This window comes from Psychrobacillus sp. OK028 (genome assembly GCF_900103605.1).
In the GTDB taxonomy this organism is placed as follows: domain Bacteria; phylum Bacillota; class Bacilli; order Bacillales_A; family Planococcaceae; genus Psychrobacillus.
Genome location: NZ_FNHY01000012.1, coordinates 1 through 57,671, shown reverse-complemented (window position 1 = coordinate 57,671; position 57,671 = coordinate 1). Strand labels below are relative to the sequence as shown.

Annotated in this window: 61 protein-coding genes and 1 rRNA gene (1 of these 62 running past the window's edge); 17 read left to right on the top strand and 45 right to left on the bottom strand. The window is 36.2% G+C overall.

Annotated elements, in window-relative coordinates; all coding sequences use genetic code 11:
- The 6 genes from BLR36_RS17325 to BLR36_RS17300 form a co-directional block, all read right to left on the bottom strand.
- On the bottom strand, nucleotides 1–125 hold the beginning of the coding sequence (locus BLR36_RS17325) for a GatB/YqeY domain-containing protein (protein WP_093062991.1). The gene continues 301 nt to the left of window position 1, outside the view; only the first 125 of its 426 coding nucleotides appear in the window; it begins with the start codon at nucleotides 123–125; its stop codon lies beyond the left edge, outside the window.
- Between the two features lie 17 nt (nucleotides 126–142).
- Nucleotides 143–964, bottom strand: a complete 822-nt coding sequence (locus BLR36_RS17320) for a squalene/phytoene synthase family protein (RefSeq protein WP_093062990.1) — start codon at nucleotides 962–964, stop codon at nucleotides 143–145.
- Between the two features lie 131 nt (nucleotides 965–1,095).
- Nucleotides 1,096–2,277 (bottom strand): MFS transporter, encoded by a 1,182-nt coding sequence (locus tag BLR36_RS17315; RefSeq protein ID WP_093062989.1) that lies wholly within the window; start codon nucleotides 2,275–2,277, stop codon nucleotides 1,096–1,098.
- 64 nt (nucleotides 2,278–2,341) lie between these two features.
- Nucleotides 2,342–3,181 (bottom strand): MerR family transcriptional regulator, encoded by an 840-nt coding sequence (locus BLR36_RS17310; RefSeq protein ID WP_093062988.1) that lies wholly within the window; start codon nucleotides 3,179–3,181, stop codon nucleotides 2,342–2,344.
- A gap of 220 nt (nucleotides 3,182–3,401) precedes the next feature.
- Nucleotides 3,402–5,060 (bottom strand): hypothetical protein, encoded by a 1,659-nt coding sequence (locus BLR36_RS17305; RefSeq protein ID WP_093062987.1) that lies wholly within the window; start codon nucleotides 5,058–5,060, stop codon nucleotides 3,402–3,404.
- 99 nt (nucleotides 5,061–5,159) lie between these two features.
- Complete coding sequence (locus tag BLR36_RS17300; RefSeq protein ID WP_093062986.1) at nucleotides 5,160–6,206, bottom strand: bifunctional glycosyltransferase family 2/GtrA family protein; 1,047 nt, start codon at nucleotides 6,204–6,206, stop codon at nucleotides 5,160–5,162.
- Between the two features lie 665 nt (nucleotides 6,207–6,871).
- Here BLR36_RS17300 and BLR36_RS17295 point away from each other — a divergent pair.
- Together BLR36_RS17295 and BLR36_RS17290 are read left to right on the top strand one after the other, a co-directional pair.
- Entirely contained in the window at nucleotides 6,872–8,380 is a 1,509-nt protein-coding gene (locus BLR36_RS17295; protein ID WP_093062985.1) for an FTR1 family iron permease, read from the top strand.
- Nucleotides 8,370–8,789 (top strand): hypothetical protein, encoded by a 420-nt coding sequence (locus BLR36_RS17290; protein ID WP_093062984.1) that lies wholly within the window; start codon nucleotides 8,370–8,372, stop codon nucleotides 8,787–8,789. The genes BLR36_RS17295 and BLR36_RS17290 overlap by 11 nt, the downstream gene beginning before the upstream one ends.
- A gap of 443 nt (nucleotides 8,790–9,232) precedes the next feature.
- Here BLR36_RS17290 and BLR36_RS17285 read toward each other — a convergent pair whose 3' ends face one another.
- From BLR36_RS17285 to BLR36_RS17230, 12 genes are all read right to left on the bottom strand, one after another.
- Nucleotides 9,233–10,084 (bottom strand): DUF2785 domain-containing protein, encoded by an 852-nt coding sequence (locus tag BLR36_RS17285; protein WP_254771446.1) that lies wholly within the window; start codon nucleotides 10,082–10,084, stop codon nucleotides 9,233–9,235.
- Nucleotides 10,085–10,204: 120 nt separating this feature from the next.
- Nucleotides 10,205–10,519: a hypothetical protein gene (locus BLR36_RS17280; RefSeq protein WP_093062983.1), complete on the bottom strand. Its 315-nt coding sequence runs from the start codon at nucleotides 10,517–10,519 to the stop codon at nucleotides 10,205–10,207.
- 148 nt (nucleotides 10,520–10,667) lie between these two features.
- Nucleotides 10,668–10,865 (bottom strand): hypothetical protein, encoded by a 198-nt coding sequence (locus BLR36_RS17275; RefSeq protein WP_093062982.1) that lies wholly within the window; start codon nucleotides 10,863–10,865, stop codon nucleotides 10,668–10,670.
- A gap of 94 nt (nucleotides 10,866–10,959) precedes the next feature.
- Nucleotides 10,960–11,418, bottom strand: coding sequence for an NUDIX hydrolase (locus BLR36_RS17270; RefSeq protein WP_093062981.1), 459 nt, complete (start codon nucleotides 11,416–11,418; stop codon nucleotides 10,960–10,962).
- Nucleotides 11,419–11,648: 230 nt separating this feature from the next.
- Nucleotides 11,649–12,068, bottom strand: coding sequence for a DUF6843 domain-containing protein (locus tag BLR36_RS17265; RefSeq protein WP_139185117.1), 420 nt, complete (start codon nucleotides 12,066–12,068; stop codon nucleotides 11,649–11,651).
- A gap of 161 nt (nucleotides 12,069–12,229) precedes the next feature.
- A complete protein-coding gene (locus tag BLR36_RS17260; RefSeq protein ID WP_093062979.1) occupies nucleotides 12,230–12,700 on the bottom strand; it encodes a DinB family protein in 471 nt (156 codons plus the stop codon).
- Nucleotides 12,701–12,848: 148 nt separating this feature from the next.
- Nucleotides 12,849–13,241: a hypothetical protein gene (locus tag BLR36_RS17255; protein WP_093062978.1), complete on the bottom strand. Its 393-nt coding sequence runs from the start codon at nucleotides 13,239–13,241 to the stop codon at nucleotides 12,849–12,851.
- 760 nt (nucleotides 13,242–14,001) lie between these two features.
- Complete coding sequence (locus BLR36_RS17250; protein ID WP_093062977.1) at nucleotides 14,002–14,850, bottom strand: zf-HC2 domain-containing protein; 849 nt, start codon at nucleotides 14,848–14,850, stop codon at nucleotides 14,002–14,004.
- Nucleotides 14,840–15,322, bottom strand: a complete 483-nt coding sequence (locus BLR36_RS17245; RefSeq protein WP_093062976.1) for an RNA polymerase sigma factor — start codon at nucleotides 15,320–15,322, stop codon at nucleotides 14,840–14,842. Before BLR36_RS17245 ends, BLR36_RS17250 begins: the two co-directional genes overlap by 11 nt.
- Nucleotides 15,323–15,642: 320 nt before the next feature.
- On the bottom strand, nucleotides 15,643–16,038 hold the full coding sequence (locus tag BLR36_RS17240) for a group-specific protein (protein WP_093062975.1): 396 nt from the start codon (nucleotides 16,036–16,038) through the stop codon (nucleotides 15,643–15,645).
- 197 nt (nucleotides 16,039–16,235) lie between these two features.
- Entirely contained in the window at nucleotides 16,236–16,925 is a 690-nt protein-coding gene (locus BLR36_RS17235) for a hypothetical protein (RefSeq protein WP_093062974.1), read from the bottom strand.
- A 14-nt stretch (nucleotides 16,926–16,939) separates the two neighbouring features.
- Nucleotides 16,940–18,052 carry a mandelate racemase/muconate lactonizing enzyme family protein gene (locus tag BLR36_RS17230; protein WP_093062973.1) on the bottom strand — a complete coding sequence of 371 codons (1,113 nt, stop codon included), beginning with the start codon at nucleotides 18,050–18,052 and terminating at the stop codon, nucleotides 16,940–16,942.
- Nucleotides 18,053–18,140: 88 nt separating this feature from the next.
- Here BLR36_RS17230 and BLR36_RS17225 point away from each other — a divergent pair, with 88 nt between their 5' ends.
- Entirely contained in the window at nucleotides 18,141–19,385 is a 1,245-nt protein-coding gene (locus BLR36_RS17225) for a hypothetical protein (protein ID WP_093062972.1), read from the top strand.
- 67 nt (nucleotides 19,386–19,452) lie between these two features.
- Here BLR36_RS17225 and nhaC read toward each other — a convergent pair whose 3' ends face one another.
- The 3 genes from nhaC to BLR36_RS17210 all read right to left on the bottom strand — a co-directional run bounded on the left by nhaC (nucleotide 19,453) and on the right by BLR36_RS17210 (nucleotide 22,307).
- Nucleotides 19,453–20,856: a Na+/H+ antiporter NhaC gene (gene nhaC / locus BLR36_RS17220; protein ID WP_093063010.1), complete on the bottom strand. Its 1,404-nt coding sequence runs from the start codon at nucleotides 20,854–20,856 to the stop codon at nucleotides 19,453–19,455.
- 129 nt (nucleotides 20,857–20,985) lie between these two features.
- On the bottom strand, nucleotides 20,986–22,083 hold the full coding sequence (locus BLR36_RS17215) for an amidohydrolase (RefSeq protein ID WP_093062971.1): 1,098 nt from the start codon (nucleotides 22,081–22,083) through the stop codon (nucleotides 20,986–20,988).
- Between the two features lie 29 nt (nucleotides 22,084–22,112).
- On the bottom strand, nucleotides 22,113–22,307 hold the full coding sequence (locus BLR36_RS17210) for a YwbE family protein (RefSeq protein ID WP_093062970.1): 195 nt from the start codon (nucleotides 22,305–22,307) through the stop codon (nucleotides 22,113–22,115).
- A gap of 142 nt (nucleotides 22,308–22,449) precedes the next feature.
- Between BLR36_RS17210 and BLR36_RS17205 the strand changes: the two genes are divergently transcribed.
- From BLR36_RS17205 to BLR36_RS17195, 3 genes are all read left to right on the top strand, one after another.
- Nucleotides 22,450–22,998: a DUF488 domain-containing protein gene (locus BLR36_RS17205; RefSeq protein WP_093062969.1), complete on the top strand. Its 549-nt coding sequence runs from the start codon at nucleotides 22,450–22,452 to the stop codon at nucleotides 22,996–22,998.
- Nucleotides 22,999–23,082: 84 nt separating this feature from the next.
- Nucleotides 23,083–23,283: a hypothetical protein gene (locus BLR36_RS17200; RefSeq protein ID WP_093062968.1), complete on the top strand. Its 201-nt coding sequence runs from the start codon at nucleotides 23,083–23,085 to the stop codon at nucleotides 23,281–23,283.
- Between the two features lie 123 nt (nucleotides 23,284–23,406).
- Nucleotides 23,407–23,847: a peptidylprolyl isomerase gene (locus BLR36_RS17195; RefSeq protein WP_093062967.1), complete on the top strand. Its 441-nt coding sequence runs from the start codon at nucleotides 23,407–23,409 to the stop codon at nucleotides 23,845–23,847.
- A 122-nt stretch (nucleotides 23,848–23,969) separates the two neighbouring features.
- On the opposite strand, the gene BLR36_RS17190 is transcribed toward BLR36_RS17195, so the two are convergent.
- From BLR36_RS17190 to BLR36_RS17170, 5 genes are all read right to left on the bottom strand, one after another.
- Nucleotides 23,970–25,076, bottom strand: a complete 1,107-nt coding sequence (locus BLR36_RS17190; protein WP_093062966.1) for a DUF1648 domain-containing protein — start codon at nucleotides 25,074–25,076, stop codon at nucleotides 23,970–23,972.
- Complete coding sequence (locus BLR36_RS17185) at nucleotides 25,073–25,462, bottom strand: GntR family transcriptional regulator (RefSeq protein WP_093062965.1); 390 nt, start codon at nucleotides 25,460–25,462, stop codon at nucleotides 25,073–25,075. Before BLR36_RS17185 ends, BLR36_RS17190 begins: the two co-directional genes overlap by 4 nt.
- 114 nt (nucleotides 25,463–25,576) lie before the next feature.
- Nucleotides 25,577–26,884 carry a D-serine ammonia-lyase gene (locus BLR36_RS17180; RefSeq protein WP_093062964.1) on the bottom strand — a complete coding sequence of 436 codons (1,308 nt, stop codon included), beginning with the start codon at nucleotides 26,882–26,884 and terminating at the stop codon, nucleotides 25,577–25,579.
- Between the two features lie 11 nt (nucleotides 26,885–26,895).
- Nucleotides 26,896–27,342: a GNAT family N-acetyltransferase gene (locus BLR36_RS17175; RefSeq protein WP_093062963.1), complete on the bottom strand. Its 447-nt coding sequence runs from the start codon at nucleotides 27,340–27,342 to the stop codon at nucleotides 26,896–26,898.
- Between the two features lie 266 nt (nucleotides 27,343–27,608).
- Nucleotides 27,609–28,556 carry an oxygen-dependent tRNA uridine(34) hydroxylase TrhO gene (locus tag BLR36_RS17170; RefSeq protein ID WP_093062962.1) on the bottom strand — a complete coding sequence of 316 codons (948 nt, stop codon included), beginning with the start codon at nucleotides 28,554–28,556 and terminating at the stop codon, nucleotides 27,609–27,611.
- 167 nt (nucleotides 28,557–28,723) lie between these two features.
- Between BLR36_RS17170 and BLR36_RS17165 the strand changes: the two genes are divergently transcribed.
- On the top strand, nucleotides 28,724–29,587 hold the full coding sequence (locus BLR36_RS17165) for a glycerophosphodiester phosphodiesterase family protein (RefSeq protein WP_093062961.1): 864 nt from the start codon (nucleotides 28,724–28,726) through the stop codon (nucleotides 29,585–29,587).
- Here the strand turns inward: BLR36_RS17165 and BLR36_RS17160 are convergent.
- From BLR36_RS17160 to BLR36_RS17145, 4 genes are all read right to left on the bottom strand, one after another.
- Complete coding sequence (locus BLR36_RS17160; RefSeq protein WP_093062960.1) at nucleotides 29,584–30,036, bottom strand: YaiI/YqxD family protein; 453 nt, start codon at nucleotides 30,034–30,036, stop codon at nucleotides 29,584–29,586. The two genes, BLR36_RS17165 and BLR36_RS17160, sit on opposite strands and share 4 nt — an antisense overlap.
- Before the next feature lie 127 nt (nucleotides 30,037–30,163).
- The gene (locus BLR36_RS17155; RefSeq protein ID WP_093062959.1) at nucleotides 30,164–31,249 is read right to left on the bottom strand and encodes an ABC transporter substrate-binding protein; all 1,086 of its coding nucleotides are present in this window, start codon (nucleotides 31,247–31,249) and stop codon (nucleotides 30,164–30,166) included.
- A gap of 11 nt (nucleotides 31,250–31,260) precedes the next feature.
- Nucleotides 31,261–32,040 (bottom strand): ABC transporter ATP-binding protein, encoded by a 780-nt coding sequence (locus BLR36_RS17150; RefSeq protein WP_093062958.1) that lies wholly within the window; start codon nucleotides 32,038–32,040, stop codon nucleotides 31,261–31,263.
- Between the two features lie 4 nt (nucleotides 32,041–32,044).
- Nucleotides 32,045–32,866, bottom strand: a complete 822-nt coding sequence (locus BLR36_RS17145) for an ABC transporter permease (protein ID WP_093062957.1) — start codon at nucleotides 32,864–32,866, stop codon at nucleotides 32,045–32,047.
- Between the two features lie 148 nt (nucleotides 32,867–33,014).
- On the opposite strand from BLR36_RS17145, the gene BLR36_RS17140 reads away from it, so the two are divergent.
- Nucleotides 33,015–34,316, top strand: coding sequence for a M48 family metallopeptidase (locus tag BLR36_RS17140; RefSeq protein ID WP_093062956.1), 1,302 nt, complete (start codon nucleotides 33,015–33,017; stop codon nucleotides 34,314–34,316).
- Between the two features lie 453 nt (nucleotides 34,317–34,769).
- On the opposite strand, the gene BLR36_RS17135 is transcribed toward BLR36_RS17140, so the two are convergent.
- From BLR36_RS17135 to BLR36_RS17125, 3 genes are read right to left on the bottom strand one after another with little or no spacing between them, the layout of a single operon-like run.
- Nucleotides 34,770–35,282, bottom strand: coding sequence for a nucleoside deaminase (locus tag BLR36_RS17135; RefSeq protein WP_139185118.1), 513 nt, complete (start codon nucleotides 35,280–35,282; stop codon nucleotides 34,770–34,772).
- Nucleotides 35,283–35,289: 7 nt separating this feature from the next.
- On the bottom strand, nucleotides 35,290–38,370 hold the full coding sequence (locus BLR36_RS17130) for an AAA family ATPase (RefSeq protein ID WP_093062954.1): 3,081 nt from the start codon (nucleotides 38,368–38,370) through the stop codon (nucleotides 35,290–35,292).
- On the bottom strand, nucleotides 38,367–39,530 hold the full coding sequence (locus BLR36_RS17125; RefSeq protein WP_093062953.1) for an exonuclease SbcCD subunit D: 1,164 nt from the start codon (nucleotides 39,528–39,530) through the stop codon (nucleotides 38,367–38,369). Before BLR36_RS17125 ends, BLR36_RS17130 begins: the two co-directional genes overlap by 4 nt.
- Before the next feature lie 135 nt (nucleotides 39,531–39,665).
- Between BLR36_RS17125 and putP the strand changes: the two genes are divergently transcribed.
- The 7 genes from putP to BLR36_RS17090 all read left to right on the top strand — a co-directional run bounded on the left by putP (nucleotide 39,666) and on the right by BLR36_RS17090 (nucleotide 45,830).
- Nucleotides 39,666–41,153 carry a sodium/proline symporter PutP gene (gene putP / locus BLR36_RS17120; protein ID WP_093062952.1) on the top strand — a complete coding sequence of 496 codons (1,488 nt, stop codon included), beginning with the start codon at nucleotides 39,666–39,668 and terminating at the stop codon, nucleotides 41,151–41,153.
- A gap of 174 nt (nucleotides 41,154–41,327) precedes the next feature.
- Nucleotides 41,328–42,380 (top strand): Delta(5) desaturase DesA, encoded by a 1,053-nt coding sequence (locus BLR36_RS17115; RefSeq protein WP_093062951.1) that lies wholly within the window; start codon nucleotides 41,328–41,330, stop codon nucleotides 42,378–42,380.
- A gap of 91 nt (nucleotides 42,381–42,471) precedes the next feature.
- On the top strand, nucleotides 42,472–43,602 hold the full coding sequence (locus tag BLR36_RS17110; RefSeq protein ID WP_093062950.1) for an ATP-binding protein: 1,131 nt from the start codon (nucleotides 42,472–42,474) through the stop codon (nucleotides 43,600–43,602).
- A 2-nt stretch (nucleotides 43,603–43,604) separates the two neighbouring features.
- Nucleotides 43,605–44,204 carry a response regulator transcription factor gene (locus BLR36_RS17105; RefSeq protein WP_093062949.1) on the top strand — a complete coding sequence of 200 codons (600 nt, stop codon included), beginning with the start codon at nucleotides 43,605–43,607 and terminating at the stop codon, nucleotides 44,202–44,204.
- A gap of 105 nt (nucleotides 44,205–44,309) precedes the next feature.
- A complete protein-coding gene (locus tag BLR36_RS17100) occupies nucleotides 44,310–44,840 on the top strand; it encodes an RNA polymerase sigma factor (RefSeq protein WP_093062948.1) in 531 nt (176 codons plus the stop codon).
- Entirely contained in the window at nucleotides 44,840–45,580 is a 741-nt protein-coding gene (locus BLR36_RS17095) for a hypothetical protein (protein ID WP_093062947.1), read from the top strand. The genes BLR36_RS17100 and BLR36_RS17095 overlap by 1 nt, the downstream gene beginning before the upstream one ends.
- Before the next feature lie 61 nt (nucleotides 45,581–45,641).
- A complete protein-coding gene (locus tag BLR36_RS17090) occupies nucleotides 45,642–45,830 on the top strand; it encodes a CsbD family protein (RefSeq protein WP_175454112.1) in 189 nt (62 codons plus the stop codon).
- Between the two features lie 100 nt (nucleotides 45,831–45,930).
- Here BLR36_RS17090 and BLR36_RS17085 read toward each other — a convergent pair whose 3' ends face one another.
- From BLR36_RS17085 to BLR36_RS17055, 7 genes are all read right to left on the bottom strand, one after another.
- Nucleotides 45,931–46,728, bottom strand: coding sequence for a metallophosphoesterase (locus BLR36_RS17085; protein WP_093062945.1), 798 nt, complete (start codon nucleotides 46,726–46,728; stop codon nucleotides 45,931–45,933).
- Nucleotides 46,729–47,364 (bottom strand): NAD(P)-dependent oxidoreductase, encoded by a 636-nt coding sequence (locus BLR36_RS17080; RefSeq protein WP_093062944.1) that lies wholly within the window; start codon nucleotides 47,362–47,364, stop codon nucleotides 46,729–46,731.
- 418 nt (nucleotides 47,365–47,782) lie between these two features.
- On the bottom strand, nucleotides 47,783–48,055 hold the full coding sequence (locus tag BLR36_RS17075) for a hypothetical protein (RefSeq protein WP_217631744.1): 273 nt from the start codon (nucleotides 48,053–48,055) through the stop codon (nucleotides 47,783–47,785).
- 89 nt (nucleotides 48,056–48,144) lie between these two features.
- Nucleotides 48,145–48,849 (bottom strand): CBS domain-containing protein, encoded by a 705-nt coding sequence (locus BLR36_RS17070; protein ID WP_093062943.1) that lies wholly within the window; start codon nucleotides 48,847–48,849, stop codon nucleotides 48,145–48,147.
- A 16-nt stretch (nucleotides 48,850–48,865) separates the two neighbouring features.
- On the bottom strand, nucleotides 48,866–49,648 hold the full coding sequence (locus BLR36_RS17065) for an ABC transporter permease (RefSeq protein WP_093062942.1): 783 nt from the start codon (nucleotides 49,646–49,648) through the stop codon (nucleotides 48,866–48,868).
- Nucleotides 49,641–50,546: an ABC transporter ATP-binding protein gene (locus BLR36_RS17060; RefSeq protein WP_093062941.1), complete on the bottom strand. Its 906-nt coding sequence runs from the start codon at nucleotides 50,544–50,546 to the stop codon at nucleotides 49,641–49,643. Before BLR36_RS17060 ends, BLR36_RS17065 begins: the two co-directional genes overlap by 8 nt.
- Nucleotides 50,543–50,740, bottom strand: a complete 198-nt coding sequence (locus tag BLR36_RS17055; RefSeq protein ID WP_093062940.1) for a PLDc N-terminal domain-containing protein — start codon at nucleotides 50,738–50,740, stop codon at nucleotides 50,543–50,545. Before BLR36_RS17055 ends, BLR36_RS17060 begins: the two co-directional genes overlap by 4 nt.
- A gap of 160 nt (nucleotides 50,741–50,900) precedes the next feature.
- On the opposite strand from BLR36_RS17055, the gene BLR36_RS17050 reads away from it, so the two are divergent.
- Both BLR36_RS17050 and BLR36_RS17045 read left to right on the top strand, forming a co-directional pair.
- On the top strand, nucleotides 50,901–51,473 hold the full coding sequence (locus BLR36_RS17050) for a GNAT family N-acetyltransferase (protein ID WP_093062939.1): 573 nt from the start codon (nucleotides 50,901–50,903) through the stop codon (nucleotides 51,471–51,473).
- A 13-nt stretch (nucleotides 51,474–51,486) separates the two neighbouring features.
- On the top strand, nucleotides 51,487–52,389 hold the full coding sequence (locus BLR36_RS17045) for an EamA family transporter (RefSeq protein ID WP_093062938.1): 903 nt from the start codon (nucleotides 51,487–51,489) through the stop codon (nucleotides 52,387–52,389).
- A 14-nt stretch (nucleotides 52,390–52,403) separates the two neighbouring features.
- Here BLR36_RS17045 and BLR36_RS17040 read toward each other — a convergent pair whose 3' ends face one another.
- The 5 genes from BLR36_RS17040 to rrf form a co-directional block, all read right to left on the bottom strand.
- Nucleotides 52,404–52,790: a hypothetical protein gene (locus tag BLR36_RS17040; protein WP_093062937.1), complete on the bottom strand. Its 387-nt coding sequence runs from the start codon at nucleotides 52,788–52,790 to the stop codon at nucleotides 52,404–52,406.
- A gap of 2 nt (nucleotides 52,791–52,792) precedes the next feature.
- Nucleotides 52,793–54,763 (bottom strand): MMPL family transporter, encoded by a 1,971-nt coding sequence (locus tag BLR36_RS17035; RefSeq protein WP_093062936.1) that lies wholly within the window; start codon nucleotides 54,761–54,763, stop codon nucleotides 52,793–52,795.
- 73 nt (nucleotides 54,764–54,836) lie between these two features.
- Complete coding sequence (locus BLR36_RS17030) at nucleotides 54,837–56,219, bottom strand: sensor histidine kinase (RefSeq protein ID WP_254771445.1); 1,383 nt, start codon at nucleotides 56,217–56,219, stop codon at nucleotides 54,837–54,839.
- Nucleotides 56,216–56,890 carry a response regulator transcription factor gene (locus tag BLR36_RS17025; RefSeq protein ID WP_093062935.1) on the bottom strand — a complete coding sequence of 225 codons (675 nt, stop codon included), beginning with the start codon at nucleotides 56,888–56,890 and terminating at the stop codon, nucleotides 56,216–56,218. The genes BLR36_RS17030 and BLR36_RS17025 overlap by 4 nt, the downstream gene beginning before the upstream one ends.
- Before the next feature lie 441 nt (nucleotides 56,891–57,331).
- A 5S ribosomal RNA gene (gene rrf / locus BLR36_RS17020) occupies nucleotides 57,332–57,447 on the bottom strand.
- Between the last annotated feature and the right edge of the window lie 224 nt (nucleotides 57,448–57,671).

Sequence of the window (57,671 nt, the reverse complement as noted above, 5' to 3'; positions counted from 1 at the left end):
GCAGATCCTTTTTCTTTTTCGGCGTTATCTAGGGCAGATTTTAAGATAGTCAGTACTCCCTTTGCTAGCACATCTTTTTCTTTCATAGCACGTTTTATCTGATCAAATACGATAGTTTTTAACATATACTTCTTCCTCTCTATTAAACCTCTGCTTGGACTTCCTCAACAGTTAGCTCTACCTCAGAGCGGGTCATTTTTTCTTTTCCACTCTTCAATGCATTAAGTGTTTTATGAGCAAGTGCCAGAGGTAATTTACAGAATAATAATACACTTTTGCGGTTTATACTCTTAATATACTCATCAGCTTGGGCTAGATTTTCCTCTGCATAGTCAAACATCTCTGCTCGAGTCCATCCTTCTGGGAAGAATTGCACCCCACGCTCGCTATCCTCATCTTTGTTGCGCAATATATTAACCGCTTGCAGGCCACGTCCATATGCAATAGCTAAATTGCGGTCTGTCGTTATATCTGCACTCCATTTCCATAAGTCCGATAGCATTACACCAACTAAACCAGCTACGTAGTATGTATATTCATCTAAGTCTTCTCTTGTTTTTACTTGCCAGTTCTTACCTACCCATTTTGCCATTCCCTCTGCCATTTCACTCGTATACGTTTTTACCGTTTCCAATAAATCAGTCGGACAAATTTCCAACCAATCCCCTAGTCTCATGGATACAGGGGGCAATATTTCACGATATGGCTCTACCAACTGCTCATATGCCTCTTTGTCGAAATCTGCTAATAATAACTTACTTGTCGATAATAATATATGTTGTTTTTCTTCTGGATTTAGCGATTCATGATCTTCAATCTCATCTATTGCACGCATGCATAAATAAGCAGAGGCAACCGCTTTTTTTAGTTTTGGCTCTAAAAAAGTAATAGGGATATAAAAAGTTCTACTTGTTTTCTTTAGCATGTCCATTGCTTCTTTTTGTAACTTTGCTACATCATGCATGTCTAATCCTCCGTTTCAATCAATTACCCTTCGACAATTATCTACCTACTATTGTATAGGATTTTATCAAAAAGACAAAATAACTACCTTTATGAGTAGGAGAATTGTAAGTGTTACAGCCTTTAATTATTCTACTGTTCTTTAAAAACTGGTTTTTGTTCCTTCCAAAATAATGATATTACAAAACTAATTGCAAGTATAATCATTGCCAATACATAAGGATAATCAATATGCACATCAAATAATATCCCTGCAATACTAGGTCCGATAATATTTCCTATACTCGTAAATGTGGAGTTTAATCCTCCAACAAAGCCTTGCTCATTTCCAGCTATTTTAGATAAATACGTTGTAAGCGCGGGTCTCATTAAGTCGAACAATAAGAAAATCACAAAGGTAACTAGTAAAATTGACCAGTAAGCCGAGACCTTAATCATCGCAAAGATAAAAACCGTTGATACACCTATACAAATTTGAATCAACCTAATTTCCCCAATTTTACCTACAACGCGATCAAAGGTTAAGACTTGGAAGACGATTCCCAGAACACCACTTACCGTAATGATTACCGCAATATCCTTTGGTGTAAATCCATATTTATGATCTACAAAAATAGAATACACTGTTTCAAAAGCAGCTAATCCAAAGCTAGATACTAAAATGATAATCATCGGAATTAAATAGATTGGCTCCAATACTTTACGAAAACTTGGTTTAACTTGCTTTCCTTCGCTTTCTACACTCTCTCTTGCAGGTTCCTTCAAAATAACAAGCGAAAATACCCCACCTAAAAATCCTAGGGCTGCAGCAACAAAGAATGGAAGTCGAGTTCCATGTTCTGCTAAAAAGCCACCGATTCCAGGTCCAATTATAAAGCCTGCACTAATCGCGGCAGCAACATACCCCATTGCTTTTGGCCGTTCTCTTAAAGAAGTGACGTCTGCTACAAAAGCCGTGACAGCTGGCATAATGAAAGCGGCACTGATACCTCCTAAAATTCTTGAAATATATAATATCTTCACGTCTTGGCCAAGACCGAAGAGCATTTCTGACACTCCAAATATGAACATACCAATTACAATCATTTTTTTACGTCCAATAGAATCTACCCATTTACCTGCAATTGGAGAAATTAATAACTGTGCAAATGCAAATGCGGCAACTAAATAACCCATTGTAGAGCCTTCTAAGCTCATCTCCCGCATTAATGTAGGCATAACTGGAATAATCAGTCCTATGCCTAAAAATACAATAAATAAATTTACTAATACTAAATAAATCACTTTATTTAGACCACTTCTTTGAGAAACCATCTTTAAACTCCTTTTAATTCTATTTCAGCATAAAATAAAAATAAACCCTATAGTTACTATAGGGTCAAGTAGTTTGAATAGGTATTTTGAGTTCTACTAAAAACTCATCTTCCTTGGAAGCTGAATAATTTATTGGCATCCATACGTCATATACAATCGGATCCACGACTAATTGGTGCTCCTCGATATAGTCGATTAACTTCTGATAGCATTCAATATATTCAGTGTCCTCTAGAACAAAAGAAATACTAAGGTACTCTCCAGCAGGTAACAAACTAATTTCCACATCTTCATATTTCACTTCAAAATCTTTATTTGTCACAATATATGTAAATAAGTAATCATAGTTTATATCATTTAAAAATTCATACCTTTGGAAAGGAAAGGATCCACCATATAATGTATCGAATACACTACCCTCCTCTTCTAACACTTTACTGATACGTCCAAATTCCCTATTTGGGATATCATCAACTTTCATATTATGCGCTTTTATCTTTACTATTTTTTGTTCTGATAAATTCTTTCTGCTGACAGTCATCATATTTGGTTCTAGCACGAAAGATTGTATTTGCTCTTTTTTTCGTTGTAAAACTTGCTTTGTTTTGTTGAGTCTTTGAAATTGTTCTTCAATTCTTTTTTCTTGATCTTCCAAATATATGACTAATTCTTCTGGCTTTAATTTTAATACTGATTTAACCTCTTCTAGTGATAACCCAAGATATTTCAAGGATTTAATAATATCTAAATAGTACAGTTGTGTATTTTGGTAGAATCTATATCGATTGCTCGAATTGACCCCAAAAGGTTTAAACAAGTTTATCTGATCATAGTATCGTAAAGTTTGAACGGAGATATTGCTAAGCTTTGCTACTTCTCCTATCGTCAAATAATGGATCTTCAAATCATCCCTCCATTTGTTTTAAACTCTAATAAAAGCTACCCTATTTAATCTAGGATAGCTTTTATTTATCCCGCATTAACGGGTAGGAAAACTCCCACATCAGGCTTGATCGAAACAACAAACCACAATTGGAAACAACTGCCCTTAAAAGCCAGAATGGTCAATTTCCAATCAGTGGGTAAGAAGAAAATCCCCACTGATTTAAGTTTCACTTTTTCCACTATTGAATTCCTTCAATTGTTACCTCTTTTACTGGCAAGAAAAGTTCTTCTGTATTTAGGAATGTCACTTGCACTTTATCCCCTTCTTGCATATACACTGCCAGTGGTGCAACTTCGGAAGATACAATATAGCTTTGCTTGTTATCTAACAAGAACGAAACTTGTGTAAAGTCGCCTACACGTTCCTTAAAGACACGCACAACCGTACCAGTTACCGATTTCTCTTCGGCATTGGAGCTACCATCTACGGAGCTACCTCCACGTTGAATAGCTGTTTTATATAGTTTTAAAGCTTCGTTTGGCGTATTTCCATAGACAGAGATCTCTGGATTTGCAGCTGACACTATAAAGTAATTTTGCAGGAATCCATTAGAGTCTAATACGGGTGTTAACCAACTAGCTTCTCCGTAAAAGTTGTATAACACCGGCATTTCACCAGACCACTTTTTCTCGATAAATTTCTTTTCAATAATTTGTAGTGCCCCCTGGGAATCCATATAAGATTCCTCAAGATTCCCTGTATAGTAAGTCGCCTCACCTGTTCGACCATCTGTCAAAGAGTAACCAAGCATTGAGTCTACTCCCTCTTTTGGGCTCGTAAAGTCTGTAAAGTAATACATTTGCCCGTCTTCTGCAAAAATAGGACTTACATTTGCCTCGGTTCCTTCATCGGATGGAAGCTTCACATCTTTTTTACCAAATAGACTATTAATAAATCCATGTATATATTTACCAAAATAGCTATTTTGTAAACTTACTGTTTCCGGAGATACGGCCCCATCTATAAACGCCGGTACATCACCAATTTTATAGGAGTCTGTCTGACCTGTAGCTGGATCTACCACTACGATTCCTTTTACATCAAATCCATTTCGCGCAGAAATGAAGCTACCGTAAGAACGGATGTAATAAGGTTTTCCATCCTCGTCTATTTCTAATTGAGGATCCCCATAGAAAATTTTTGTCGAATGCTTCATACGCATATGTCTTTCTAAGTTTTTATGGAAATAAGAAGACGGTGTATAGCTCATTTCTGCTTCTATAAATTTTGGGTTATCCGACGAGTCGGTTGCACTCATTGTAAAATAACCTGGTGTGACATCTCCATTCCACCATTTGAAAAGTCCAGAAAATTCTACTGGAGCAATATATACATATTCCTCTTTTACTTTTTGAATTTGTAAATTACCTAATTCGTAATAGCTCGTATTAGGTACTTGCCCAAAAGCTTTTTTCATTTTATTGCGTGCAAATTTTGGTGGTACACTAGCAGGTGTCTTCGTTTCATCAAATGCTTCAATCTCAACCTCTTGCTGCATTTCTGCCACTTTATATTTTTGATCTGCATTCCAAAAAGGTGCTGTTAGCATAAATATAGCTAAACCTAAGCTTCCTAAGAACAGAATACCTTTTACTTTTTGTTCCTGTCCTTTAGCGAGTATCATCCCTGCTAAAGTAGTGATAACTAGCAATGGCCATAACGCGGTCCAATTACGATCTAGGTTAGTTACATAATATATAATTGCGAGTACGATAAAAGTTAAAATCGTCAGACCAATGATAGAAGTTACCATGTCTTTTCTTTTAGCTGTCAATGGGACTACTAATAATGCTGTAAGTAGCGCCGCAACTACCGAAATAATAAATACGCTGGTCATTTCTCAAACCCTCTTTCTCTTTTTAAGCATAGTTATTTTACGGATGAGAAGGAAAATGGTTTCATAAAAGAAACGCGCAAGCGCCTAAGTTGAACTTCGTTACTCCTTTCGAAATACCCAAGCACGCTGTATGATAAAACCAAAAATGAAAAGAATTGCGTCTACTATAACCTTCAATACAATTTCTCCTCTTCCAAGCCATTCTGCATAGAGGAAATGGACGGAACCAGCAGATATTAACATGATAGAAGCAGCGAGTAAATAATAGCGGATAAACGAATTTCGGGAGCCCTGTTTGAAAACTTTATTGCGATTTATATAATAATTGAATAGGGCCGATAAAAAACGAGCTGCGATAGTAGCGATAACGATAAATAGTTCGGGTGCATCTTCTCTCCAAAGCTTTATAAATAAGGCGTATAATCCGATATCTATAGCAAAAGAGGCTGCTCCAGACAGTGCATAGAATAGAAAGACCTTATAAATATGAAATGAGTCCCTTAGTGGACGAAAATGAGAGGATTTATTTTCTCCGAGATAAACGGTTTGAATAGCTACCTCTTCTATCGGAATATTTTTTGGCTTTAGCGCTGCCAGCATATTCATCTCATATTCAAAACGCTCCCCTGTAACACCTAGTAATTGAGGAAGGTGCTTTGTAGGAATTCCACGAAGCCCCGTTTGAGTATCTGTAAGAACAGTACCTGTTGATAATCGGAAAAGTAAACGAGTACAGCGATTTCCAAAAAAACTGCGGAAAGGCACCCCTTTTTCCGAGAAGTCTCGATTGCCTAGTACTATAGCATTCGTTTTTCGGGACATCTGTTTAGCAACTTTCACCATATCCGATACAAGATGCTGCCCGTCTGCATCTACAGTAATGACAGCTTTATGAGGCAAAGAATTATTAAGTATGTAATGAAAAGCTGTTTTCAAAGCTCTGCCTTTCCCTTGATTGACGGCGTGACGAAGAAGGGTTACTTGCGGAATTAAAGAAAAAGCATGAAAGATGGGTTCAAATTCCTTTCCACTACCATCGTCAATTAATATGATAGATTGAAAATTTGCCTTAATGATGTCATCTATTAGCTTTCTGCATGTTTCACCGGGCTTGTAGGCAGGTATGATTATGGCAAATTGTTTCACTCTGGACCTTCTTTCTATCTCTCGAAAAGAGATTAGATTTTGCTATCCTATACCCGGTTCTCTTCTCAAATACTCGTTAAATATTAAACACCTAGTGATACTTCTCACTAGGTGTTTGTTATAACAGGACAATTTTTCTTATTTACCTGAAAGCTCTTTTTCCATGATGCAACTACGATAAACATAGAAAAGGTCTTTACCCATTCTTAAAGTAAAGCATCCATTAGTTGATGGTCCATTGGTACTACGCTGTTATCCGACTCCCTACAACCGCAATTGGCTTCCTTGCTTATTATCGCTTGTACACCATACTCGATATAAAGAAAAGACCGGTAGGACTTCGTGAGTTGTCGTATCATATCAATGTGTGACTGCCAAGGTCTCTGACTCCAGATAAGTTTTTTTATTCTTCTTGCCGCTCTTTCTCGTCAGGAATCCTACCCGCTATTTGATACGACCTAGGCTCGACCGCACAAGCCTCATTAGTTCTTTAAAGAAAGTAGTCTTTGTTTTCCCTCTATTAATGGACCTTTTCCCATATTTCTGTAATTGACATGACATCTCAAAAAACTTACAATTAGAAAGAATCTAATTGATAATAATTTTCATTATCAATTAATCTAATACCAATTTATTCAACTATTAATATAAAAGGAGCCGAAAGAATGCGATCCATGAATTTTACTTTACTAATCACCCTCATCGGGATATTAATTTTTCCAACGACAAGCTTCGCTTCTAGTCCGGAAGAAGACTTGAGTCAAGCAAACGTTCAAATTGATGAAGTGGTTAAATTAGTTCAAATGGGTGACATAAAAGCTGCTTCAGAACAATTTAAAGATTACACTTCAAATTGGATTTCCTTTGAATCAGGTATTAAAGAAAAATCTGAACAGGCTTACCATGATATTGAAGATAAAATGGGACAAGTTCAGTTTGCTTTAGCTCAAGACCCAGTTAACTCGAAAAGTCTTCAAAAATCACTTCAACAATTGAAACAAACGAATACAAAATTTTTTGAAGGTCACTTCTCACCAACTTCAGTTGCTGATAAAGATGCTTCAAAAAATAATGCAGATGTTGCAAAACTAATTTTGCTATTAAATCAATCTTTAGACAAAATTGATAACCAAGATATTGACGGGGCTAAATCTGGTATAGAAGAATTCAGAAAATCATGGTTGGACGTTGAAGGAGTAGTGCTTATTCAGTCTGCAACTGTCTATAAAAATGCAGAAAGTGATATGGTTACTTCATATTCTATGCTTTCAGCTAATCCGCCCGATCTAAAAGGGGCAAAAAAAACCATTGAAGAAATGAGAGATTATTTATCTCCACTTGTTTCAAAAACTAGCTATACGATGTTGGATGCTACAACCATTATGTTACGCGAAGGGTTAGAAGCGCTATTGGTTGTTGTAGCACTTATGGGCTTTTTAAAGAAATCTGGTCATTCGGACAAGAAAAAATGGATTTGGGTAGGTGTAGGTTCTGGTATTGGCATCAGTCTTGTTCTTGGCGTTTTGGTCAACTTCTTATTCTCAGCTGGTACATTTGGTCACAACAACTTCCTGATTGCAGGATGGACAGGCGTCTTTGCTGCTGTCATGCTCCTCTACATGAGCTATTGGCTTCATAGTAAATCGAGTATTTTAGAATGGAATCGCTATATTCAAAAGAAAAGCACGAAGGCGCTCAATACTGGAAGTTTACTTTCGATTGCGATTTTAGCTTTTCTGGCTGTATTCCGTGAAGGGACTGAGACTGTCTTATTTTATATTGGCATGGCATCTTCTATTGACTTAAGTTCCTTATTAGGTGGTATAGCGATTGGTCTCATCATTTTATTGGTTACCTCTTACTTAGTTTTAAAAGTAGGCTTAAAAATTCCGATGCGTCCATTTTTCATGGTGTCGAGTATTCTAATGTTCTACTTGTGCTTTAAGTTTACGGGAATGGGGATTCATGGTTTACAATTAGCCGGGTTTATTCCAGCTACACAAGCTCCCATCCCAACCAATGATTTTTTTGCGATTTATTCAACTTGGGAGAGCTTTATTCCCCAAATGATTTTGTTAGTCGTGGCAGTTTTTGTAGCCATTTTGGTTAAAATAAAACAAAAGACCATACAATCAAGAATGAAAAAACAGGAGGAACTTAATCATGCAATCTAAAAAATACGTATTCCCTATTATCATCGCAGCATCAATGGCTTTATCGGCTTGTGGAACAAAAGATGAAAAAACAAAAACTGATGATAACACCCAGACAGAAGAGACGACTTCACAAACATCGATAGCAGATGGAGCAAAAGAAATGAAAGCTGAAATTGCCGATTTGAAAGTCAGATTAGAAGAAAATGATCCTAAAAAAGCCAAAGCAAATGGCGAAAATTTAGAAGAAATTTGGGAGAGTTTTGAAGATGAAGTAAAAGAAAAAGACGCGGACCTTTATGAACAAGTTGAAATACCCCTTCACTTGATTGAAGCAGGCGTAGAAGTTGATCCTCTTGATAAAGACACATTAAATAAAGCCGCTGACGATTTGGATAGTGTCCTTTCTGATGTAGAAAAAATAAAATAATGCAACAAGCTCCCAATTTACATAAAAGTATATTGGGAGCTTGTTTATGCAGAAGAACAATTAAGGAGTAATCGCAATTTTTACTACAGGTTCCTTACTACTTTCAAAAATATCATAGCCTTTTTCAATGTCGTTTAAGCTAATACGATGTGTAGTAAGTGGTGTTAATTCTAATTAAGCGGTTCATATTTTTAAGGTCACCTAAACCGAAACGGATTGATAAGGTTTTGAAGAAAATCTCTGGGAATGGTACAACCATCTCTTTGCTAAAAATACCAACTAGAGATACACACGACCACCTACCTGTAGGCAACATAACGCATTTCAAAAAGACTTTACCCCTTCTTGAAGTAAAGCACCCATTAGTTGAATAAACTATACTCTTTTGGTAGCAGTCATGATAAGTTTAACACTCGTGTTAGTTATTTAGTTCTTAGCTTCTATTACAAAGAAATTTCGAATAGACACTTTTCAATACTCTTTTTAAGAGGTACTAATTCACAATTCTTATTAACTTTGATGTAAAAACTTTTTAAGAATGTCTTACAGTTAGAATATAAAAACCAATACTCTTCTTCCTCTAACTGTTCTTTTTGAATTTTTAATTCAAATGGTACATTTTGTATTAACGTTTCTATTTCTACTTGTTCCAATCCGTTATTTACCATTTCTAGTATGGGAATTAGAATCCTTTCATCTTCATTATGTATATAAACACTAGTTGAAACAAATGCCTTACTCCATAGTACTTTTAATATTTTCAAGTAAAATTTCTTATCTATTTTTGAACTTTTTACAAGTTCATCAATAGCGTCAGTTACATGAGCAACACTGTGAGCCCAGCCTTTTACAGCTACATATCCCCGTAAATCCTTCTCCAAACTAATGTAATCGAGTAATTTTTCTTTTATTTTAAAAACCGTTTCTTGGGAGAGAAAGTTGTCTTCATTATCCCTATATAGAATAAGTGCTATTAAAAGAGTAGTAAACGACCTTGTAAAAACAGTATCAGTTTCATTTTCCCCAATTCCTTTAAATAACAAATCACTTAAACACAATTCTAGTAGTTCATTTAATAACTCATGACTAATTTTATCTTTTTCTTTAATTAATTGATAAAAAGAGCTATAAATTAGGTGGTCTCTCAGTTCACAATCAGTTGAACCGATGTGCTCAACCATAGATTTGACTATACAAACTATACTTTCTTCTTCCCAAGTTCTTCCTCCGCTCTTAATTTCCATTAAGATTTTTTTCAGTTCAATTGTCCTCAATGGAACTTCTAAGCCATCCATATCATCCACCCCTTTTCTAATAACACAGAACTCTTCTTAAACTAAACTGTTGCGTTAGTTCAACAAGAAAAAAGCTTTACTAATTCTTGAAGTAAAGCACACGTTTGTTGAAGAAGAAGCTTAACTTTCGACAGTTTTTATATCGAACTTCATATTGTATAAATCCCAACTATCATCAGAAGTATTAGAGAAGACAGTTATTTCAAGTTTCTGCCCAATGTTATATTTCTCTACATCATCAACGGGTATTTCATATACATTTCCATCTTTTCTACCTTCTTCGACTCCGCCATATTCTTTAATAACTAACATTTCTTCTATAAGAATTTCCTCTACTGTACCTGTGAAAGTAAAACTTTCTTGATAATCATCAGAACAGCCAGCAAAAAATAAACAAATTAATAATATAAAACTGATTGTAATTTTATTTTTCACAATAACACCCCCTTGAAGGATTAGATCCATATTACGTACTTAGTTTCAAATTGTTGTTAAACTAACCTGCTCGTTAGTTCGATAAGAAAAAGCTACCTTTACAGGCAGTCACTTGTTTACTAAAGCACCCGTTAGTTGAAGAGCGAATTTAATCCCTGTTATCTAAATCATTATCTAGAAAAGTTTTTTTGTCTTCTTCAGTTCCATTCTTTTTTTCAAGAAATTGCCCAATTATTGAACTATTAATACCATTTCTGACTGCTGCTTCTATGACTCCATAAAGGGCTAATAATCCACCAATAGATACTACAATAAATATTACAATAAGCATATTAAGATTATCCATAAAATCACCCCTATAATTCTAATGTTTAATTGAACTATTCTGCCGCTTTAGTTCAATGAAAAACGCTTTAACCTTTCTTGAGGTAAAGCACCCGTTAGTTGAACATAAACTTTTGTATGTATTCTTGTATTACCGGTAAATCGGGTGGGCTAATGTTCGACGGAAGTTCGTTGAATTCAAAGAAATGTAATTCTTGAACTTCACTATCCTCTTTTTTTAATACACCTTCATAATCATTACATATGTAAGCTGTTACTACGTTATAAACCTCATCACCATGCGGATATTTATAGTAGAACTTTTCGCCTGAATAGACATTGAATAACGCTAATTTATTTGCTACCAAACCTGTTTCTTCCAGTAATTCTCTTTTAGCTGCTTGCTCTAAAGATTCACCCATTTCTAAAGAACCACCAGCTAATCCCCAACAATTATTATCCTTACGTAGTTGCAATAGTAGCCTATTATCTTTATTTATTACAATGACGCAGGCACCGACCATTATAAGTGGACGACTACCTACTAACTTTCTTAAATCCATAATATAGCCCATATAAACCCCCAAAATTAAATTATCACCTTAATGTACATATTATTTATAACACTATCCCTTATTCAACTAAACTGCTGCATTAGTTTAAGTGTGACATTTCACAATGGATTTCTGAGATCTACTTGATGTTTCGGAAAAATTAGACCATCAAAATGAAGTTCTTGTTGAACTAAAGCACCGGTTAGTTGAAGAAAGTTACGGGATTTAATACGGGTTACACCCTTTCACACTTAATAACAATTATCAGACACATCATCAAACGATATAGTGAATCGTGCTGACTTAGGGTCATTATTCGATGTTGAACTCATGCCGTTTTGATACATTGAATTGGGTATTTTCTTTATTCTTGCACCTGAATTATTCACGTAATACGCCTTTGTTTTATGCCAACCAATTTTATTAAAATCTTTCTCAGAGGTAGAAGTTATCACCTTCCCATCTTTAGGAATATCTATTATTATTTCATTATCCTTCATGTCCAAGGTTTCATGTCCTTTTTGACTATAATAGATTGTCATACAACCTTTAAATCCTTCAGGAACGTGATAAATAACTGTCTCTTTTGAGGTATCTATGTTAGCAATTAGTACTATAAGAACTACCCCTATCAAAACAATTGCAGTCCATCTTTTCTTCCACTTCAACAAATACTCCCCCCTTTTAATAAACGTGAGTTTTTTTATGAAAATAAGAAAAAAGGCTTTACTCCTTCTTGAAGTAAAGCACCCGTTAGTAGAAGAAGAAAGGTGACGCTTATTCAACAATATTCCTTTAAATACCACATTTCACGAGCCTTCGCTTCCTATTATTAACGATGTGACGGCCAAGAACCTTGCATCTTCCTAATTTGAATAATTTGACCGGTATGGTATGCATCGTGAAGTATTATATTATATAGCTTTTCTTCTAAATTACTTTGTTCAAAATCTCCATTTGTTGTTTTACTTATTGCTTCTCTTAAATTGTGTTGAACCATTTCTACACGTTTAACAATTTCTGACCATTTCTTATTGTCATTTAATTGTTCCGTCAAGGAGAAGGTTTCATCACCATCAAGATTTTGTGTCCATTCATGGCCTTGTAAATTTGCTGTTAGTCTCTCTTTATAGTAAATGAGATGATTAACATTTTCCCAAATTGTATTTGCTGCCTCTCCATCCGGTCTCCACATAGCCTCTTCAGCGGTAAGTCCATCAATTGCAGACTTTAACGGAGCATACCAACTCTCCTTGTCGAACGTAGTGTCAAGCATTCTTAAGAAAAAATTGGTTCGATTCATTACATCTTCCTCCTTTAAACTATTTGACCAACACTTAACTTTTCTCCAAGAAGTTAAAATAATCCTTCTAAAAGTAATTTGCTTCGATAGTTCAATAAGAAAAAATGCTTTACTCCTTCTTGAAGTAAAGCACACGTTAGTTAATTTATTACAAAATAATTTCTTCACCGATACTTATAGCACGAAAAGGATTTCTTTCCTTTGATTTTAACGATTCAATATAGTCTGAAGTTAAGTCCTCTTTGTTAATAATTATTCTTGTAGAACCAGATACTCCACCGTTTAAAAAAATGGGTTCAAAAGATTCTGGATTCTTAAGTCGTTCATAAAAAAAGCTGTCTAAAACAATAGTTGCATAACTAAAATTGCCTGTATTGTTAGTGAATTGATAGTTAACTTCAATAATAAGTTCGTCCTTGTTTTCCTCTATCTCATAGGTGAAACTTTTTACTTCTGCACTTTTATTCGGAAATAAAATCCACACTAAGCACAATAAAAAAATCACAGATATAATGAAAATTATTACTTTGTTTCTTTTCAAAAATTCACCCCCATTTTATTAACCTGCCCCTTTAGTTCAATAAGAAAAAGGAGTTGCCTAAGAAACCCGAATAGCTAATTTGCCACCTAAATACGCAAATTACTAAAAAAATTGTGTGTTTTTTATACCATAGTCACCTGTAATAACCCCCAGTATCAACCATGAAACAATTAAACCTAAAAGAAATAAAGAGATTGATTTCAATATATTTCCCTCCGTTAGAGTGTACAACTTTACTTATTCTTATTGAACTATCCTGTTGTTTTAGTTCGATAAGAAAAAAGGCTTTACTCCTACCTGAAGTAAAGCACCCGTTATTTTAAATAACAATGCGGCTAAGTATTTTCGAGTTACTATTGGATTGGATAAACAGAAACAGCATCAAAAGGCTTTTTATGAAGTGCATAAACCGAAAACCGTAAGTTTTCTTGCAGATCCACCTCCTAAAATCTTCATTTCCTGAATCGAGGAATCAAAAGTTTTCCCACTCAAAACTGAATCCAGTTTCCGTTTTAATATCAAAGCCAGATGTAGAATAGGCTAATTCGCTTTGAACTATATTTTCGTTTGAAGCGGATAAGCGAATAGAGGGCTTTTCATCACAAACGTTAAAACATATCAATTACAATCTACGTTACTAATTGATTATTTTAAAGATGTAGAGATGGCATTGCTGGATACAAATCAACTAAAGGAATAGCTTGCTATATCTTGTAAGCATTTAAAACCAGCAGTCTTGAAAATTTCGTTGGTCTCTAAGTTAGTCCAAAATGTTTTCCACTGGTTTTGTAATACGTTTCTGAATTAGCCATACTCCAAAAATGAACATAGTAATAATGAAAAATACAATCGGCAACTGAAAGACTGTCCAAATAGACTGTGGATAATATTTAATTTGATGCGCATTTTCAATTGTTTCAAGATATGACTCCTGATATTCAAATTGTACAATCCATTGATCGTCGGCCATTGCAACAGTTCCTAAATCATAATCATTCGGAATGATAGACTCAGTAATCTTCCCATTTTCACCAATAACAAGTTCTGCTTGTGAATAATCAATTGGATAGAAATTTTTAGGACCTTCTTGTAAATACGTGACATTATCTATATTTCCAATAGGAAATACAGCTAAATATTCTAGTTGCCCACTATATTCTTGAAAAACGGCTTGCAGTGCCATTTCATCTATATTAGCTTGTGCCGATAATACTAAGAATGTCTTTTCCATAATATCCTGTTTTTGCTGTTCAATTACTCTTGCCTCTTCTCGTTCATCGTTAAGTTCGGACAACACGTTCAAAGAGTATATAAAAAATCCAACCGTCACGAGGAGTGCAACCCAAAAGGAAATACTTAAAAATTTCCTGAAATTTTTCTGTGCATTGAAAAAATGTGCAATTTTTTGAAAAGGTTTTTTTTGATCTATGCGAGCATTAATTTCTGGTTGCTCTTGAACATCAAATTCTACACGCATTTGATTCAGAAGTTCAGCACATTGTTCGCAAGTTGCGATGTGCTGCTCTATAAATCTTGCACTTTCCTCACTGCATAGTTGATCTATATATGATGGTAATAAATCATGCACTATATAACATTCATTCTTCACTCATATACCCTCGCTCTCTTAATTTTAACTTAGCCCGGTAAAAGGTTACCCTTGCCCAATTTTCATTTTTTAGATGTATTTCTCCAATTTCTTTAAAGGTTAAGCCGCCCAGTATACGAAGTAACACGATTTCTTTATACGGTTCTTCTAACAAATGAATCATCCGATAAAGTGCAATTTTATTTTCCCTTTCGATGAGGTTGTTTTCTACTGAAGGTAATTGGTTTAGTAGATTAGGTAACTGCGGTTGTTTGATTTGTTTATCAACGTACTTATAATATGTATACTTTGCAATTTGGCAGAGCCAAACTGACATTTTACATTCGCCATTATAAGCATCGATTGAACGAACGGCCTGATAAAAAGTCTCTTGTGTTAGTTCCTCTGCTATTTCTACATTACGACAAAGGACCATTAAATATTTAAAGACTTGATCGGCATATTGTTCATAGACTTCTGTAAGCTCCCCCAATGTTCTACCTCCTTTCAACCTATATATCTAAAAAAACATCGTTTCGTTACAAACTTTTAAATTTTTTAATCATTCGATACATTTTAACATTTTTCTATGTGACTATTTGAAAGAGTAAAAGCTTTCTTAATGAGCTAATAGAAAAAAACCCAGACTGTTGGTTTCAACTTGTCGGGTTCAACTTGTCGGGTTCAATCTTTTATGCATTTCGGTTGTTTATACATTTTCAAATTTCCCAACAAATATTTACATCTTAAACTTCTTCGTTAGTAAATAAGAAAAAGGACTTTACCCCTTCTTGAAGTAAAGCACCCGTTAGCTTAAAAAATTTTTGATTTTAAATCTATAATATTTACTAACTCATCTATTGTTCCAAAGCACTTTTCGATTTCAGGTAAATGATAAAATGTACTGGTTGTTTCTATGTTATCTACTTCTTTGTTCGGAGAGTATAGATAAATTTTTTTATCATTTCCCATAGCAATACCTAATTCAATATGGCTTCCCTTTCCTGCTGGTAATAAAACAACCACAAAATCAGCTTCTATTACAGCATTTTTCTCCTTTTGACCTATTACCTTGAGTTCTTCCAATGTTGTTACGTTCTCATTTACAGTCCAGTCATATGTATGTATAAATCCTTTTTCTATTAACATTTTACTAACATGTCTAACCTGGTCTATATTTTTTAAGCTAGATGCAATATAAAATTTCATAATTTATCTCCTTTTTATTATTCTTTATCATTTCTATTAATAAATGAACACTTTCACAATTTAATATTTATTTTAACATAAATATCCAGCTCAAAATTGAAACCTATTCTTCATATTCAATTATGAGTAATCAACCTTATCCTTTAACATAACCAAATCAAAAGACACTCCTTGAACTAATTCAGGGAGTGTCTCTATTAGATGTATGTTCCTTTTTCTTCATAAGTTACATACCAGGTGTTCTCTTTTTGTAAAATGGCTGTACCGATCCATCCATCCGCAATTAGTTGCTGCTGTTGTTCAATGGCATCCATGGGTATTTCTATAAACTTAACTCCGTTATTACGAGCCACATGAATTTTTTTATAAAATACGTATCGAAGCATGCCTCCGTATTTCTTTTTTAATGCGCCTATTACCATACCTTGGCTTAGTTTGTCCTTTAAGCTGGCAATATTGAATGGTGCGACTGTTGCGCATACATGTGTATAGGGTGAAGCATCAAGGAGTTCCATAATGATTGCACCAAGCTTTTTTTGCAAACCGAATCCTCGAAATTGTGGATGAACATTCGTGATTTCTTGGTAAACCACCTTCTCAAGCTGCTCATGAGACAGACCAATATCATACCCTAAATGCTGTTCATCAACTGGTGGTACTGCCAAAGCTCGGAAAGCAATTAGTTCGTTGTCAACAAATGCTCCAATCATTAAGTTACGAACGATTGAGTCTTCATATTCTCCTACTGTTAATGGAGATAAGAAATTATCGTTTTCCATTGCTCTTAACACGATATGCTGCAAGCGTAAAATGCTATCCATATGTTCTAGAGTCAATTCACGAACAATATATTTTTTCTCTCCAAGCTTACCTTGCCATTCTTTCATGCAAACACTTCCTCTTATTTTGTCACTTTTGTAGAGAACTCAGTTAATTCCTGTAGTATTTTTTCGTCTACATCTATACCTAGTCCAGGACGTTCATTTAATTGTATAAACGGAACGTCATAATGTAAATTCCCAACATCTTTGGAGAACTTCAATGGACCCGTTAACTCTACGCTAGTAAATACTTTTTTAGAAAATGCTACTTGAAATCCTGCAGACGATCCAATAGAGGATTCCACCATGGAACCGATTTGACACTCGATGCCTGCCATCTCTGCCATATGAGCTAGTTTCATCGCTGGATAAATTCCACCACATTTCATCAGTTTAATATTCACTTTATGTGCAGCTTGTTTCTCAATTAACTCGCGCATATCCCTAAAGTTTCGTAAACCTTCATCCATCATAAGAGGGGTACTTGTTTTTGCTTTTACTTCTACCATTCCATTGAAGTCATCAGCTATTACTGGTTGCTCTAGCCAATCTAGCCCTTCTTTTTCTAACTGACGCATAGCCATAATAGTTGTAGCGCTATTTTTCCAGCCTTGATTTACGTCTACACGAATAGCAATTTCTTCTCCGACTTTTGCACGTACCGCTTGAATACGTTTCACATCAACCTGTACGTCTGTACCTACCTTCATCTTAAAGGAGGAATATCCTTCTTGTATCCTTCTTTTTGCTTCTTCTGCCATATCTGTGGGTTTTCCAATACTTAATACATGTGTCACAGGGAATTTTTCGTGATAACGACCACCTAGTAGTTGGTATACGGGAACACCAAGTTTTTTCCCTGCCAAATCGTAGCAGGCAATATCGATTGCGGCTTTTGCTGCTGGTGCCTGATAAACCGCTTTGTTCATTATTTCATGTAATCGCTCAAACTCCATAGGATTTTCTCCTATAACAGCTGGTGCTAACGTATATTTCAATAATGCATATGTACTTTCCCAAGTCTCACCTGTCACATGCTCATCAGCAACAGCCTCCCCGTAACCCACTAAACCATCATCCGTAGTAATCTTTACAATAATAGATGGCATATCATCGTAAGTATGGTAACTTATGATAAAGGGATCGATTAAAGGTAGTCGGATTGCATAAATATCAATTTCTTTTATTTTCATAAAATTTCCTCTTTTCTTTACAAGTAGAATATTTTCATTTATAGTTGTCGTTAATTAGTCGTTAAAATTTAAAAAAGGAGTTATATACATGTTAACACGTATCGCGGTACTTGGATCAAAAAATTTTATCGAGAATTTAAAAAGTTTTGAGCATGAACTTTCATCCATTCAATTGAATTATTATACATACGACAACCCTTCTGAAGCAAAATATATAATACAAGATATCAAGCCATGTGATGCGGTATTTTTTTCAGGATCATTTCCCTTTGTTTACGCTACAGGATCAATCGAAAAACTACCTATTCCGGTCTTTTATTTGAAACAAGATGAAAACGCTATCACAACAACCTTATTATCAGTTTGCTCAGCTAAAGCAACTTCCATCCAGAAACTTTCTATCGATTTAATACATCCAGAAAGTGTCCAAAGTGTATTGGAGGATATCGGTCAAAGTGATCAGTCTCCGTATTTAATGAAAATAGATACATCCTATGATTTGAAAGAGATTATCTCATTTCATACAAATTTACAAGAAAGCGGTAAATCCATTCTCGCAATTACGAGTATTCATGCAGTCTATAAAGCCTTAAAAGACAATAATTTGGCTGTAATTCGAATGATTGACCCTAAACGATCTATTATTAAAGGAATAGAGGATACAAAATCACTCGCACTTCTTTTTAAAAGTCAGTCTGCAAAAATTGCAGTAGGTTATATCCAGTCAACAATAGAAGATTCTTTATCCGAGCATAACATTAAGCAAATCGCAGCTACTATTCAAGCTACTATTGTAAAAGAAGCGGATAATTTGTATACCCTGTTTTCCACACAAGGTGATGTTCAAGAAGCTTTAACTAAAAACAGTATTGCTAGTTGGATGAATTTGTCTTCCTCTCCACTTAAAATTGCATTTGGCTATGGTAAAACCGTTATAGATGCTACCCAAAACGCAAAAGATGCCTTATCTTATACAACTGATAATACGGCTTATCTATTAACGGATTCCAAGGTATTGGTCGGGCCGTATCCTAATAACAGTCAACAGATTCGTTTAAAAAATAACGATCCACAGCTTGTGCAAATAGCAAAGGAAACAACTTTAAGCCCAGCAAACTTATCTAAAGTTATACAGTTTAGTCGTTCAAGAAAGTCCACAGAATTTACTGCATATGATTTAGAATTCTATTTACAGGTAAGTAGACGTACGACCGAACGTATCCTAAAAAAACTAACGGATCATGGATATGCACAAGTCGTTGGGGAAGAAATGACCTATCAGCAAGGCAGACCACGCGCTATATATGAGCTAAACTTTCCTACTTATAATTAGCTGAATTATAATAACAAAAAGGGGTTCCACGAGAACCCCCTTTTTTATGTTTAGTGCTTGCACATTTTTATGCTTCTGCAGCTTCTTTGTTTAATATCGCCGCTTTTTCAGATTCAGATATTTTTTGAATTGTAAAGCCTGTTGTTGCATAGATAATAGAAATAATTGGTACCACAAAGTTTAAAATAGCAAATGGGGCATATTCTGCTACCCCTACGCCTAATGTTCCCAAAATAAACACTCCACACGTATTCCAAGGAACGAAGACCGAAGTAAGTGTTCCCCCATCCTCTAAAGCTCGCGATAAATTTTTAGAATGTAATCCTATTTTTGTATACGTAGTTGAAAACATACGAGCTGGAACAACGATGGAAATGTATTGCTCTGAGCAAGTAGCATTTGTTGCAAAACAAGCAACAATTGTTGAAGCTACTAAAGATCCCGCTGATTTTGCAAATTTTAAGATTTGGCGCATGATAGATTGTAGCATTCCGGAGTATTCCAATATACCTCCGAATGTCATTGCAACAATCGTCATGGATACAGTGTACATCATTGAATCTAAACCACCACGGTTAAACAAATCATCAACCATCGCATTTCCAGTGTCAATCACGTATCCACTTTGTAGAGCCCCAACTGCATCTGCAACGCTTCCACCTTGGATAAGTATTTGAGATAAGAACCCTAATAAAATTCCCACGATCAATGCCGGTATAGCTGGTACTTTCAGTGCTACTAATACAATTACTGCAAGCGGTATTAATAATAACCATGGTGAAATAACAAAGCTTTGATTTAACATAGATATCGTTTGATTAATAGCTTCTTGATCAATATTACTTGATTTATAGCTATTTCCTAGGAATGCATATACTCCTAAAGCAATTAAAATTCCTGGTATCGTCGTAAATAACATATGTTTAATGTGAACAAAAAGATCTGTTCCTGTTAACCCCGCTGCAAGGTTTGTTGTATCGGATAATGGTGACATCTTATCTCCAAAATAAGCGCCTGAAATTACGGCTCCAGCAATCATTCCAGCTGGAATTCCCATACTAAGTCCAATACCCATTCCCGCAACACCAATTGTTCCCATAGTCGACCAAGAACTACCGATTGCAAGAGAAACAATAGCACAAATAACACAAATAGTTACTAAGAAGAAAGCAGGAGTAATAATTTTCAAACCATAATAAATCATAGTTGCAACAACTCCGCCGCCAATCCATGCACCAATTATTAATCCTACCAAAATAATAATAACTACTGCTGGTAGTGCCAGTTTAATACCTTTGTACATCATTTCTTCGATATCAGACCATTTAAATCCATGTTTCCATGCAACAATTGCAGCAACAGTTGTTCCAACGATTAATGGAATATGTGGTCCCTGCTCTAAATTTATTATTGTAATAACCATAGTAATAATCATTACTAGTAATGGCGTAATCGCCCAAAGCAATGACATTTCCCTTTTAGTAACCGCTTTCTTTTCTTCCAAAACATTTCCCCCTCACAACTATTACGACAATTCTAAATTGACGTTTAATAGTCGTTAATAGAGTAATAATAAATGGAAATGGGGAGCTAGTCAATACTATTTTGATAGACTTGAAAGCGTTTCCGCTATTACTTTAGCTCCCATAAGTAAAGAATCTCTGTTAAAAGTCATATTAGGGTGGTGCAATCCTGGTGACAAATCAGCGCCAATGCCAATCATTGCAGCCTTTACTTCAGGATGTCTAATAGTATAAAAATGAAAATCATCGCTACCTGAAGTAATTACTTCTTCTGCTAAGTTTTCCATACCTATAGTTTCAATAATTGCTGCTTTTGCAACTGCTGATGCTTCCTTCGATACTTCAGCACCTGGTGTAATGTCTTGAAATTCCCACTCGATTTCTATATCAAATAATTGTTGAATTGTATTCAAGTCTTTGTCGATCCGATCTTTCATTTGAAATAAAATACTATTCTTCGCCGCTCTCACATCGATTGAAAATGTAGCAATACCTGGAATAATATTTGAATTCTCTCCACCTGCTTGAATCTTCGTTAACTTCGCAGAATACGATTCGAATGGTGAAAAGTATATATTTTTCAACGCTTGATGAATGGCCATTGCTACATCGATTGCGTTTTTTCCTTGATGAGGTCTAGCACCATGAGCATCAATTCCTTTTATCTTACCCTCTACAAACAATGCTGCCCCATGATGTATAGCAGGTGCAACTTTTCCAAATGGAAGTTCCTCAATCGGTCGTAAATGTACTCCAAAAAGATGTGTGACGTCCTCCAGGGCTCCTCGGTCTATCATGGAGTTTGCGCCATTACCTTTTTCCTCTGCCGGCTGGAAGATAAAACGAATTCGTTTGTTTAGTTTTTCATCCTTCAATAGCAATAACGCTCCCAATACCATGGAAATATTGGCATCATGTCCACAAGAATGATTGGCACGGAACTCTCCATTTACTTCTTGCCATAGCGCATCAATATCGGCACGAACAGCAATTACTTCTGTTCCTTCTCCGATTTCTGCTAGTAATCCGGTTACATCGTCAAATCTTCGATAGGAAATATTTAAACCATCTAAAATTTCGGCGAGTTTATTCGTAGTTTCGTATTCCTTCCAGCTGATTTCTGGATATTTATGAAAGTGGTTAAACCACTGTAAAATTTGACCTTCAACTTGCATTTAACTACACTCCTTTTTAACGCGATAATTTATCCTATGATTTCACAAACTCGTCCTATTTGTCCATCTGTCAATCGCACTTTTATGCCATGTGGATGAAAAGAAGAATTCGTTAAGAGATCTTTCACAATACCTCTTGTTTTTTCTCCTGATCGTTGGTCTTTTTTCAAAATAATATATACTTCCAACCCTGGTTTTACGTCTTTTCTATTTTGCCCATTCATTTTAGCTTCACCTCTTTTTGTATCGTACCACTTTCTCTCTTCCCTTTCAGTATTATATTACTTGATGTCCAGTAATGTTTAGTGCATCAAGCGAACAGGAATATTAAAAAGAAGGGATTTCGTAGAATAAGAGGTGAAGAGAATGGAAATATATACAATTGGACACTCCAGCCACTCACAGGAATTATTCGCGAGAATGTTAATAGAGAATAATATCGAGCTCTTAGCGGATGTTAGGGCATTTCCAGGAAGTAGAAAATGGCCGCAATTTTCAAAAGATGAATTTCCTAAATGGCTTTCTCAAGAAGGAATACTATACGAACATTTTTCAAAACTTGGAGGCAGACGTAAAAAGTCAAAAGAAATAAGCGAAGAGATAAACGCAGGATGGCGCAACCAATCTTTTCATAATTATGCTGACTATACTTTATCGGAGGATTTTCAATTAGGTATAAATAGACTCTTAGAAATGGCCAAAGATAAAACTACAGCCTATTGTTGTTCGGAACGCCATCCTTCTCGCTGTCATCGTTTACTGATCAGCAATTGGCTAGTTGCGAACGGTCATATTGTAAAGCATATTATCGATGGAAAAGATGGTGAAATTGAATTAGTGTATCATGAAGTTGGTATTTGGGGAGCTCCTGCACAAGTTAATGAAAGTGGGGTAGTAACATATCCTTCTCTTTAGCCTATCCAACAGAAAATATAACTTGTATTCTCACTTTGGTATAATGGCAAAAATGATCGACATTAATAGCAGGGTGGCTACAAGATGACGTGTTTCCGAAAAGTAATGATTTCGAAAGAAAGGCTCCTAACAAAACAAAACGCAAAAACTTCAGATAATTTTGCGCAGCAACTACTAGAAAGTATGGATTCGAATGGACTTAGCGGACAAGATTTGATTGATACATTTAATCAAGCAAAAAATAATGTTGGCTGGACTGCATTTAAAAGAGACACTGATAAATGAGCATAAATAACAGCCTGATTGTTATATCCTTAAATAACTTCGTGTGAAGTCTCTGTTTTTGGAAAATGCACTACGTACATGCTATACTGATGAAGGATTTATTTGAAAAAAGGAGTGTTTTAAATGACAAAAAAAGGTTATTTTTTAATGGATTCTGGAGAAAAAATTGAATTTGATTTATTCCCAAATGAGGCACCAAACACAGTAGCAAACTTTGAAGAGTTAGCAAACAGCGGATTTTATAACGGAGTAGTTTTCCACCGTGTAATTCCTGGCTTCGTTAGCCAAGGTGGAGACCCAACTGGTACAGGTATGGGCGGAAGCGGCAAAACGATCAAATGTGAAACTGTTGGAAACCCACACAAACACGAAGCAGGAAGCCTTTCTATGGCGCATGCTGGTAAAGATACAGGTTCTAGCCAATTCTTCATCGTGCATGAGCCACAACCACACTTAAATGGTGTTCATACTGTTTTTGGTAAAGTAACAAGTGGTCTTGAAGTAGCAAAAGCGATGAAAAACGGCGCTAAAATGGAAAAAGTAGAAGTTTTCGACGCTGAATAATAATAGCACTGGAGTCTGGACGGAGATTCACTTGTAGAGAGTTTCCTACACTCCAAAGAATTTTATAATTTCCTAAAGAATAAGCAAAAAGCAGCTCCCAAAAACTTGGGTAGCTGCTTTTCTTATAATAATAACGATATTCCAAATATAAGAATTAGAGGTACAAGTAATACAATCCAGCTTATTGGATGAGCAAAATTTAATGTCCATCCTACACCAAACCGCTTTTCCACCATAATGCTCGGATCATTTTTGTTCATGTAAAACAGGCCGCCCTTCCAGTATCGGTCCTCGTCAATAGCTATCTTGTTTTCTACCGTTGGGCTGTCTCCTTCTACTTTTAACTTAGATCCACTTTGCCCTACTTTGATAGCATAAATACCGATAACAATAAATATTAGGATTAAAAAAGCTAAAGGTAAAAACCACATGACTAAAGCTGACGAGATTTCAGGGTGAATCGTTTGTAAATGGAAATATCCTAGCAGAAGTGTTATCCCAATTGTGATGAAGAGCGCAAGTAAACTTGTATATCTTCTAAATGCAAGCTGTTGTGCAAGTGAGGTTTTTTTGTTGACTGGATTAATACGGGCACCCGAAAATTTCATCCCCTCACTCATTAAAAGAAACATAACTTGCATTACGAGTAATATAAGCGGCAGTGCAATTACACTAAAATATGTTTTTTCACTAAACGCATCTGCTTCCCCAGTTGGTCCCCAATGCGTAGGAATCATTTCTGGCATTTGATCATATTTCATAAATGTATAAATGATTAAACCTACAGTAACAATCATAGGAATGATAAAGATTACACGAGGTATTAGCTTGAGCTTTTCCTGAAATTTTACATCTACTACTCTCACTTCGCTCTTACCATCTAACCATCCTTGCGTCTCTTTCAGTTTTTTCACTCGAACATGCATCATAAAATAGTAACTGATGCTCACGAATAAAGTGATAAACTGAACAATCACACTCACTAGAACTAGCATTTCCTCTGATGGATTTTGCGTCATTCCCCACAATAGGTAGCCGAAAAATAAGATTATGCCGAATGTTAATACAAATCTTGTGTAATTGGATTTGTGTTTTACCACCACTGAATCTTTCGTATGTCCTTCTGGCACATACACACCAAATGCTTCTGTTGGCTTTAAGAATTTTGGCATAAATGCTTGTAAAACAGTGATAAATAATAGAATGAATCCAAAAAGCGCAATAATCATTCGTTCCCCTCCTCAATGTTTTGTACAAGCTTACGTACCATTAGTACTAGTTCCTCTTCTGAGAGGTTCAGAACTAACCCTTCTGTTACATATGGACGTAGCTGCGCTACTAGTTTTTGCTTTTTTTCTTCAGTCGCCTTCGAAACAACATTTGGCTGAATAATAACACCTGATTTTGCCACTATTTGTATAAGCTCTTTTTCTTCTAGATAGTGATAAGCCTTGTTAACTGTATGCATATTCATCCCGAGATCGCTCGCAAATGCTCTTACAGATGGTAGGGAGTCTCCTGCTTTTAGTTCACCTCGTACCATTCCCTCCATTAGTTGGTGGGCAAGCTGCAAATAAATGGGGACATCAGAATTAGAATTTATCTCAATAAACATGAAGTCACCCTCTCTTATTTCTGTTATACATATAGCATAACACATTTGTTATACATATAGTAGAGCAATTACCAAATAAAAAAATCCTACTTAAAATCTAAGTAGGATAGGCATTTACTTTATAAGGTATTGTTTTCCTTTTTCATAATAGACCTTCATTTCCTTAGAAGGAACCATTCCTCCGCCAGTTGCCCAAACAATATGAGTTGCATTTTGTAAGGAAACTCCTTGTTTAGTCAGGTGAATTGGTCCTGTCATTCCAGCGAGTGCAGATGGCTCTAATAAAATATTCTCGGTATCTGCCAATAAAGCTAGTAGCTCATATAACGTTTTATCATTAATTGTGTAACTTCCACTAATAAGCTTCTCTAAAGTTTTCCCCACAAATCCAGATGGTCGGCCGACAGCTAATCCATCCGCATCCGTTTTGTTATCAAGTCCGATATCCGCTACGGAAATCTTCTCATGTAATCCCGTCATTAGCCCTAGGAGCATGCATGGAGAACTTGTTGGCTCCGCGAAATAGCAATGCACATGATCTCCGAATAACAACTTTAGTCCAAATGCTACTCCACCTGGACCCCCACCAACTCCGCAGGGCAAATATACAAACAGCGGATGCTCGGCGTCAACTATGATTTTCGATTGTTCCAATTGAGTTTTTAGCCTACTTGCTGCAACGGCATAACCTACAAATAAATCGATAGAATTTTCATCGTCTATAAAAAAGCAAGAAGGATCCTTTTCCGCCTGCTTCCTACCTTCCAATACTGCAATACTATAATCAAAATCATATTCTACTACTATTACGCCTTTTGAACGAAGCATGTCCTTTTTCCATTGTTTCGCATCGCTAGACATATGAACAGTTACTTGAAATCCAAGCTTCGCACTCATTATCCCTATGCTGAGCCCTAGATTCCCGGTAGAGCCGACTGCAATGGAATAGTTAGAGAAAAATTGCTTGAATTTTTCAGTGTAGAGTACTGCATAGTCATCTGTTTCTTTCAGTAAACCTTCTTTTATTGCCAGCTGCTCTGCAATTTTAAGAACCTCATAAATTCCGCCACGTGCTTTAATAGATCCCGAGATTGGCAAGGCATTGTCACATTTTAAAAGCAATTCTCCAGTCAACTCTGTTTGAAAGAATTCCTTTAAGGCAGATGCCATCTTTGGAATTTTCACAAGTGGCGACTCAATAATTCCTTTTGCTTTTTCTGTCTCTGGGAAAGCAATACGTAAATAAGAGGCAAAGCGATCTAAACGATCGCTCGCATCTTGCACCATTTCAGCAGTAACAGATACGTTTTTTAATGCATCTCCTGCTTTTATAATACTAGGATTGAACCAAATTATTTCTTCTTTGTTTTGCATATTAAAGATTAAAGGAAAAGTCATTCCTAATTGCTGTATATCCATAATGTAAACCCTTTCTATTCTAGGCTCAACACATGCGTAACATCCGGTGAGCGCTCGTCAAATATGAATCCGTTCGCACGGTAAAATGAATCTGCCTTCGCTGATTCTGTCTTTGTCGTTATTTCTTTAAAATGGCCTTTGGCGTTTTCAGAAACTGCCTTTAATAGTTCACTTCCTACACCTCTTCGACGATACGTAGGTAAAGTGTAAAATCTGTATAGTCGAGCTGAGTTGTCAGCCTCGCTAGCGGTATTTCGAAACAAACCACCAATTGCTACTAGTTCATCTTCATCCCATGCGCCATAAATTGCCTCTCCACGTTCACTGAAACGATGTGTTCCGTCTTCATATTCTGATGCTAATCTGGACACGAAGCGATACCCTTCTTTTTCACTTTCTTGAATTAGTTTGGATACGTTGACTGCGTTCAAATCTGAAATATTTTTCACTTCGATTGACATATACGTGCCTCCATTCTATTTTTGAAAAATGAACTCTTTGTTACTTTCTATAAAGGAAGGCGAATCCCCTCTATACGTTTAATATATTTAAATCATCCACTTATTATACTGTCACGTGGTCGCTACACGTTAGATTACAGCGTGACTTAAAGAAACGGAATCTAATCAGTAATTGGTCCAACGAAACTATATTTAAAAAGTAAAACCAAAAGAAATTCACAAAAAAAATAAGCCCATGCTAGTCAACCTGCATGGGCTTTCGTATGTTATTTTATAGCAGCTAGTCTAGCTTCTACTTCTTCTTCAGATAACTTATGTTCTGCAATATAGCGGTTGCGTGGATGCTCACGACATTCATCGGAACAACTGCGTAAATACTTGTGTTCGTTTTCTTCTGAGCAAAGGATTTTATCATTACAATCAGGATTTGCACAGTTTACATAACGTTCACATGGCTCTCCTGTGAAATGATCCTTTCCTACGATGACATGCTCCACTTGGTTAATCGGCACAGCGATGCGCTCATCAAACACGTACATTTGGCCATCCCATAGTTGACCGCGTACTTCTGGATCTTTGGCGTAAGTAGCGATTCCACCGTGTAGTTGACCTACACCTTCAAAACCTTCTCTTACTAACCAACCTGAGAATTTTTCACAGCGAATCCCACCAGTACAATATGTCAGTACTTTTTTACCTTCAAACATTTCTTTGTTCTCTAGCATCCAGTCTGGTAAGTCACGGAAGTTGCGGATATCTGGTCGTATTGCTCCTCGGAAATGTCCTAGGTCAAATTCATAGTCATTACGAGCATCGATAACGACTGTATCTTCTGCTTGCATTTGTTCGAAAAACTCTTTTGGAGAAAGATATTGTCCTGTTAGTTCATTTGGATTAATATCTTCTGCTAATCCTAAATGCACGATTTCTTTCTTCGGACGAACATGCATTTTTTTGAAGGCATGTCCTTCTGCTTCATCTATTTTGTACACCATGTCTGCAAAGCGTTCGTCTGCTTTCATCATGTTGATATATGCGTCAGTTTGTTCGATCGTTCCTGAGCACGTTCCATTTATTCCTTCATCTGATACTAAAATACGCCCTTTTAACCCAATTTCCTTACATGCTGCAAGATGTTCTTGTGCAAATGTTACCGGATCTTCAATTGGGACATATTTATAGTAAAGTAATACTCTGTATGCATTTGTTTCCATTTTTTACTCCACCTTTTCTAATTTTGTCCACCGTCTAATATACCAAAAAAAGTGCTAGTTGTTAAATAGATTGTTTAGTTAAAATATGGTTGTACTTTTAAATATCATCTTGTGTATTCGAATATATATAATAATTCCAACAAGTTAAGCTTAGAAAGGAGACTCTAATGCGGTTAATTTTCTCATTCCTTGTTGTCCTAAGTTTAATTTCAGGCTGTGCCAGTCAGGATTCGATACAGCCTATTGAAACTCAAGAGATTTTGTTCATTGCACACCGTGGAGCTTCTGCTTTTGCACCCGAACATACAATGACTGCATACGAAATAGCTCATCAAGCAAACGTAGATTACATTGAAATTGATTTACAAATGACGAAGGATGGAGTACTAGTTGCCATGCACGATGAAAAGTTGGATCGGACAACTGACGGAACTGGATTTGTAAAAGAGTATACTTTGAAGGAGTTAAAAAATTTAAATGCTGGGAAATGGTTTAATGAAGCAAATCCCGGGTTGGCTAATAGAGAGTTTGAACAAGAAAAGGTACCTACTTTAGAGGAGATTTTTTTGCATTTCGGAGATGATGTGAACTATTATATTGAATTGAAGTCACCACGTATTTATGAAGGAATGGAAGAGAAGGTTGTTGCTCTAATAAAAAAATATGATTTAATACAAGAAGATAACAATTTGCCAAAAGTTATTTTAGAGTCATTTAATGAAGACAGCTTAACAAAACTCCACGCACTAGAGCCGTCGCTTCCTCTTATTCAACTGCTTAGTTTCAAAGAGAAAGCCACTTTATCTAATTTGGACTTTGAACGTTTACGAGGATATGCTAGTGGAATAGGGATGCATATAAAATCAGCTGACCAAGATTTTATTCATGAAGCACAATTGAATGGGTTGCAAGTTCACCTTTTTTCTATTAAAAATGAAATAGATATGAAAAATGCAATTCAACTTGATGCAAACGGAATCTTTATAGACAATCCGACATTAAGTGAGCTCATCTTAAAGGATGGAGGTTAGAATCCTGCTTGTAGAGCATGCTCGCATAATTTATGAAAGCTTGTTTCAAATTTTTCATTGTCTTCTTTTTGACGTTTTTTTGGTCCCCTCAAACGACCACCAGCCTGTCTAATCTTCTTGGATATATGGCGACTATCGAGAAGCTGTTCAATATTTTCAGGTGTATACCATCTCCCGTTTTGATCGATTGCAAACCCTTGTTTAGCTAAAACCATCGCCGCTAAACCATAGTCTTGGGTCACGACAATGTCACCTTTTTTTACTCTATTAACTAGAACAAAATCTACTGCATCTGCTCCTTTGGATACCATTATTGTATCTGCACCATCTCGTTGCATATAATGCGCGGTATCACAAAGCAAAGTTATCTTCATATTAAATTTTCTTGCCACTTGAATAGTTAAGTCCACTACTGGACACCCATCTGCATCGACTAAAATATTCACCATTTTATGCACCTCATTTTAACTTGCTTGTATTCCATTGTATTATATCCAATTTAGTAAAGTACAATGAATTAGAAAAACTGCTGCTTCATTTTCATGTGTGAAAAAAACGTCCAAGATACTGGACGTTTTACTTTTCGTATGCTCCTAATATTTCTACCGCTTTTTCAGTCATAGATGTATCCACTGCCTTATCAAAGTCTACTTCCCCGCTAATAGCTCCATTTCCTTTGTAAGCATTATATTGTTTTAACACATCGTCTAAAAACATTTTCCCATCTGGGTCTAATCCAGTTACAAATACTTTTTCCCAAAGAGCAGAATCTTTTAATGATGTGTGCTTAGTCATAATATCTATAATTTCAGCTTTGTTTTCACCTTTGATAAAGGCATCGTTATAGTCACGAACTCCTTTTAAATAGGCAGCCATAAACCGTAGAGATACATCTTTTTCATCACTCATAAATTGTGGAGATCCAAGAACCATTGCAATTTGAGATTCTGGTGCATAATCCGTTGCATCTCCAAAGCGATGATGAAATCCATTTTCAATCCCTTGTGCTATTAAAGGCTCTATTTGAAGTGCTGCATCAATCGATCCGTTTTCAATGGCACCTAGCATACTCCCGAAATCCGCAAGTAATACTAACTCCACATCTTCAGACGTTAGTCCAGCATGCTTTAGCATTTCCAAATAAATATATTCATCAATCGAGTTTTTAGAGGATATGGCAATCTTTTTACCCTTAAAATCCTCATAATCTTTTATTTCATCTACCATTTGATTTCCTATTACAAATGAAAAGTAGGATTTTCCTGGAACATTATGCCCTTTGTCTGCAATAATTTTCACGTCAATTCCTTGTGCAATGGCATTAAAGAACGACGCAGTCGATACCCCTCCTGCGATATCTACATCTCCAGAGGCAAGAGCTGGCAACATTTCATCACTATTCGAGAACACTGCAAACTCTACATCTATATTGTACTCCTCAAAGTATCCTTTTTCTTTTGCAATATAAAATCCCGCTCCAGAGGCAGATCCATCCTCTGCAATAATAACCTTTACTTTTTTATCTAGCGGTGCAAGATCTCCCGAAGGATTGTCTTTACTCACCTCATCATTTACTCCAGATGTATTGTCCTTATCCTTAGAACTACATGCACCAAGTAAAAGTACAATAGACACGGTTATTAAAAAAAACCACTTTTTCACACATTTCCTCCTTACTTTCTCGACTTTTGAACTTCCTGTTGCAGGTGATTCCAAATTGTTATAAACTGCTCAGCCATTTCCAGATTTGCACGAACTTGCTCGATCGTACGTGGTCTTGGTAGAGGAACTTTTATTTCTTCTACTATTTTTCCTGGTTGAGCACTCATCAACACGATACGGTCACTTAATAACAAAGCTTCATCGATACTATGCGTAATAAATATCACCGTTTTTTTTGTCTCGGACCAAATAGAAAGCAGTTCTTCTTGTAAGATGAATTTGTTCTGTTCATCCAGTGCTGCAAATGGTTCATCCATTAGTAGAATTTCGGGATCATTCGCAAATGCACGTGCGATGCTTATACGTTGTTTCATACCGCCGGAGAGTTCTTTCGGGTATAGCTTGGAAAATTTGGTAAGACCAACTTTTTTCAAATAATAATTGGTTTGCTTACGAACAAATTCTTTCGGCAAATGACGCATCTTCAGTCCAAATGCAACGTTTTCTTCCACAGTCAACCAGGGAATGACTCCCTTCTCTTGGAAGACCATCGATTGTAGTGGTCGAAAGTCTGTATCTGACTCGATTGAAAATGTACCCGAACTTGGCTGCTCCAGGTCAGCTAAAATTCGCAGTAAAGTTGTTTTCCCACATCCACTTGGACCGACTATACAGACAAACTCGCCTTCAGCAACATTTAACGTAATATTTTGTATAGCTGTTACACTATTATTTTTCTTATAAAATACTTTCGTCAGATTATCGATAGAAATTTTCACTGGTTGGTCCATTTAATCACCTCCAAGGGACAATTTTTCTTTGTAGACCACGTAAGAAAAGAGAAAACAAAAATCCAAAGAAAGAAATGAGTATCAATCCGACGAACATCTCTTTTAACATAAATGCTTTGTAGGAAGTCCAGATCAAATAACCAATACCTGATGTGGCACCCATCATTTCAGCCGCGACAATCGTAAGAAGTGCAATCGCCTGCCCCATCTGAATACCTTCTAGCATTACGGGAAGTGCACCTGGGAATGCAATTCTAAGAAAGAAGTCGGTTGGACTTGCTCCATAATTTTTGGCTACATCTAAATGAACTTTTTCTATATTCAATACACCAGCGACAGTATTGATGACCACCGGGAAAAATACACTACCTGCAATCGTAACAACTTTTGAAAAGTCTCCAATACCAAAAAGGATAATAATAATAGGGAGTAAAGCCAAAGTTGGAATAGGCATAAATGCCATGATAATCGGCGAGATAAAATGCCGGATCGGTGCATACAATCCCATGAGAAGTCCGATAAGTATTCCTGGTATAACCCCCAATAAAAATCCAGCGGCAATTCTATATAAAGAGACGGAAATATGAGTCCATAGCAACCCACTTGTCATCAATTCAAAAAAAGTAGAAACAATGGCAGATGGTGGTGGAAAAAATCTTATATCAAGTACACCTGTTCTTGAACAAATTTCCCATAGTAAAAGAATGAAAATAGGAGAAACAATAGTTAGTAATTGCTTTCCGCGTTCTTTTACCTGTTGCTTCTTCCATTCCTGTTGTTCCGTTTCATAGGGATTGTATAATTTGCCCTCTTTTTCCTCCTGCATTTTTCACCACCTCTTGTAAAAATAATATGATGATAGTGGAAATTGTGTGAAAGACTTTGAAATACTAACGTTTAAAAAGATTTTTCAAATTGACGGGAAATACAAAGTTTGGTAAGTTAATAAATATTTAGTAGGGAGGTCATTTAATTTGTCATCGAGGGATTTAACTTCTAATAGGGAAATTCCATATTTCGTTATTAGCATTATTTTTAGTTTGTTATTATACATACTTGCTATTGTATCTTTATTCGGAATCGCAATTTTACTTATTCTTTTCGCATTTTTGCTTTATGCAAATGTTATTATGCTCGGATCTATTCGTGGCAATGGGATACGTATTAGCGAAAAACAGTTTCCAGATGAATACGCACGCGTCTTGTATTTATCGGAAAAAATGAACTTAAAAAAAGTTCCTGATGTGTTCGTTATCCATTCAGAAGGAGCATTTAATGCATTCGCCACAAGATTTCTAGGTAGAAATATGGTAGTTATTTATTCGGAAGTTTTTGAGCTTGCTAGAGAAAAAGGAGAAGCCGAGCTCGATTTCATCATTGCGCATGAACTTTCTCATGTCAAAAGGAGACATGTGTGGAAGAATATTTTAATCATGCCTGCACAGTTCATACCATTTCTTGCACAAGCGTATAGTAGATCATGTGAATATACCTGTGATCGAGAGGCGGCCTATTTTATACAAAATGGTGTGGCTGCTAAACATGCACTTACAATTCTTGGAATTGGAAAAAGGTTATATACAGAAGTAAACGAAGATGCTTATTTGGAACAGATCCATACGGAGTCAAATGTTGCCGTATGGTTAAGCGAAGTGTTATCTACCCATCCGCTTTTACCAAAACGAATTCAAGCAGTTGGGAACTTTATGCAAATAGAAGGCACACCAAAATACTACTCTAACTCCAGTAAAATCGCACTTGGTATAGGTGCATTCTTTGGAATTTTCTTTGTTGGTTATATTGCAGTAATAGCTTTATTTACAGCCGGGACTTTAACATATGCTAGTTTGTTTTCTGAAGGTTTTTTAAATGAACTTTCTCCTGAAGAAGACTATTTAAGTTCGGATTATTCTTTGACATTAACACCTTTAATGGAAGCTGTTTCAGATGGCGATGATGAAGAAGTTAAAAAGCTTGTATCTAGTGGAACGGATTTAGAGGAGAAGGATTCAGAGCAGACAACTGCTCTCCATTATGCAATATACGGAGGCAATATTACGATAGCACAGATATTGTTGGAGGCTGGAGCTAATCCAAATACATCGGATAATTACTCCAATGCGCTAACTGCTGCATTGGAATACGATAACTATGAAATGGCTGCTCTCCTATATGAATATGGGGCAGATCCAAAAATTGAAGATCCACAAGGCTATTCTGCTTTAAACATGCTTGAGGTGTATAGCGAGGAAGAATTTTTAAATATTATCAAATAGGTATTAAGCTTAAGGAAAGAAAAAACCTGTTTCTACAGGTTTGGAAGGACTTTGGTCAGACTTAATTTTTTTCGGTAATCTTATGACTTTTGTCCCGCATTAACGGGCAGTAACCAACTGCCCGTTAATGCCTGAATGGTTCAACTAACAATCAGTGGGGTTGAAGCCCCACTAATTGAAGTTTCACTTTATCTGTCTGTCGTCCTCCTGCAACTCTTAGAAACAGGTTAATCCTTTTTGTATAACTAGGAAAAAGATGTTTTCTTTTTCATATAGGAAGCTCTCGAAAATACAATTTCGTTCGCTATTGTGCTACTTTATTTAGTAAACACTTACTATTTTTCCTTATTTCCACTAGTATAAAAGCAAATCTACTTTCTTCAACCTTCATTACTGAATAGTATCCCTAAATAACAGTCTGCTTTGTCACTATATTATATTTGACTACTATTATTAGTGCAGCCTTATCTTCTGACGCAGCGAGATCACATTGTTAGGGTTCGTTGCCCAATTAGCCATTAAATCTAGCTGCCTCATTTTCAAATCTTCCAATGGCTCCTCTACCATTTCAATTCGATTAAATTTCTCCTCGAATACAGAGGAACCCTTTATCTTCTTATATCCACCAAACCCTGGTTCGTCATTTAGTAGCCAGACAACTCGTTGAATTTTAGCAAATAAAATTCCTCCCGTACACATAGGACAAGGCTCCAATGTGCTGTAAATAGTGAATTTTTTGTTGTTAATTTTGGCATCAAAGATTGCATGTCCCGCATTTCGCATAGCGTCTATTTCAGCATGGGCTGTGATATCTTGGCTAGAATGCACTCTATTTCTACCTTTTCCGACCACATTGAAATCTTCATCTACGATTATCGCACCAACAGGATACGTGTTCTCCTGCAATGCCTTCTCTGCTTCTTCCAATGCCAACTCTAAAAAGAATCTATCCTGTTCCATGTGAATATCTCCTTTATTTAACGACAAATTTTGTTCTACTATAGCCCTCTTTTTGTTTTTCTACTTCTAAAATAGCAGGGATGGCTGCTTTTAGCTCTGCTACATGGGAGATGACGCCAATCATACGACCTGATTTTTGTAAGTCAATTAATGTATCAATGGCTTTGTTTAAAGATTCTTCATCGAGGGATCCAAAACCTTCATCGATAAACATTGTTTCAATACGGATATTACCTTGGAAACTTTGGATGATATCTGCCATTCCTAGTGCCAGACATAAAGAGGCATTGAATTTTTCGCCCCCTGACAAAGTTTTTACGTCTCGTTTTTGACCTGTATAAGCATCGTATACATCTAATCCAAGACCGCTTTGCTTACCATGCGTTTCCTGTCTTTCACTTCGTAGCAATTGGAATTGACCACTCGACATATGCTTTAGGCGTTCGTTTGCCACCAGTACAATTTGCTCCAAATATTCAATTTGGACATATCGCTCAAATGATATTTTTAGTTGGTTGTGACCTCTTAATATGTCGTAGAGATCTATAATTTGGTGTACTTTTTCCTCCAACAGTGTGATTCTCTCACTAGTAGAGGCAATCTTTTCTTCTATTTCTCTTCCTGCTTTTTCGTATTCCTTTGTACTATTACTAGTAGCCAGTGCTTTTTCATATTCTTCTTTTAGCTGCTCCAATTCTGCTTCTAGAGGAGACAAATCCACTTTAGTTTTGTTCTCCAATTGGACTTTCCCTTCTCTTACCTGCTCCGTTAATGTATGAGTCCGCTGTTTATATTCTTCACATTGTATTTTCAAGACTGAGCGCTCTGCTTCTGTCAGCTTAGCAGCCAAATATACTTCTAATGTTTCAAACGAGGCTTTGCTTAAAGATTCTTTGAATTGTGCTAGAGCTTTATCTCGTTTTACTTCAGCTTCCTGTAAAGACTTATGTGTATGCTCTATTGCTATGCGGGCTTTTGTACATGCATCATTGGAAGATTTCATTCTATTTTGTGCATTTTCCCACGCAAGTGCCAATTGTTCTTTTTGTTTCTTCGCATAATCAATTTCTGTGTGTAGGTCTTGTAAAGTCGGTATATGACTAGGTATTGTCGAAAGCTTCGATTCATATACCGCTTTTGCTTGCTTCGCTTGGCTAGACTGCTCCCTGTATAATGTCTCCACCTCTTGTTTTTCTTGTTCTAACTTTTCAACTTTGGCTAAGGTCTCTTTATAAGGTTGCTTTAAGGAAGAAAGCGTTTCTTTTTCTAGGCGGAGCTGTTGAACCTCTCGCTGCAGATCTAGCAGATCCGTTTCTACTTGCTCCACTAATCCAGCATCTACTTCATATTCCTCCAATTGAACGAGCACCTTTTGTATTTGGGCTTCTGCAGTCTCTTTTTTCGCCTTAAAAGTTAATAAAGTAGATTCTTCCTTATTTAATGTTGCTTTTGCCATTCGAAGCGCACTTTCATCAACAAACCGCTCATCATTCCCAGTGTGGGTATTGGGGTGATCTTTGCTTCCACATACTGGACATGGCTCACCCTCTACTAGTTTAGATGCAAGTATACTGGCCTGACTCCCTATCCACAGTTGTTCAATGTCTTCATATGCTTCTTTACTTTGTTCAAACTTGTCTTGTTGTTTTGTTTCTTCCGTAATTAGCATATGTAGTTCTTGATCAACGACTTTATATTCTTGAAGTTTATTGTGCTGTGCTTGGAGCAATGTAAGTTGTTGGACTTTACTATCTAACGGTTCTATTAGTTCTTCTAGTTTCTCTATTTCTAGTTTCTGTACTCTACCCAGTTCCTTTTGATCTTGGAGATTTACTGCAATTGTCGAAAGCTGTTGTTCTAAGCGTGTGCTGCTTTTTTCTAGTGACAATAGCTCGTTTCTTTTAATCTCTAACTCCTCAAATATAGGTAGTAGACTATTTAAATAGATAACTGTCTCCACACTTTTTTCCCTTGACTCTATATTTTTGGATTCTCTAGCATAGATAACTTCTACTTGCTGCAAATTATCTTCTGCAATGACTTTTTCTTTCTGTGCTTTCTCCAATTGATTCTGCTTTCCTTTAACCTCTAGCTCGAGCTCATTAAAATAATTTTCAACAGGTTCTATAATGCTTGCACGTTCAGAAGAATCTAATTGTTGCTGCTTCTGTATGAATTCGTCTTTACGTTCTTTTAATGCCTCCAGTTGTTTCTCTTTTACTTCTAGCTCGCTAAAGCGGTTATTGATCACTTTCGATTCATGGTAAGCCTTTTGTTTGTTCATATGCATCTCGTATGCTTCTTCGCTATTACGCTCATCTAATGCTATCTTCTCTTTATAAAAACTAATCTCTTCTTTTAATGCTTCTACTAATTGAAAAATATTAAAGTTATCTTCCTCAATTAATTGAAAAAGATTAGACGGTCGATTAGGAAATGTAGCAATAATCTTTTCCGTAAAATTATCCTGTGTCAATTGTTCTTTTTTAAGTTCTGCCTCTGCAATAACCTTTTTCTCTTTGAGCTTTTCGTGAATCATTTTGTATGGCTCTGTTTTAAAAATTTTACGTAATATTGCCTCTTTGTTTTCTGTAGTAGACGTAAGGAGCTTTCTAAACTCCCCTTGAGGAAGCATGACAATCTGACTGAACTGATCTAAAGTCAATCCAATTATTTCTTCTATTTTTTTGTTAATCTCCGATACAATCTGTCTTTCTACTACAGGCACTTCTCCAGTTGCTTGTACTTCAAAAAATTCATATCGCTCACCTGTTGCACCTTTATTTCCCTTTTTCACATGAGCTAACTGCCTTAAAATACGGTAACGTCGATTATGTATCTCAAAGATCAGCTCAACAGAAGTATGTGTATCATCCGTTGCGAAATCGCTACGCATCATTTTCGTATCGCGACGATCCTCCCCGCTTCCTGCTCCATATAGAGCAAAACAAATACCATCAAATATAGTCGTTTTCCCCGCTCCAGTTGCTCCAGAAATTACAAATAGCTGATTGCCGTTTAGCTCTGTAAAATCAATCGTTTCGGTAAATTTGTATGGACCAAACGCACTCATTTTCAGTTGAATTGGTTTCAATTGGTTTTTCCTCCTTCCCGTTCTTCCTGTGCTAATACAGTTAATACGTCTTTAAAAATTTGTTCCGTTTCTTCTGATGCTTCTTTTCCACTGACTTCTGTGTAAAACGAACGAAATAAGGTGAACTCATCCTTTTTCATCCGTCCAACTTTCTTTTCTTCTGACAGAGCCATTAACTGGAACGCTTTACGTTCTACATGCATAGCGTTAGGATAGACTGTTCGTATTTGTTCCATTGGAGATAAAATTGGGGTGTCATCCAATAGCTTCACGAACACATAGTCTTCGCTAACAGGCTGTTTTAATATATCCTGTAAAAACCCCTCTACAGTGCGGATATCTCGATGAGGTTCAAGTAATCTTTTGTCGACCTTCGTATTACCGTCCGCATCCATCTCTACAATGAAAAAGCCTTTTTTATGGTGCTCCTCGGAAATTGAATATTTCAGTGGAGACCCAGAATATCGAATTGTTTCGTTTAATACATAGTGAGCCTGGTGTAAATGACCAAGAGCTGTGTAATGAAACGGTTTGAACAGACTAGCATCCACATATTCTGCTCCGCCTATAGCTAAAGGACGTTCAGAATCACTTGTATTTTCCTCCTCCTGGCCATGGGGAGTCACAAATGCATGTCCTATAAATACATGCCTTTTCGTTTTATCCATCTTCTCTTCTATTGATTCTATTATTTTTTTCATAGCCTGGTTATGTGTAATAATTGTCTCTTCTTCCAATAGGTATCGAACTTGTGAAGGATCGGCATACGGTACAAGGTGGAAATGCACCTCACCAAAATGGTCATTTAAAATGACAGACTGTATATCTCGACTTAATTGACCCACAATATGTAAGCCGGTTTCTTTCATTAGTTTACTTCCAAAGTTTAGGCGTCCTGGACTATCATGATTACCTGCAATAGTTAATAAGGGAATTTTGTGTTTCAATACAATCTCAGCAAACATTTCATCGAGTAGATGCACTGCTTCCGTTGGGGGAACTGCTCGATCATACAAATCACCTGCAATAATTACGGCATCTGGTTTTTCTATATCTATTGCTTGTAGAAATTGTTGCAATACAACACGTTGGTCCTCTGTCATATATACACCCTGTACCAATTTACCAAGATGCCAATCTGCTGTGTGGAAAAATTTCATTGAAATGCACTCCTTCTTTTTTAAAAACACTTTTTCATTATTCTAAAATAATAGTAAATTATGGGTATTGAAAAATATTTAATGCACCTTAATTCTTACCATGTTATTATGAAGTTTGGGAGGAGGATGTTTATTATGTCAGCAGAAACTTATCAACTTACGGCCATTATTATTTATATGATCGCAATGCTCGCAATTGGCTGGTACTCTTACAGAAAAACCGCCAATTTAACGGATTATATGCTCGGTGGACGCTCACTTGGCCCTGCTGTTACGGCACTTAGTGCTGGAGCCGCGGATATGTCTGGTTGGTTACTAATGGGATTACCAGGCGCAATTTATTTATCAGGTATGGGTGAAGCTTGGATTGCTATCGGACTTACAATTGGTGCATATCTAAACTGGCTTTATGTAGCACCAAGACTTCGTGTATACACGCAAGTATCAAGCGATTCTATTACGATTCCTAGTTATTTAGAAAGTCGTTTAAAGCAATCATCTCGATTATTACGTATTGCATCCGGTTTAATCATTTTACTATTTTTCACGTTTTATGTATCCTCTGGAATGGTAGCAGGAGGAGTTTTCTTTGAGAGCTCATTCGGTTTAGACTATCATACAGGACTTTTAGTCGTTTCAGGGGTAGTTGTAGCTTATACATTATTTGGAGGATTCCTTGCGGTTAGTTACACAGATTTCCTTCAAGGGTTACTTATGTTCCTTGCTTTAATATGTGTACCTATCTTTGGTGTATTTTTGACTGGTGGAATCGGTGAAACAGTGGAATCAATTAAAGCTGTGAACCCTACTCACTTAAGTCTTATTGCTGGGACAACTGCTGCAGGTATCATTTCCTCGATAGCCTGGGGACTAGGCTACTTTGGGCAGCCACATATTATCGTTCGCTTTATGGCTATTAGCTCTGTTAAAGAAACAAAACAAGCTCGCAGAATCGGTATTGGCTGGATGATTTTAAGTCTTGTTGGTGCAATTACTACTGCACTAGTTGGAGTTGCTTACTTCCAACAAAATCCTGAGGTAACGCTATCAAGTCCTGAGGCAGTATTCATTGTACTAGGGCAAGTTGTTTTCCATCCATTTATAGCTGGTTTAATATTAGCTGCTGTATTAGCGGCTATTATGAGTACAATTTCTTCTCAATTAATCGTTACATCTTCAGCATTAATAGAAGATTTATACAAAGCTATTATTAAAACGGATGCATCGGACCGAACGTATGTAAACTATGGACGTATCGCCGTATTAGTAGTTTCCATTGCTGCTGCAATCCTTGCATGGGAACAAAATGAGACAATCTTAGGTCTAGTAGCATTTGCATGGGCAGGCTTCGGTGCAGCATTTGGTCCAGTTATCTTATTATCACTTTACTGGAGAAAAATCACTTCAGCTGGTGCTTTGGCAAGTATGGTAGTAGGTGCTATTGTTGTAGTAATCTGGGGTAATAATGATGCACTTTCAGGAGCATTATATGAAATCGTCCCTGGTTTTGTACTTGCTTTGATCGTAGCGGTTGTAGTCAGCTTAATGACATACAAACCGAATGCAGAAATTGAAAAAGAATTCGATGAAACGTTACGTTTGTTGAAGGAAAGTAAAGAATGATATAAAAAACGTAAAACAGCATCTCTTTAATGAGATGCTGTTTTCTTGTATAAATAATAATGCTCTATATGTCCTATATGACACTTGTCATACTTATGACTTGACGTTTATGCCTACTCCTAATTTGTGATTTTTATTATTATTAAGATAATAATTCACAACTGGAGGAATATTATGAGCAGAGAAAAAACACTCGCATTACGTAAAAATGTAAAACCCTTTGAAAACTCCGAACTTAAAAAAAGTATTGTTCAACTAATCAACACTATCCCACCATTTTTTATTTTATGGTTTTTAGCATATAAAAGTTTAGATGTATCTGTTTGGCTAACTGTTGCTTTGTCTGTTATCGCAGCTGGATTTGTCATTCGTATTTTCATTATCTTTCATGATTGTACACATGGATCTTTCTTTAAAAATAAAAAAGCTAATAACATTACAGGTACTATTACTGGAATCATTACGCTCTTCGCTTATGAAAAATGGAAACGCGAGCATAATATTCACCATGCTACTAGTGGAAATTTAGACAAACGTGGAGTCGGCGACATTTGGATGATGACAGTCGAAGAATATATTGAAGCATCACCTATGAAAAGACTTTCTTATCGTCTCTATAGAAATCCAATCGTTATGTTCGGTTTAGGACCTGCGTTACTGTTCTTAGTAAGCAATCGGATTAACCGTAAGGGTGCCCCTGCAAAAGAACGTAACAATACGTATTTAATCAATATTTCTGTAATTGTTATTTATGCATTGATGATTTGGTTAATCGGATGGCAAGCATTTGCGATCATTCAAGGTACTATTCTGTTCGTTGCAGGTGCTTTAGGAATTTGGTTATTTTACGTTCAACATCAATTTGAGGATTCCTATTTTGAAGATGAATCTGAATGGGATTATGTAAAAGCTGCTATAGAAGGAAGCTCTTATTACAAGTTACCTCGAGTTTTACAATGGGTAACTGGAAATATCGGATTTCATCATGTGCATCATTTAAGTCCAAGGGTTCCTAACTATAACTTAGAAAAAGCTCATGATTCAACACCACCTTTACACAAGGCTACGACGATTAATTTACGTAAGAGCTTAGAGTCTATCCATTTCCGATTATTCGATGAAGATAACAAAAGCTTTGTGAACTTCAAAGAAATTAAACACTTATTAAAGAACTCTAAGCAAACTGTAAATGTAAATTCAAAAAATTCATCCTTTGAAAGTAAGTAAAATTTGTGTAAAAACCATTCCCGTAATTACTTAGGAATGGTTTTTGCATTATAATGAGTGAAAGTGTATCACTTTAAAAGAGGTGAAGAAAATGTCCAAATGGTATCAAATATTCCCCAAATATCCTTGGCTAAGTATTTATGCTTGGATTGTTTTTTGCATATTTCCATTCTTTTTTATATTTAGATCCACGGGTCCTATAGAGATTGTTATAGGATTAGCACTAACATTACTTTTTTTTATCGCTTACCGACTTTCTTTTTCAGCTAAAGGTTGGTTATTATATTTCTCCGTTGCTTTAGAAATTTCGATTAGTGTTTGGATGACTTATTTATACGGTTACATATATTTTTCCATCTTCTTATCCTTTTTAATTGGGAATATAAAAAGACGAGTGGGCTTCTTTGTAATTTATAGTATTCATTTAGTAGTTACTATTGCAGCCGTTGCTATAGGATTTTTCATCCAAACCGAATTATTCCTCTCCCACCTACCATTTCTTATCATTTGTTTGATAGGGGTTATATTATTGCCCTTTAATACATATACCCGAAATCAACGTGAGGCGTTAGAAGATCAATTAGAAGAAGCACAAATGAAAATTTCTCAGTATATTATAATTGAGGAAAGAGAACGGATTGCAAGAGATTTGCATGACACACTTGGACAAAAGCTCTCACTAATAGGACTTAAAAGTGATTTAGCCAGCCGATTGATCGAAAAAAATCCACAGGCTGCTAAAACGGAAATATTGGATATTAACCAGACAGCACGTTCAGTATTAAAAGAGGTTCGAGAACTCGTAACAAATATGCGTGGAACAAAACTAGAGGATGAACTATTCCGAATCAATCAAATCCTAAAAGCTGCACAGATAAAGTGTAACGTTAGTGGCACACCAAAATTAGTAAACACGCCATTGCTTGTAGAAAATGTACTCAGTATGTGTTTAAAAGAAGCGATAAACAATGTAGTGAAGCATAGTGGCGCTTCTACCTGCTCCATTTCTATTAAACAATCGGCAAAAGAAACTTTACTAAAAGTGTATGACAATGGCAAAGGGTTGGGAGAGAAAGTAAATTGGTCTAAAGGACATGGTCTACGCGGCATAAAAGAAAGATTAGAATTTGTAAATGGCACATTAGATATTCATTCGGAAAACGGAACAACATTGAATATACGAATCCCTAATGTTATACAACAACCAAGTCAGGAGGAATAGACATGATACGAATTGTCATTGCAGAAGATCAACGAATGGTGCTAGGTGCTCTAGGCTCACTACTCGATTTGGAAGAGGATATGGAAGTTGTCGGGAAAGCCAATAATGGAGAAGAAGTATTGAAACTAATTGAACAATTGCAACCAGACGTTTGTATTATGGATATTGAGATGCCTATCAAAACTGGACTGGATGCCGCGGAAGAACTCAAAGAAAGTAATTGTAAGGTAATCATTTTAACCACCTTTGCTAGGTCAGGATATTTCGAGCGTGCCCGTAAAGCTGGCGTTAATGGATACTTATTAAAGGATAGCCCAAGTGAGGAGCTAGCTAATTCAATTCGTGTCATCATGGATGGTCGACGTATATACGCCCCCGAACTGGTTGACATGGCTTTCGAAGAGGAAAATCCACTTACAGAACGTGAAAGTCAGGTTCTAGAGTTAATCGCAAATGGTAAAAATACAAAAGAGATTGCTAGTGAGCTGTTTATCACAACAGGTACTGTCCGCAACTATATTTCCGTCATTTTAGATAAACTAGACGTCGGAAATCGAATTGAGGCCATTTCTAGGTTTAAAGAAAAAGGATGGTTTAAATAGTAATTGTAAAAGCTTAGAGCTAATTGCTTTGAGCTTTTTTTGTTTTTGACTAAACTTTTTCACTGCTCGCAGGGTATATATAGTGAAAGGAGTGAAAAAGCGTATATGAATGATGACATCTTAGCAGGGATTAGAAATGGCAGTCGTGATGCTTTTAAACAGTTTTTTGATACCTATGAAAATTATGCAATTCGAACAGCAAAAGCAATTACGAGAAACGATGAAGATGCAAAGGATGCTGTGCAAGAAGCTTTTATACGAGTTTACCGCAATATATCTACCTACAATTCTGCTTTATCGTTTGATGCATGGTTTTATCGTATTTTAGTAAATGAGTGTTATCGAATCATAACTAAAGAAAAGAAAAATACTCCGGTCGATACTTCTACAATTGAAAATAACGCACAACTAACGGAGCATTCGAAAGAAAATCTGTCTGACTTGTATAGCATGATTCAAAATATGGCTGACTTATATCGTATTCCTATATTACTCAAATATATAAAAGGTTTTTCTGAGAAAGAAATTGCCACTATTTTAGAATTGAATCAGAATACCGTGAAATCCAGACTTTTTAATGGACGGAACTTATTAAAGACTCAATTAGAATTGTTGGAAATGGAGGGAAGCCAATAATGAACCATTTAGATGATCGAGTGAGAAAAGAAATTTTAGATTCTACGGAGGATACTCCTTCTACATTAAAAGATGATATTTGGAACCATATAGATCAAGAGCTATTTCAAACAAAAGGCAGAAGGAAGAAAAGAGTGAAAAAGAAATCGAAGGTAATTCCAATTGTTATTGCTGCAGCTGCCGGATTGATGATTCTATTTAGTTCACAAACGGAAACAGGAAGTGCTTTTATCAAACAAATAAAGGATTTATTCGTTCCGGAAAAAGAGATTATTCAAAGTATCGAAGGAAATGAGGAGGAAACTAACGTAAATCTACAGGAAGGAAAAGATTCTGAGTACATTATCTATATCGATGAAGAGAGATATAAGCTGGTGAACGGAAAAGACTCGGATATTATCACAACAAAAGAGCCATTGGAGGAAAGATATCCTAAAGTATCAATGGAAATTAAACAGTTTAAGGACATTACTCCTGAGGAAATGGTTTCTACTTTAGAAACAGAGCTTGCTGCTGAATATACAAAGATAACAACCGAAACTGTTACGGAACCAGTAAACGGTTATAAATTACATGGTATTAGTGGTTCGGAATGGGATAGCCCTGTAACGAATGTATATGTTGTTGACAACCTAAATGGAGGAAGCTTTGTTATTACGGAGAAATACTTTTTAGAAGCTGCAGAAGGTCATGGTGCCAGATTCTATGCTATGCTGCAGGAATTTGAAATAATAGAATAAGTTTAAACTTCCTCCTTTAGGGTAAATAAATAATAGATTTAAAATTGGAGGAGGAATACACATGAGTGGATTATCTGACAAAGTTAAAGGTGCCGTTAACAAAACTAAAGGCGAAGCAAAGGATCAATTTGGTAATGCTACCGACGATCACAAATTACAAGCAGAAGGCAAGTTCGATAAATTAAAGGGTGAAGTTCAAGAAGAAGTCGGCAAGGCAAAAGATCGCTACGACCGAAAAGACGAACGTTAATATGCACGTATTAACTAAGAACAATAAATGCTGATAAAAAAATAGATACTTTTTTAAAAATAGGACCGCTGACTATATTTTTTAGTCAGTGGTCCTTTCGTTATAAAGTTTTTAACGTTACAAGGACAATTTCTGGTGAATTTAATACCCTTACAGGAATAACGCTATTTCCTAACCCCCTACTCACAATCATGTGCGTAGTGTTTTCTGTGTACATTCCAGCTGTATAGCGAGGAAATAGACCCTGCCCAGGTGCTACAAGACCACCGATCCCAGGAATTCGAAACTGACCTCCATGTGCATGTCCTGAAAAAACAACATCCATATTATAATCTATGTAGTCTTGAAAAGTCTCAGGTCGATGGGAAAGTACTAGAGTAAAAAGATCGTTTTCCTCAAATTGACGCAATGCCTCATTTACCGAAATTCCATTTAGAGGATCCTCAATACCAATAATTCGAATCTTATCACCATTATGCTCTATTATTTGTTCTTCATTAGAAAGTACCTTTACCCCTAAATCTATTAAAGAGGTCTTTATGTTATCGATGTCATTCGTAGCAATTTCATGGTTTCCCGTTACATAGTAAGTTGAGGCTATATCCACAATATTTCTTACTAATTCTAAGCTTTGGTCTAAATTATAACGGTTACTATCAATCAAATCACCCGTGATAAAAATAAGATCAGGGTTAGATTTTTGTATTTTTTTTACTAATTTTTCTTGCTTGTCTCCGAAGGTTGCATCATGTAAGTCCGAAATTTGCAGGATTTTTAACCCATTGAAGCTAGTAGGAATTCTATCGGACTTTACAGTAATTTTAGTAGTTTGAATCCAACTATTACTTATGAACATCAAAAGAATTATTGCTACGATAAATATTAAAAATTTCTTCATTTAATTTTCCCCTAATGATGGACTCATAATTCCTACCCGGTAACCAATATACTCCGTTTTCAATAATTCATTTACAGTGAACATAGCAGTATCCCCTGTTGTCGTTTGCTCCGCACCTTCTGGTAACTTATTGCGCAAAACAGTAAATTCAGCAGTCGAAGCTCCTGTTGGTAAATAAGTCGGGCAAACAATGGTCCACTCAAGTGTTGTATCACTTAACAAGTCATACACTTTATGATGCTCCTTCGCTGCCTTTGTAGATTTTCGCTTAGACTCGGATGATTGATATCGAAGAATTCCCGGCTCTGCTCTACTATCCAATATACCCGCAGTACCAATCGTAATAATTCGCTTTACCTGTTGCTTTTGCATATTAGAAATTATATGTTTGATTGACTCTGTTAATACGGTTGTTTTATCTGTACCAAGTGCACTTATTACTGCATCTACACCCGCTAAAGTTGCTAGTATATCCTTGGAATTTCTTGCATCTCCTTGTAGGACGGATAAACCAGCCTGAGGTTGCAATTTTTCAGGGTTTCTTACCAATGCAGTAACTTGTATATCTTTTTCTAGTAATAACGTGAGAATAGCATGTCCCACACGTCCGGTTGCTCCAAAAAGTGCTATTTTCATCTATGCTACCTCCAGTTTTGGTTTGCTTTTGCTTCTTTGTCCAGCTCCAGCGCCTAGCCCCTCGAGTGCTTCAGTATTTCACCTAAGGCAAAGTGCGCCTTTACGTTAAATACTTCCAGCTGGTCGGAGGCGCACAGGATGTGGGTCAGTCAGTCGTTGCGACACGATGTCGCGAACTTAGACTGACTTCCTAAGAAGGCGCTTGCGCTTTTCTTTAATGTCCAGACTCCAGGTGCCAGCCTCTCGAGTCATTTCAGACAAACGGTTAAGGCAAAGTGCGCCTTTATCGTTTGTCTTCCAGCGCTTATCGAGGCTAACGGGCACCTTGCGCTTTTCTAATTATAACATCAAAAAGAGTATTCCTCTTTTACAAAGGAACACTCTTTCATGTCGAATTATGTTATTTCCCAGGAAATAATTAATAAGTATTCATAGAAAAAATAAATGCAAATATTGCTCCATAAAAAATAATCATTAGTACGATACAGATTGCCATCCAAATAAGAGAAGCACGAGCATAATTACGTCTTGGATCGGGACTTCCAAATCCCCAGATGAATAGCATAACAATATTGACGATTGGAATGACTAAAATAAGCATTGTAATTAGCCATTCCCCAACTGTCATATCTTTCGCACTCTTTTCATGAGTATCATATCTCTGTTCTTGAACCTTTTCTAACGATTCCATTATATCCCCCTCTTTTCGACTTTTCTTAGACATTTAATGCCTACCTTAATATTATGACAGTTTTTTAAGAAAAGACTATAACATAAAAATTATTCTACCTTCAACAAGCTCACGGGTGTTACAATCCCAATTAGCTTATCACTTGCTTTTCCATCCTCCGTAATTAGAAGTGCTTCTAATCGTCTTCCATGTATTACAGATGTCTTAAATATTTCTACAGCTTCAAAAACAGAGGTCTCTGCATGTATAAACTTATGATTATTTCTATTGCTTTCATGTGCTAATATTTCTGATAGCACCGCTTTTTTTCTAGAAAAGGATTCGGAATCCACTTTGCTCGCCATCCACATAGTAATACCTACTGGACTAATTAGTCCTTTAAAGGATTTCCCCTTATACACGGGGAATTGATTGTACTTTTTATCTTTAATCACCTTTAAGGCATAACTTAGTGAGTCCGTTTCTTGAAAGATTGTCACATTTGTTCGGAACATTTGAGCGACGGTAATCGGTTTAGCTAAAGCACCTTCAATTTCCTCCATTTTCGCCACAACATCATCATGAGGTTCAGCAATGGCAAATTCTATAGATGTACGATGGTGTACTATAGCATTTCTTAAATCCCCATACTCTCTCAAATCTGCCTCATATCTTCTAATAACTGCATTTTTCTTTTTAGCAAAATCAATTAATCGAAAAAATGCCATATGTTCATTCGTACCAATAAGATCCTTCATCAATTGGTCTATTCGGTTGTAGGAAACGATAAATCGATCGGAATTAAGTGCTACCATCTAAATCACCTCACAACTAGATTTTTGCTTTTGCTACATTTCGCTTGGCTAAATAAACTGCTCCCATTAATAACAACACAACTAACACTAACGTAACACTCAAGCTCCAGAAAAATGGCGTTTTATCCAAATTGCCACTTAAAATTTGTCCAGCATACATTGGTAGCTTCCAAGGTGAAATGGTCCAGTAAGTACCTAGCAGACTATCCACTAATTGCACGACTATTAATACGATAAGTGATATTACTGAAGCTACTCCTGTAGAAAAAGCGGCACTGGCGCAAATTACAACACTAATAGCAAATAGTAACCAAATACTATAAGTTCCTAGAAAACCAATAAATGCAACTCCATCTACTGCTCCATACAATATATACGTATAATAGACATTCACTAAAAGACCAATACATGCACTTCCTATTATTAGGATGCTCATAATAGCTGCTTTACTAAACACATATCCAAAATAAGAAATGGGTCTTACATATAACATAATTGCCGTCCCGTTTTTACGTTCCCGAGCAATGATACCAGCAAATCCAAACGCTACGATTAACAAACCAATCAATTGATACTGACCAATTGTAGACATTATTATTTGTTCAGGTTTGTACTCTGGGAGTTGAAACGCCATATCACTTGGCATATTTCCTACCGCATTTAGAATTTGAGGTAAATAGTAATAAGTTAATGGTTCAGAAATACCAAATAATATAAACACTAATGGGATCCATAAAATCTTAAAGTTACGAACGTTTTCACGCCATTCTTTTCGAAACAATATAAAAAAACTATTCAACCTTATTCACCACCTGCAAGAAGATTTCTTCTAAACTGGCCGATGCACGCTCTACCTTTGATAGCCGTAGATTGCTATTGGCAAGTACCTGTATTAATTCATTCATCGTTGGTTTGTTGTCCTCAAGATGTATAAAAACAACTTCATTTTCTTGTCTAGCTGGCCATGGAGAGATTTCTACAAACTTTGCTGCTTCTTCTGTATCTGCAAAAATGATTTTAAACAGAGGATTAGCATATTTGTCTCGTACTTCCTTTAATGACCCCTGTTCTACCAATTGTCCTTTTCTTAAAAATAGCAATTGGTCCGTCATCTCCTCTGCATCATTTAAAATATGAGTAGAATATAAGATTGTAGTATGCTCCTGTAATTCTTTCAGGAGATTTAATACTTCCCTTCTGCCAACTGGATCTAACGCTGATACTGGTTCATCTAGCAAAAGTAAACCAGGTTTATGAACAATAGCTTGTGCTAACCCTAGCCTTTGCTTCATACCTCCAGAAAAGGTACCAGTTTTCTTGTTTTTGGCATCTCCTAAACCAACAAAATCTAGCGTTCTTATTGCTTGTGATTTTGTCATTTTCGCTTCTATTCCGCTGAATTTTGCTACCATTTCAATAAATTCAAGTGCTGTGAGCCACGAATAGAATTGCGGATATTGTGGTAGGAAGCCTATTTCTCTTCGAATGTCACCTTTTATTTCTCCGTCAATAACAACTGAACCACTTGTTTGGTTTAATAATCCCGCTAGTATAGAGAGTGTCGTAGTTTTCCCCGCGCCATTTGGACCAATTAAAGCAGTAGCAGTGTTTTTGATAAGTGAAAAAGTAACTTGATTTATTGCTGTTTCTTTCCCATATTCCTTTGTTAACCCCTGCACATGAAGTAATGTTTTCATTCATTTCGTCTCCCTACGATAAAATAAATAATAGGTCCAATAATATTGATAAAAATAATAATAATTGCCCACATCCACTTTGGTCCATTAGTGTGCTTCACGCGAACTAAATCAATCACTGCAACTATGACTAATAATAGTTGAATGATGATTACAGGTAAGATGAGCATCCACGGTATTGCATCCCAGTCCATTGTTTTTCCCCCTTTTTTTTCTATCTCCTATTCTACTACATATAGAACAGAAAAGTTTCAATTAATTTTTTAAATATTTATATTTTTACTTAACCACGGCTACGGTTTAGTTCTCTATTAACCATTATGTTATAATAATCAGTTGGAAGGTGAAATAAAAATGGAAGTTTTGATCAGGAAAGCTCTCAAAGAAGATGCAGATGAAGCTATTCCTCTAATAATGGATGCAATCGGAGATATCTCTATGCAAATGACTGGAGAAACAGAAGAAGCTGCCATTACTAGAGAGTTTAGACAACTATTTACACGTACGGATAATCGACATTCCTATTTATATACGTATATTGCAGAAATGAACGGACATGTTGCAGGAGTGCTGGTATTTTATTCCGCGGAACAGGCAGTTACTCTAGATGCAAATTTAGAAGCATATTTATCTAACAAAAAAGGCAAAGTAGTAATAATAGACCCCGAAACTGCACCCGGAGAATGGTATATCGACACGGTCGTAGTGGACCCAATATATCGTGGTTATGGAATCGGGACGAAATTATTAAGCTATGCGGAACAATTAGTAAAGAATTCAGGTGGTGGTAAACTAGCCTTGAATGTTGAGATTAAAAAAGAGGCTGCTATTCGCTTGTATAATCGGCTCGGATTTGATACCCTATGCCCTTGGACAATTATTGGTGAGCCTTTTCATCATATGGTGAAAACCGTAGTCGTAGATTAAAGGAGAAACTTATATGAAATTTTGGATTTACCCCCTTATGGTTGTGTTTGCTGCAAGCAGCTATGGGACGTTATCAACTATGGTTAAACTAGCAATCCAAGACGGCTATACAGCCTCTGAAGCGGTTTCTAGTCAATATATTGTTGGATTTATATTAGCTTTTATTTTATACCTCATTACCCAACGAAAACTTCCTCGTTTGTATGGAGGGTTTAAAATTATTTTGTTAGCAGGTGTGTTTACCGCTACTACAGGAATTGTTTATGGGGTGTCACTTATATACTTACCTGCCTCTCTTGCAGTTGTGATGCTATTCCAATTTACATGGATCGGCACCTTAATCGATTGTATTATTAGAAAGAGACTTCCATCCAGAGCAGAAACAATTTCTCTAGTAATATTATTTGTAGGGACAATTTTAGCTGCAGGAGTATTAGATGTAGATTTAAGTGGAATCGATTGGAGAGGCTGGGTTTACGGTTTTGCTGCTGCTGTTTCCTTCTCATTGAATATGAATGTGAATACGAAGCAAGTCGAAGGGATGAATACTACAACCCGTCTATTATTTGTTTCCTTTATCGCAGCGCTCATGATTGGTTTATTCCAAAATCCAGAAATTATTTGGAATGGAAAACTATTTACTGAATCACTCCTATTTTATGGACTAGCCCTTGGATTATTAGGTATTATTGTCCCGATTTACTTCTTTGTAATTGCAGTACCTAAAGTAGGTGGCGCTGTTTCTTCTATATTAAGTGCAATGGAGTTACCGGTTGCTGTTATCGTATCAGTCATCGTGTTAAGTGAGACTCTTTCTATATTACAAGTAGTAGGAATAGTCATCATTTTATTGGGAATGTGTATTCCAACATATGCAGATATCCGAAAAAATAAAAAGCTGAAGGTTAATACATAACCTCCAGCTTTTTGTTATTTTTCGATTGTAAATGTAACTAGTACGAATACTGCGAAGCTTAGTAACAACGTAGAACCTCCAATAATATATGCTACTAACGCCAATGTCTCATTTATATTAAACGGTTGTATAAACTGTAGGTACATTCCAAGTGTTAAACCAATAGCTCCGATTATGGCTGACCATCCATGAACCGCAACAAGTTTAGGGAACTTCACTTTATATAATTTATAAAACAGTCCATATACAAATAACGACAACCATCCAACCAGTAAAATATGTGCATGAATGGGGCGTAGTGCATAGGTTCCCGCCCCCGCCATATGAGAACCAAGGTATGCTCCTAATAATCCAAATAATGCCCCTGCTCTTACAAGACGTAAACTCCATCTTTCTTGCATATCTATTTCCCCCTACTTTTCTTTGTAATTGTTAATAACGCCGGTAATAATAATGGTCGTACGATAAATGTATCCAATAGTACACCAACTGCGACAGCAAAACCAAATACTTTAAGCTCCATTACTGGCTGCGATATTAAAACAGCAAATGTAGCAGCAAGTATTAATCCTGCTGAAGAAATTACACTACCCGTTTTTTCAACCGCTTTCGCAATGGCTTCTAGTTCACCATGCTTCTTTCGTTCTTCTTTCAATCTGCTCATTAACATAATTGAATAATCTACACCTAGTGCTACTAAAAATACAAACGTGTAAAGTGGTATTCGATAACTAAAGGACTTATATTCGAGGAACACATCAAAAATCCATGTAGAGAATCCTAAAGCTGCTCCGAATGACAATAAAATGGAGAACATCATCAACACTGATGCCCGCACCGACCTAGTTTGGAAAGCAAGCATTAAACCGATCAGTATTGTCATTAACCCCATTACTAGTAATGTATCCCTATTGTTAATTTGACGAATATCCACTTGTTTCACTGTCTCTCCACTTACTAAAACCTGTTGGTCTTTTAATTCATCTCTAATCTTATCTACTTCGTCCAAAGCTTCCTGGCTATAAGGGTTTACGTTTAATATAAGAGAGAACTGCGTGTATAGAGCGCTTTCTGAAGATGATGGACGTACCTGACTTACAAGTGATCTATCTTCTATCCCCTCTCGAATAGCTGCAACCACTTTTTCATCCTTTGATTTTACGAGAATCGTTGTTGGTGCTATTTCTCCTTCTGAAAATGCTTCACCCAGTTTTGTAAAACCTTCTTTTGAAGATAATTCATCTGGGAAAGATGCCAGTAAATCATAGGAGTAGATGATTGTTGTTGCATGCCATGTGCCAATCCCTAGCAGTATCAAAATGGGTATTGCTACTCTCCATGGTTTTTTTGTACTAACATTTCCCGCATTTGCCCAAATTTTTGTAGTTTTTTCTTTGTTTTTCGTCATTTTTACTACTGCAAACAAAGCTGGCAATAAAGTAAGTCCGGCAATTAGCATTATAATCACTGCTATCGCGAATACTGGTGCAAAATTACGATATGGTTCATATATGGCTAAAGCAAGTGTTGCAACTCCCGCTAAAATAGTTCCACCACTAAAAAGAATGGTTTCTCTGGTTTTAGCAAGTGCAACTTTCATGTCCTGCTCTTCTTTATATCTTGCATATAGCAAGAGGGAATAATCGGTTATCACGGCAAACAACAAGATCATCATAATCGACAGTGCCTGGTTTTCAATCGTAATAGATGTGAACTTACCAATAAGACCAATAATTCTGTCCACTACTCCATACACTATTCCTGCTCCAATTAAGGGGAGGATAGCAAGAATGAAAGATCGATAAATAATAATTAGTAGAATAAAAATAATTCCTACTGTTGCTAGTAGTAAAACTACATCAGCCTGTGAAAATAGATCTGTTGTATCGCTTGCTATACCAGCCGGTCCAGTATAATAAATAGTAAAATCTGATGAAATAATGTTAGATACATTATTTTTTATTTCTCCTACTTTTTTATGAATCTCTTTGCTTTCTAGCTGTCCTTCCAAAATTAATGGTACAAAGAATGTTTTTTTATCTTTAGACACAAAAGAATTTCGTTGCTCCATAGGGATTTTAGAAAACTTGGGTATACTTGAGTAATTTTGTTCCATTAATTCTAATACGTTTTGAATTTCTTCCTCAGTATTAGCCTTGTTACGATCAAGAACGATTATTAAAGGTATTCCTTCTTTACTAGAAAAGTTTTCTTTCATAACTTCGTCTGCTTGAATAGACAAAGCAGTATCTGGCAGTCCTAAATTTTTTGATGTACTTGCCACTTCTTTACTAGAAGGAGCAAAGAGTGTAAGTAATCCTACCGCTATAAGCCAACTGACTATTATAACTAGCCAGTTCCGTTTATTTTTCATCCCTATACCTCCTATGTATTTCCTTATAAGAGGTACTATACAAGTTGAAAGTGAACGGAAGATGAACAGATAATTACAGCTTATTTAATCGGACGATTACTCTAGTTCCATGAGGAGCTACGCTTTCAAAAGAAAGCATACCTTCATGTGACTGGATAACTTCCTGGACAATTGCTAGACCAAGCCCACTTCCTTCAATTTGTGTGGAGCGAGCTTCGTCTTCCCTATAAAACCTTTCCGTCCATTTGTTATAATTAGTATCTTTATTCCCACTGCCTGAGTCCTGTATTGTGACGCATACATTTTCTACACTTTCCTCTAAATCAATATGTATTTCTCCTGGAGAGTGATTATACTTTATAGCATTTGACAGTAGATTTTCCCAAACATACTCAAGCATTTCACTATCACCGTATACATTTACTGGGTTTAACTTTATATTAATAGATATCTCTTTTTCATCAAGTAGCCATCTAAATTTCTGAATGACCTGTTTTAACTGTCTATCTAGTGAAAAGACTTCTTTTTTTGTTCTACTATTTGCTTGGTCAAAGGAAGTAAGAACTAATAATTGCTTCATAACATTAGAGAGCCGTTTTGACTCTTGTTGAATAATCGTTACATACTTTAAATGATCAGATGCACATAGCTCTCCACCTTCAAGTAAATGAGCATATCCTTGTATATTTAATAGTGGTGTCTGAAAATCATGTGATACTCTTGAGATAAATTCCTTTTTGTATCGATCACTTGCATCCAATTGTTTTACCATATTCCGAAAACTATCTGCAAGTTGTCCTATTTCATCATGCTGATAGATCGATAACTCTGCTTGAAAGTCTTCATTAGCTATTTTATTGGTTGCTAACGTCAATTTAGTTAACGGATCAATCATTTTCTTAGCAACAATCAACATAGCTATCACACTAAGGACAATCATTATTATCACTAACCCACCTAATAACAGGTGAATTTCATTAAATAAGAATTTAATATTGGGCCGTTGAAACAGTGCGTAATTTTTTCCTTCGTAAGTAAATGGAACTCCAACGCTATTCGTTAATTCATTAGAAAAGTAACCTGTAATAAAGGTTTCATTAGGAAACTCTCGCATTCCGTGGTATGTTTCCCCATTTAAAACACTTTCAACTATTGATTTATCAATCCTCTTGACCCTAAATTCCCCTCCATAAGCTCTTTCTAGCCCATCTTCACCAACGACGTATAATTGATATCCAGTATTGCCTATTGACTGAAGAAAAGCGTCCAGTTCACTTTTATTAGACATTTTAATACTTTCAACAATTGATTTTGCTACTAATACGTTTTTTTCATCATTTTTTTCCTTAAGATTTTGATGGTAATATGTATTTACTATCATAAATCCTAACGTTCCACTAGCAAACATTATGAGCAGTGTCATCCACACGAACTTGCTATACAAAGTTCTCATCATGTTGACTCCTCCAACTTATAACCAACTCCACGCACAGTCTTAATCTGTATTTGCGTCTCTAATTTTGATAATCTCTCTCTTACCCTTTTAATATGAACACTTAACGTCTGCTCGTCTCCTTCAAAATCTATTCCCCAAACTGTTTCTATTAACTGGTCTCTAGTAAAGACTTGGTTTGGCATAGAAGCTAACTTGGAAAGTAGCTCAAACTCTTTTAAGGGTAAAACTAAGACCTGGTCTCCAATCTGTACTTCAAAGCTTTTCCGATTGATTAACATATTACCAATTCGAATGTTAACATCACTTGTTTTATCATATCTTCTTAAAATAGCACGAATGCGAAATAATAATTCTTTTGGCTCAAAAGGCTTTACTAAATAATCATCTGACCCGGCAATATATCCTTTTTCTTTATCTTCAAGCTTTCCTTTTGCTGTTAAGAGCAATACAGGAATATTGTATTGTTCACGTACTAACTTGGTTAATTGAAGACCGTCCATAACAGGCATCATAACATCTATTATTGCTAAATCAGGTTGTTCCCGTTCTAACATGTTTAATCCATCTTTTCCATTTACAGCTTTAATAACGCGGTATCCAGATTGAGATAAATATATGGAAATTAACTCAAGTGTATGTATGTCATCATCTACTGCTAATATTACTACCACAATGACCCTCCTCTTTACATGTAGCTATTTTATATTGTGTCTGTTTAATTGTAATTCAGCAAGTAAATAACCATTTATGATATGTTGAAGAGTGATTTCTGTTTCAGATGGACGCGTTCTGCAGGGTGAACGATGAGCTATCACCGTCGCGAATACAAGAATCATAAGATAGCCCATAAAAATGTCCTGAGGGATCAAATATGGCTTCCGTAAAAGTGGGAAAATATCCCGTTTGGAGAGTAAATCTAACACGAGCGAGAGTAATCGTCATAGCTCCGAGAGTATGTTTCGCACGGGCGAGAGTAACTATAGAGCGAAAGTAAAAAACGCTCACTCGGGAGTGAGGACCACAAAGAATTAAATTTTGGACCCGTGAAAGTTGGTTATGATAAAGCCAAAAAAGCCGCTACCGATTAACTCGGTAACGACTTTTTCTTTGGTGCCCAGCGACGTCCTACTCTCACAGGGGGAGACCCCCAACTACCATCGGCGCTGAAGAGCTTAACTTCCGTGTTCGGTATGGGAACGGGTGTGACCTCTTCGCCATCATCACTAGACTCTTTGGCTTTCAATACACATCGTACTTCTTCGTCAACTTCATTCGTTCGGTCAGTCACGTACGTTAGTACGTTCCTTTCCTCTCTCAATTGTTTCCTCGAATTACTCGTGTCTTGAAACCCTCATGTATAGAGTGTTTGTTCACTCAAAACTGGATAAACGACATTGTTACGTTAAACAAATTTGGTTAAGTCCTCGATCGATTAGTATTCGTCAGCTGCAC

Bases quoted from the DNA above. Each gene is read 5' to 3' on its own strand.
- BLR36_RS17055 (WP_093062940.1), bottom strand. From the start codon at position 50,740: ATGGACTGGGATGCAATACCGTGGATGCTCATCTTACCTGTAATCATC.
- BLR36_RS17270 (WP_093062981.1), bottom strand. From the start codon at position 11,418: ATGGGCTATATTATGGATTTAAGAAAGTTAGTAGGTAGTCGTCCACTT.
- BLR36_RS17085 (WP_093062945.1), bottom strand. From the start codon at position 46,728: ATGAAGAAATTTTTAATATTTATCGTAGCAATAATTCTTTTGATGTTC.
- BLR36_RS17315 (WP_093062989.1), bottom strand. From the start codon at position 2,277: ATGGTTTCTCAAAGAAGTGGTCTAAATAAAGTGATTTATTTAGTATTA.
- BLR36_RS17295 (WP_093062985.1), top strand. From the start codon at position 6,872: ATGCGATCCATGAATTTTACTTTACTAATCACCCTCATCGGGATATTA.
- BLR36_RS17160 (WP_093062960.1), bottom strand. From the start codon at position 30,036: ATGGTGAATATTTTAGTCGATGCAGATGGGTGTCCAGTAGTGGACTTA.
- BLR36_RS17040 (WP_093062937.1), bottom strand. From the start codon at position 52,790: ATGCAAGAAAGATGGAGTTTACGTCTTGTAAGAGCAGGGGCATTATTT.
- nhaC (WP_093063010.1), bottom strand. From the start codon at position 20,856: ATGTCATTGCTTTGGGCGATTACGCCATTACTAGTAATGATTATTACT.
- BLR36_RS17195 (WP_093062967.1), top strand. From the start codon at position 23,407: ATGACAAAAAAAGGTTATTTTTTAATGGATTCTGGAGAAAAAATTGAA.
- BLR36_RS17230 (WP_093062973.1), bottom strand. From the start codon at position 18,052: ATGAAAATAAAAGAAATTGATATTTATGCAATCCGACTACCTTTAATC.
- BLR36_RS17200 (WP_093062968.1), top strand. From the start codon at position 23,083: ATGACGTGTTTCCGAAAAGTAATGATTTCGAAAGAAAGGCTCCTAACA.
- BLR36_RS17320 (WP_093062990.1), bottom strand. From the start codon at position 964: ATGCATGATGTAGCAAAGTTACAAAAAGAAGCAATGGACATGCTAAAG.
- BLR36_RS17075 (WP_217631744.1), bottom strand. From the start codon at position 48,055: ATGGAATCGTTAGAAAAGGTTCAAGAACAGAGATATGATACTCATGAA.
- BLR36_RS17240 (WP_093062975.1), bottom strand. From the start codon at position 16,038: ATGAAATTTTATATTGCATCTAGCTTAAAAAATATAGACCAGGTTAGA.
- BLR36_RS17045 (WP_093062938.1), top strand. From the start codon at position 51,487: ATGAAATTTTGGATTTACCCCCTTATGGTTGTGTTTGCTGCAAGCAGC.
- BLR36_RS17275 (WP_093062982.1), bottom strand. From the start codon at position 10,865: ATGGATAATCTTAATATGCTTATTGTAATATTTATTGTAGTATCTATT.
- BLR36_RS17210 (WP_093062970.1), bottom strand. From the start codon at position 22,307: ATGAATGGGCAAAATAGAAAAGACGTAAAACCAGGGTTGGAAGTATAT.
- BLR36_RS17090 (WP_175454112.1), top strand. From the start codon at position 45,642: ATGAGTGGATTATCTGACAAAGTTAAAGGTGCCGTTAACAAAACTAAA.
- BLR36_RS17190 (WP_093062966.1), bottom strand. From the start codon at position 25,076: ATGATTATTGCGCTTTTTGGATTCATTCTATTATTTATCACTGTTTTA.
- BLR36_RS17260 (WP_093062979.1), bottom strand. From the start codon at position 12,700: ATGAATCGAACCAATTTTTTCTTAAGAATGCTTGACACTACGTTCGAC.
- BLR36_RS17285 (WP_254771446.1), bottom strand. From the start codon at position 10,084: ATGGATGGCTTAGAAGTTCCATTGAGGACAATTGAACTGAAAAAAATC.
- BLR36_RS17070 (WP_093062943.1), bottom strand. From the start codon at position 48,849: ATGGTAGCACTTAATTCCGATCGATTTATCGTTTCCTACAACCGAATA.
- BLR36_RS17095 (WP_093062947.1), top strand. From the start codon at position 44,840: ATGAACCATTTAGATGATCGAGTGAGAAAAGAAATTTTAGATTCTACG.
- BLR36_RS17115 (WP_093062951.1), top strand. From the start codon at position 41,328: ATGAGCAGAGAAAAAACACTCGCATTACGTAAAAATGTAAAACCCTTT.
- putP (WP_093062952.1), top strand. From the start codon at position 39,666: ATGTCAGCAGAAACTTATCAACTTACGGCCATTATTATTTATATGATC.
- BLR36_RS17030 (WP_254771445.1), bottom strand. From the start codon at position 56,219: ATGATGAGAACTTTGTATAGCAAGTTCGTGTGGATGACACTGCTCATA.
- BLR36_RS17205 (WP_093062969.1), top strand. From the start codon at position 22,450: ATGGAAATATATACAATTGGACACTCCAGCCACTCACAGGAATTATTC.
- BLR36_RS17035 (WP_093062936.1), bottom strand. From the start codon at position 54,763: ATGAAAAATAAACGGAACTGGCTAGTTATAATAGTCAGTTGGCTTATA.
- BLR36_RS17100 (WP_093062948.1), top strand. From the start codon at position 44,310: ATGAATGATGACATCTTAGCAGGGATTAGAAATGGCAGTCGTGATGCT.
- BLR36_RS17165 (WP_093062961.1), top strand. From the start codon at position 28,724: ATGCGGTTAATTTTCTCATTCCTTGTTGTCCTAAGTTTAATTTCAGGC.
- BLR36_RS17060 (WP_093062941.1), bottom strand. From the start codon at position 50,546: ATGAAAACATTACTTCATGTGCAGGGGTTAACAAAGGAATATGGGAAA.
- BLR36_RS17170 (WP_093062962.1), bottom strand. From the start codon at position 28,556: ATGGAAACAAATGCATACAGAGTATTACTTTACTATAAATATGTCCCA.
- BLR36_RS17305 (WP_093062987.1), bottom strand. From the start codon at position 5,060: ATGACCAGCGTATTTATTATTTCGGTAGTTGCGGCGCTACTTACAGCA.
- BLR36_RS17175 (WP_093062963.1), bottom strand. From the start codon at position 27,342: ATGTCAATCGAAGTGAAAAATATTTCAGATTTGAACGCAGTCAACGTA.
- BLR36_RS17290 (WP_093062984.1), top strand. From the start codon at position 8,370: ATGCAATCTAAAAAATACGTATTCCCTATTATCATCGCAGCATCAATG.
- BLR36_RS17215 (WP_093062971.1), bottom strand. From the start codon at position 22,083: ATGCAAGTTGAAGGTCAAATTTTACAGTGGTTTAACCACTTTCATAAA.
- BLR36_RS17150 (WP_093062958.1), bottom strand. From the start codon at position 32,040: ATGGACCAACCAGTGAAAATTTCTATCGATAATCTGACGAAAGTATTT.
- BLR36_RS17050 (WP_093062939.1), top strand. From the start codon at position 50,901: ATGGAAGTTTTGATCAGGAAAGCTCTCAAAGAAGATGCAGATGAAGCT.
- BLR36_RS17235 (WP_093062974.1), bottom strand. From the start codon at position 16,925: ATGAAAGAATGGCAAGGTAAGCTTGGAGAGAAAAAATATATTGTTCGT.
- BLR36_RS17185 (WP_093062965.1), bottom strand. From the start codon at position 25,462: ATGTTTATTGAGATAAATTCTAATTCTGATGTCCCCATTTATTTGCAG.
- BLR36_RS17225 (WP_093062972.1), top strand. From the start codon at position 18,141: ATGTTAACACGTATCGCGGTACTTGGATCAAAAAATTTTATCGAGAAT.
- BLR36_RS17105 (WP_093062949.1), top strand. From the start codon at position 43,605: ATGATACGAATTGTCATTGCAGAAGATCAACGAATGGTGCTAGGTGCT.
- BLR36_RS17080 (WP_093062944.1), bottom strand. From the start codon at position 47,364: ATGAAAATAGCACTTTTTGGAGCAACCGGACGTGTGGGACATGCTATT.
- BLR36_RS17145 (WP_093062957.1), bottom strand. From the start codon at position 32,866: ATGCAGGAGGAAAAAGAGGGCAAATTATACAATCCCTATGAAACGGAA.
- BLR36_RS17125 (WP_093062953.1), bottom strand. From the start codon at position 39,530: ATGAAATTTTTCCACACAGCAGATTGGCATCTTGGTAAATTGGTACAG.
- BLR36_RS17110 (WP_093062950.1), top strand. From the start codon at position 42,472: ATGTCCAAATGGTATCAAATATTCCCCAAATATCCTTGGCTAAGTATT.